Genomic DNA, 57671 nt, shown 5'->3' with positions numbered 1-57671 from the left:
TTCTTTGCTTCAATCAAATCAGTGTGCATAATCTTTAATTCAATATCATTGTAAACAAAGTCGCCTCCACGCGGACGAATAATCGTCATCACGGGGACTTCTTTTTCACCAGCGTAACTTAAAGCTTCTTCAATTACGCCAGTACTTGGTGTGGTTCCTCCCACAGCAAGATTGTCGCATAACTCAATCCGGTTCGCGCCGCGGGAAATCGCTAAAGGGATCGAGGTGTAATTTTCGGCACAAAATTCTTTAATCATAAACAGCACTCCTTTGCTCTTCTTCTTGGGCATTGTAACACATTTTTTCCGGTTGCTAAAGTTTTCGCCAACAGGTAAGATAAAAATGAAATGAGGGAAATATATGCTAAAAAAAATTGACCGTGGACGCCAGTTTTTACTGAAACATCAGCAATTGTTTTGTTGTCCTGTTTGTCAGGAATCAATTGTTGCAACAGAACAAGGTTTAATTTGTCAAAACAGCCATCGTTTTGATTTATCCAAAAAAGGAACACTTTATTTTTTATCACATGCAGTGAAAACGGACTATGACCAAGAAATGTTTGCTCCTAGACGCCGAATGATTCGTTCAGGAATGTACCAACCGGTAATCGAATTGCTTGCAAAAAACCTACCAGAAGGAGCGAGTGTTTTAGATGTTGGTTGCGGAGAAGGTAGTTTTTTAAATGAAATCAATGAATTGCAAAAAATAAATACAGCAGTTGGGTTTGATATTTCTAAAGAAGGCGTGTATGCTGCAACGGAACAAGAAATCCCTGCATTCTGGTGTGTGGCAGATTTGACGAACCTGCCGTTTGCATCACAACAGTTTTCAACGATTTTAAATATTTTTTCGCCGTCACACTATCAAGAATTTCAACGTGTGTTAACAGATGATGGCACGGTTTTAAAAATTGTACCTCAAGAGAACTATTTGAAAGAATTACGACAAGCTTTTTATCCGGATCAACCAGAAAAACAAAATTATTCAAATGAGCGAGTTGTCACAAAGTTTACTGAATCATTAGACTTGATTGAACGTCAGCGTGTCACGTATGAATTTGAAATCCCCGAAAAAAATCGACAAGATCTCTTGGCGATGTCACCTTTGGAATGGCAAGTTGCGCCAGAAATAAAAGAGAATTTGTACAAGCATCCGCTGGAAAAAATTACAATCGATGTTGAATTATTAAAAGGCACTAAGAAAAACCGTTTATATTGAGTTTTTATTAACAAGTGGTTGCAAAAATAATTTAATGGTGATATAGTAGCAACAAGTTGTTTTTTCATTGGTTTTTATCAGGTTCCTGTTCTGATAAAAGATAGTGAGAAGAGCTTCACTAACGTAACGACTCGCAGTGACTAACACCGAGTTGATACGTTTTTTTTTATGCCAAAATTCAATCGTATTTATTATAAAAAATGAACATTACCATGAGAGGATGAGCAACAGATGAATCATATCGTTTTATTTGAACCTTTGATTCCAGCGAACACTGGAAATATCGCACGAACATGTGCTGCAACGAACACACCTTTACATTTGATCGAGCCTTTAGGATTTTCGACAGATGATAAACATTTAAAACGTGCGGGGTTGGACTACTGGAATGACGTTAATATCAAGTATTATCCAAATCTTGAAGCATTTTTAGATTTTTTGGGGGATCGAAAATTACATTTAATCTCAAAATTTGCCAATAAAATCTATAGTGATGAAAACTTTGCAGATGGTGAAGAACATTTCTTTTTATTCGGCAAAGAAACGACAGGATTGCCTGAAGAATTTATGCGTAATAATGAAGAAAAATGTTTACGCATCCCAATGAATGATGAACATGTACGCTCACTAAATTTATCGAACACGGCAGCGATTATCGTATATGAAGCATTGCGCCAACAAGGATTTCCTGCGTTAGAATTAACACACCACTATGAACATGATAAACTAGACTAATCTTTGATAAAAAATAGTAAAAAGAATGCTAGATAAATGAGTGAGGTGTGAGGAAAAATGGATTTATATTTTACCCGACATGGTAAAACAGAGTGGAACCAAGAACGTCGTTTCCAAGGAAGTAATGGAGATTCACCTTTACTCCCACAAAGTTATGAAGAAATCAAAGCGCTAGGGGAAAAAGTGAAAAACGTTCCTTTTGAAGTCATTTACGCAAGCACGGCGAAGAGAGCACGTGATACAGCTGAAGGAATCAATCAAATGCTGGCACACCCAGTTGAAATTATTTTTACGGATAAACTTCGTGAGCTAGGACTAGGTTTGCTGGAAGGTCAAAAAATCGAAGAAATGTATGAAAGATTCCCGGAAAATCTACCTAATTTGCGTAATCATTTAGATAAATATGATCCAACACCGTTTAATGGTGAGCCAATTACGGCTGCGATTACGCGAATTGAAACGGTTGTAGCAGATGCAGTGGCGCAACATGATGGTCCCATTTTGTTCGTGGGACATGGTGCATCGTTGACGGCTGCAATTCAATGGATGACAGGAAAAGAACTAAGCCAATTACGTGAAATGGGTGGCTTATTTAATAGCAGTTTGACTATACTAGAGACAGAAGAGCCAAATAACTTATTACCTTACCAACTAAAAGTTTGGAATGAAGTCGATTTTTTAGGCTTGGAGAATAAACCAGAACCGTTACTATAGATGAAGGAGGCGGCTTCGATGCAGCCAGAAGAAATGCCATATTTCGTTGGGACAGTTGCCGCGATTTTTTTTCAAAATCCAAGTAATTTTTATAAAGTTCTCTTAGTCCATGTGAATGAAACGAGTGCAGATTATCGAGAAAAAGAAATTGTCGTTACGGGGAGTTTCGGGGAAATCCAAGAAAATGAGACGTATCGTTTCTATGGTGAACTAGTTGACCATCCTAAATACGGCCGTCAGTTAAAAGTTGAACGTTATGAGCAAGAAAAACCAACAACGGCTAATGGGATCGTTTCGTATCTCTCAAGTGAAAAATTTCCAGGGATTGGTAAAAAAACAGCTGAAAAAATTGTTGAGATGCTGGGGGAAGATGCCATTGAAAAAATCATTGAAGATCCTTCTCTTTTACGACAAATCTCTGGTTTAACGAAACCAAAGCGTGACATGATTGCTGAAACGATTCGCTTGAATCACGGAATGGATCAAGTCATTATGGGATTGAATCGCTATGGCTTCGGTAGTCAATTGGCTTTCAGCATCTATCAAGCATACAAAAATGAAGCGTTAGATATTATTCAAGAAAACCCGTATCAATTAGTCGAAGATATCGAAGGAATCGGGTTTAAACGAGCGGACAATTTGGCAGAACAAATTGGGATTGCTTCTGACTCGCCAAGACGAATCCGTGCGGCTATTTTACATCAAATTTTTCAACACAGTGTCCAAACAGGTGATACTTATGTTCCCGCTGACACACTATTGGAGCAAACGATCCGGATTTTAGAAACCAGTCGTCCAGTTGAGATTGAACCCGATCAAGTTGCCACAGTCATTATTCAGCTAGTCGAAGAAGGAAAAATCCAGCAAGAGGAAACTAACCTATATGAAAACAGCTTGTATTTTTCAGAGTGGGGGATCGGCAATTCAATTCAACGATTGTTAAGTCGTAAAAAAGAAATTCATTATCCTGAAAAAGAAGTCACTAAGAACATTCGACGCGTCGAAAAAATCTTTGGAATTCAATATGGTGATTCACAAGAAAAAGCGATTGCTGAAGCGATTCGCTCGCCTTTATTTATTTTAACTGGTGGGCCGGGAACGGGGAAAACAACAGTCATCAACGGAATCGTCAATTTGTTTGCTGAACTAAATGGAATTGAACTAGATCCCAATAAATATACGCAAGAACTATTTCCTATTTTATTGGCAGCACCAACAGGTCGGGCAGCTAAACGGATGAATGAAACAACGGGTTTACCGGCAAGTACGATTCATCGTCTACTTGGCTTGAATGGGCGTGAAAAAACACCTTCTGTCAGTACCAAGGAATTAGAAGGCGGTTTATTAATTGTGGATGAAATGTCGATGGTTGATACGTGGTTAGCAAATACTTTGTTTAAAGCAATTCCAACAAATATGCAGGTGATTTTAGTTGGAGATAAAGACCAGCTGCCATCTGTTGGTCCTGGGCAAGTTTTACATGATTTGCTAAACATCGAACAGATTCCAAAAATGGAGCTCAATGAGATTTATCGCCAAGGCGACGGATCCAGTATTATTCCGTTAGCACATGAAATCAAGGAAGGGCGCTTGCCTAGTGATTTTACGAAAAATCAAAAAGATCGCTCTTTTTTTAGAAGTGATGCGTACCAAATCGAACCTTTGATTTCGCAGATCGTAGAAAAAGCTAAAAATAAAGGATTTACTGCGCAAGATATTCAATTATTAGCTCCGATGTATCGAGGGGCAGCAGGAATTGATGCACTGAATAAAATGATGCAAGAAATTTTTAATCCAGGTGGACCAAATAAAAAAGAAGTTCGATGGAATGAAACAGTTTATCGAATTGGCGACAAAGTATTACAATTAGTCAATACGCCAGAATTGAATGTTTTCAACGGTGATATGGGTGTGATTACGGGAATTATTTTAGCAAAGGATTCTGACGATAAAGTGGATGAATTAGTCATTCAATTTGATGCAAATGAGGTAACGTATAAGCGAAACGAGTGGAATAAAATTACTTTGTCTTACTGTTGCTCGATCCATAAATCACAAGGTAGTGAATTTAAGATGGTTATCTTGCCAATGGTGCATCAGTATCAACGAATGTTGCAACGTAATTTATTGTATACGGCAGTTACCCGAAGTAAAGACCTGTTGATTTTGCTTGGAGAAGAACAAGCTTACCTGACTTGTGTGAAAAATGAAACTGCTAGTCGAATGACAACCTTGAAGCGAAGAATTGAAGAAAATGATAGCATGACGCTTGTGACACGGACGAAGTTGACTGCTTATGAAGATTCGTTAGCTGGAAATGATCCTTTTGAAGATGGTTCCTATACAAGTGAAGTATCAGAAAAAGTAGTAAAGACAGCCAAAAAAGAAGAGCGTACTGTTTCCAACAAAAAAGAAGTAAGAAATGAATTTATTGTCGAAGAAGTTCCTTTGTTTGAAACACAAACGATCGAAACGGAAAAAGAAGTGGCATCAAACGAACAACCTAAAACGTATATTTTAACAAGTGAAGCAATTGAAAATCAAACAATCGATCCAATGATTGGGATGGAAAAGATTCGTTTGCAATGAAAAAATACTAAAATTAGCGGGTAAAATCAACCATCGTTGATTTTACCCGCTAATTGCTTTTTAGCATGTATTAATTGTTTTAGAAACATGACCTTATTTTTTCGTCTGGCACCAGAATGACTGGTTTTTTGTTCCAAACTGTAAATCAAATGATTGAGGTGCAATGTCTTCACCGTCTGCTTGACCAAACTGGGGAGTCGTGGAAACGATGCGTAGTTTGCTTGTAGTAAAGTGATGGAAATTTTTTGATTTCAATTGTTTCTTTTGTAGTAATAAAATCACGATCCAAATAATTTTGAATAAATTAATTCTTTCAACCACAACGAAATCAATCGTTGGCTTAAATGCCTCAGCAGTTGGTGCAATAGCAACGCCGCCCCCAAAATAAGGATGGTTGGTTGTAGTACAAAGAAAAGCTTTTTCAAAATTTATTGTTTTCCCGCCAACATCTACCAAAATTGGGAATCCTTTTTGTGTAAAAAAGACACGTAAAATGGATAAAATATAGGAAAGTGAGCCTAAATTATATTTATTTAAGCGCTCTTTGGTAGCAGAATGGTTTGTTGCATGAACGATTGCTGCATCAAGACCAATTCCCAAATTGTTGACTAAAACCCCTTTAGTATCGGTCACTTGTTCTTGATAAGTCAGCAGATTGATTTCCTGTGGCTCGGTTGTGTTCAATAAATTAGTGACCGCTTGTTCTGTATTGCGAGATAAGCCAATTCCTCGAGCAAAATCATTTCCAGAACCAGCTGGAACATAAGCAACGGGGAATTCCAAATCTAATTGGTAAAAGGTATTTAAAACTTGGTGTAGCGTACCGTCACCACCGACGATAACTAGGAGTGGAAAGGTAGTCAATGTTTCTTGATTTTCAGTAGTCCATGGCACCAGTGTAGCTTTGGCAAGTTGTTCCGCTAGCTCTGCATCATGTCCGGGATATTCTGAATAGTAGACAGAATAGGTAGCTCGATACTGATCGAAGATAGGTAACATTTTATCGGCGACTTTCTGTCCATTGCCACTTCCAGCAGCTCGGTTGATTAAAAGATGATAATGAAAATTCATGTGTGCCTCCTGTGGCTAACGCAAAAAAAGATCTTTTTTTGCAGATTCCTAGTTATTATAGCAGAGGAAATCCGAAATAAAAAAGAACTTACACGAAAAAAACAAAAAAAGTCTAGCAAGTGCTTAATCCTTAACTGCGTAAGGAGAAGAATTCTAAGGTTCGAAATGTCCACTTAGTTCTTCCGCTGCTTGCTAGACCCTGGTAATAGTAAGAGGTAGCTCAAATTCCCACACCTTTCTGTTGTTTATTTAAGTTCATAACAATTCTCTGCGTGCAAAACCTACTTCGTTTGCGTGACGGGGAATTCCTATGTCCTCTTACACTTACTTTATACCATAAAACGTACGTTTTTGCAAGCGTTTGCACTGGTGCTGGCTACTAAAAAAGCAAAAGTATGGTTGAAAAGTAAAAGACATCTGCTATAATACCCTTTGCGGTTCGTCGACCATCCCGCGTTAACAAAACTAGGAGAAAAGAGGAAAAGGAAATGAAAACAAAGAGTAATCAGCGTTTAAGAGTAGTAATGATTAACGGAATTGTGATGGCTTTATATTTGGCGTTAACTTTTATTACACCACTTTCATCAGGTCCCGTTCAAATTCGGATTTCGGAAAGCTTGAACCATTTAGTCGTCTTCAACCGAAAATTATTATGGGGTGTCTTGGGTGGTGTAGTTGTATATAATGCATTTTTTGGCTTTGGTATTTTAGATGTCCTGTTCGGTGGTGGACAAACATTGCTTGCATTAGGTATTACAGCTCTATTGTATAATAAAGTAAAAAATGTCAAAGTTCGCTTAGCATTAAATACGCTATTTTTCACAGTGAGTATGATCTTGATTGCGTATATGCTAGTGCCAACAGGCGGGAAACCTTTTTGGATCACATATGGAACATTGGCGTTGAGTGAGTTCGTGACAATGGCAATCTCGGCACCAATTATGTATTACTTGAATCGAGCAATTGGATTCGATAAAAGAGTATAGATTTTTCTAACACGAGCAATAGCCGACTAAAAAATTATTTGGAGTTCGCTTGTGTCAGCTGGTTAATGAATAATCAATAAACAAAGCAGTTGCGCGAGTAACAGCTTAAACAGCACCGCCAAAATGGGTGGTAAGTGAGTCAATGAAGTTAAAAAGAACTAGCCAACTCTCTTGTTAGAGTGAGGGCTAGTTCTTTTTGTATTTTTGAGAGTTTGCCTAAAAGAGATGAAAATAGAATCTTATACGAAAAAAAGTTACGCCAATTTAGCGTAACTTTTTTTGTTACTTACATATCTCTTAAATTTTCGATTTCGACAACTTTGTAGTTTTTACGTTCCAAATGTTCAACAATTGTATCGCAAAGTTTTTGGTCTGTGTCAGCTGGTAAGGTAATCAATGTGCGACGAATAAATTCGTCTTTGCCAATATCCAATGTGATACAGCTGGCAATGCTGCTGTATTTAGAAATAATTTTAGAAATGGCTGCTAAGTCACCTTGCTTACCCGTAGAAGCAATAGTTAGAACGTAGCTTCCTTGCTCAACGCTCCAAGATTGTGACAACATGTTTAGCAATGTGCTATGCGTCAAGATGCCATAGAAATGATTTTCATCATCGAGAACAGCAATATAAGGTAACTCTTTAATTGTGAAGAACACTTTAAAGAATGAAGTATTCACGTAAATAAACTTTGTCGCATTTTTTAACAGGTGAGTGACTGGCAAAGTCATGTCTCCGCCGTTTGCTTTATGACGGTAGATGTGCATTTTGTAGATATTTCCGCGGAAGATTTTTCCGGATTCATCTAAGATTGGCACACAACGATAACCAGATGTTTCTAAGATTTCAAGTGCTTCTTCTAATGTATTTGTTTCTGTTACAGTTGTTAGATCTTTTTTCTTATATACAAGCGTTTTAAGTAGCATAATAATACCCCCATATCTCATTTTTACTTCATTTCTTACTAATCATATCATAAGTATTTATAAAACAATAGCTAGTACTCATCACAAATTGACAAGAACTTATTTCCATGCTACTGTTAGAGTGTATAAATTTGATTTTCAGTTAGGAGGTAGACACGGATGGCAAAGAAAAAAGCAGCATTAGCTTGTTCCGTTTGTGGCTCTCGAAACTACACCAAATCGGTTAGTGAAGGAAAAAGTGGCGCGCGTTTGGAAATCAATAAATTTTGTAAATATTGTAATCAGTACACATTACATAAAGAAACAAAATAAGAATGAAACGAGGACACAACGGTGAAATTTATTAAAAGTGTATTGGCTGAAATGAAACAAGTTACTTGGCCAACAAAAAGACAATTACGTCGTGACACTTTAGTTGTCATTGAAACATCAATTATTTTTGCTTTGATGTTTTTCATTATGGACACAGCAATCCAAAGCTTGTTTGCATTAGTTCTTAAATAAGACGCTAGTAAACGAGCGTGATTTGTGCTACAATTGGGTGGAAGAAAAACTTCGGGTGACTGAGGTTTTTTTATTTTACAACGAAATGAGGAGCCGTAAATGGAATCTTTTGAAAAAAATTGGTACGTGCTGCACACGTATTCTGGTTATGAAAATAAGGTAAAGGCAAACATTGAATCTCGTGCGCAAAGCATGAAAATGGCTGATTATATTTTCCGTGTCGTTGTCCCAGAAGAAACAGAGACTGAAGTGAAAAATGGCAAAGAAAAAGAAACGGTTCATAAAACATTTCCTGGTTATGTCCTAGTTGAAATGATTATGTCCGACGGTTCTTGGTATGTTGTTCGTAATACTCCAGGAGTAACTGGTTTTGTAGGATCTCACGGTGCTGGTAGTAAACCTGCTCCATTGTTACCTGAAGAAGCAAATCACATTTTACGTTCAATCGGTATGAGCGTACGCCAAAATGATTTAGAAGTTGGCGTTGGCGAAACAGTGAAAATTATTGAAGGTGCATTTGCTGGACTTGAAGGACACGTAACTGAAGTCGATGAAGAAAAAGAAAAACTAAAAGTAAATATCGATATGTTTGGTCGTGAAACAAGTACTGAGCTTGACTTCGATCAAGTAGATAAAATTGACTAATTAAACAGAAACCTGAAATGCTAATCCTAGTGATTGGCGCTTCAGGTTTTTTTAGTAGATAAGACGGATCGTGTGTGAAAAGGAGGAATCAGGTCATTGAAAAAATTTAACTCAAAGAAAATCAATCCTGCTTTGATCATCAGTTTACTTTTATTAGGGCTGGTCATCATGGCTGGTTGTCAAAGAACAAATGATAAATCTAGTTCCAATGCATCTACACAAACTGAACAAACGACGCAAACGAGCGATGCGTCAAAGAAGTCAACGACACCAACACTTTTTTTTCATGGCTACAGTGGAACAGTCAATTCTTTTAAGGGCATGTTGCAACGGTTAGAAGAAACGCAACTAGCAAAGCAATCGCTTCAGTTGACGGTCAGTCCAGATGGAACGGTTCAAGCAACAGGCAAGTTAAGTCAGCAGGCAGAAAATCCAATGATTCAAGTTTTGTTTACTGATAATGTCAACAATGAGTGGAATCAGACGGAGTGGATCAAAAACTGTTTAACCTATTTACAAACAACGTATGGTGTGGAAAAAGTGAATGTTGTTGGGCATTCGATGGGGGGCGTAAGTGCATTGCGCTACTTGGTAACTTATGGCCAAGAGCCTTCGTTACCTCAAGTCGAAAAATTTGTAGCGATTGGTGCGCCATTTAATGACTTTACAGATGATAGTGCACAAACTTTAACAGATGAACTAGCAAATGGTCCGGCAGTCACTTCCAGTCGCTATCAAGACTATCAGCAAATGATTGACAATGTTCCTACACAGACAAAGGTGTTGTTAATTGCGGGGCAGTTAAGTCAAACAGATTTAAGTGATGGAACGGTGCCACTCAATAGTGCGTTAGCTGTATTTGCTTTGCTAACCCAGCACGGAAACCAAGTGAAGGAAAAAGTCATCGAAGGAGATAACGCTTCCCATAGTATGCTTCATGAAAATCAAGAAGTAGATCAACTTGTGCAGAAATTTATTTGGGAAGAGAATGCAGCTAGTTAAAAAATTGATAAAGTAAGAACTTTTAGTTGAAATATATTGGGCGTTAGCTATTTTAAGCTAGCGCTCTTTTTGTCGAGTATAAATATTTGCTTACTTTTTGTAAGAGTAATATACTTAATTTCGTAAAGTTGAAAAGAAAGAAGGAGTCAAAATGACTTATCATACAAGTAATGAAGAACATCCAATCGAAATCGTAAACATTGCATCACTAGAAGACCGCGTGAAAGAACGTATGGAAGCGGGGGCTTTCGGTTATATTCGTGGCGGTTCTGAAGATGAATGGACGATGAAAGAAAATACTTCTGCATTCAATACTAAAAAAATTATGCCACGCGTCTTGCGCGGGATTGATCATGCTGATTTACACACGTCTGTTTTTGGTATTGATTTAGATACACCAATTATTCAAGCACCATCAGCTGCGCAAGGATTAGCTCATGAAAAAGGTGAGGCGGATACTGCAAAAGGTGTAGCAGCAGCTGGTTCAATTTTTTCAATCAGTACGTATGCGAATACAACAATTAAAGACGCCGCTGCAGCAGCACCAAATGCGCCACAATTTTTCCAACTATATATGAGTAAAGATGATGGTTTCAATGAATTTATTTTGACGCAAGCGATGGAAGCCGGAGCAAAAGCAATTATTCTTACTGCGGACTCAACATTAGGTGGTTATCGTGAAGAAGACGTCATCAATCAATTCCAATTCCCATTACCAATGCCTAACTTAGCTGCTTATAGCGAGCAGAGTGCTAGTGGAAGTGGTGAAGGAAAAGGAATTGCTGAAATTTATGCTGCTGCTAAACAAGGGCTAGTTCCAGATGATATCAAAAAAATCAAAGAATTTACTCATCTTCCTGTTTTTGTAAAAGGAATTCAATCACCAGAAGACGCCGAAGTTGCAATTGCTGCTGGAGCAGATGGTATCTGGGTTTCAAATCATGGTGGACGTCAATTAGATGGTGGTCCTGCCTCATTTGAAGTATTACCAATGATTGCTGCAACAGTTAATAAACGTGTACCAATTGTTTTTGATTCAGGCGTACGTCGTGGTGAACATGTTTTCAAAGCATTGGCAAGTGGTGCGGACTTAGTAGCAATAGGTCGTCCAGTGATTTATGGGTTGAATTTAGGCGGAGCAGAAGGCGTAACTTCTGTTTTTGAACATTTCAATAAAGAACTATCAATTACTATGCAATTGGCTGGAACAAAAACAATTGAAGAAGTAAAAAATACAACATTGTTGGATTAGGTGAGGGAGTTGTAGTCAAAAACTTTCTATCTACATTTAAATACACTAATAAAATGGAGAAAGAGCAGTGACGAAAATTTTGTCACTGCTCTTTCTCTGAATAAACGGTGTTCAAGAAGTAACTCCTTCGTAAATAAGTCGAAGTGTCACAAACATTTGAGAAGAGATTTTTAGAAAGTCCTTCTTATTTTTTTGAAGGTGCCCACCTTTGTTACAGCCACTTTATTATCAAGATTTTTGTAAGAACAATCAATTTAGTGAATTCGGCTAATTATTTTTTTCTTGATAAAAGATCTTGTACTTCGTAAGTGTGAAGTTGCTGCTTAATTTGGTCAATTTCATCTTGCTGTCTAGCGGATTTGATAGATAAAGATATTACGGCTCCTGAGAGTAATAAGATTGTGATGAAATCATAGTGATCAATAAAAAATTTAAAAAATTCCCTAAATATGTTCATTTCTATTCCTTTCGTAAGACAAATTAACGATTGTACATGTAATCATCAAAACCTAGTGCTGCTGGAAAGCCAAATGAGGCTGTAATTCTAGCCATTATCCAACCACCATTAGGTTTATATTCTTTTTTAGAAAGAATACCACGAGATACACATTGCTTAGCAGCGTATCTACCAACATTGTACATTCCTTGAATAATTGCAATAGCCGAGGCGATAATCCCTAAAATGACTTCAATACCAACTCTGGAATGAGACTTGGTACTTAAAAACTCAAGATAACCATTCAGTAATTCATCGTGATTTTCAGAAGTGACAGTTTTTCCATAAAAATATGCTTCAAAGTATTTTACGGAAAAGCTACTAGCATTTTCTTTTAAGTATGTCACAGCTTGGTTATAGTTTTGATTATTTTCATTAAGGACGTATGTTTCTTGTGTGCTTGTTTGTTCATTAGTCAGTTTAATCTGATTGTTTTCTTCAGCTAAGACAGTAACTGTTGGGGCAAGAGCTCCAGAAATTGTAATAACTGATAATAAACCTGTAACAACTTTTAAATTTTTTGCCAACATTCTCAACACTTCTTTCTAAAATTTTTCTTTACAAAAATAACTTACTACGTAATGATGTAATTAACTATCAAAGGTGTTTTACATAAGGCTTTACATTCGTAAAACTATATAGGAAAGGGGTTTGTTTGATGGCTATGTACCAAAAAATAAAAGCAGAAAGATTGAAAAAAGAACTAACACAAGAAGAATTAGCAGAAAAAATCTTAGTTTCTAGACAAACAATTTCTAATTGGGAAAATCAACGAGCGATTCCTACTACGGATAATATTATTCTATTGTCTCAATTGTTTGATTTGCCAGTTGATTATTTTTATTCTGAAAATGAAGTGATGGACTCAGAATATCTGAGTAAACGAGTGAGAAAAAATAGATTATTTGAAATGCAAGATTTGAAATTATGGAACCTTGCTTTGATTATTCTTTTAGTAATTGCGCTACTTATTCCTTACTCCGCGCCGATTGCTCTTTCCATGATTTTTACGTGGAAGAATAAAATTACTCCAAAACAATTTAAACGAGCGGCTGCACTGATAATTGTGATCGTTTCGCTTGATATTTCAGCGATGCTTATAGTGTTCCTTTATTTTGTAGGGTATAAATAGATAGAGCAGATAATAAATAAAAATAATTCATTCGTTTATAGTAAAAGGTCAATTATTAAGCTAAGAACTTTTTCTGAAGCAACAATGTATTTCAACATAGTAGTAGGCTGGCCGTGATAGGATGCATGAATTTATCGGTTAACAAATACATAGGTAAAGAAAATAAAAAACCTGAAGACAACAACCATGAAAGGATTGTTGTCTTCAGGTTGGTCGAGGCAGAATTATCTGCCCCGACCTTTTTAAGCTTGTTTAGTTAACAGCTCATTGGTTAAGCGCTGTGCAGTTGGCGTAGTAGCTAGACCACCCTCAGCCGTTTCTTTGAAAATCGATGGCATTTGACGACCAACTTGATACATAGCAGCAACTACTTCGTCTGGTGGGATGACGCTTTCGATTCCTGCAAGTGCCATGTCTGCTGAAATAAAAGCTTGTGAGGAACCTAAAGCATTTCGTTTCACACAGGGAACTTCTACTAGTCCTGCAACAGGATCACAAATCAGTCCCATCATATTTTTTAAAGTAATGGCAATTGCTTGAGCAGCTTGATGAGGTGTGCCATTTTTAGCACAAACTAAAGCCGCAGCTGCCATTGCGCTAGCGGAACCAACCTCCGCTTGACAACCGCCTTCGGCACCGCTGATTGAAGCATTGTTTGCAATGACTAATCCAAATGCTCCTGCTGTGAATAAAAAGTCTAGTTGTTGCTCGTGTGTCAAAGAAAGACGTTCACGAACGGCCATTAATACACCGGGGACAACGCCCGCACTTCCAGCAGTTGGTGTTGCACAGATGAGTCCCATTTTGGCGTTGACTTCATTCACTGCGATGGCATTTCTTACTGCTGTTAAAATCGTATCACCGCTCAAAAAATCACCTTGTTCTAAGTAAGTATCTAAACGTTTTGCATCTCCACCAGTAATTCCTGTGACAGAAGTAACGCCAGCTTTTCCTTCAGTGATTGATTGCTCCATGACTGCTAGATTTTTTTCCATGATTTGAATGATGTGTTCGCGCGAACGGCCGCTCATTTCCATCTCGGTTGCAATCATTAGCTCTGCGACAGATGAGTAGTCTTTTGCTTGTTCGACTAATTCTTCAATTGATAAAAACATAGGCTTTGCAGACTCCTTTAATCAAAGTAATTCACGCTATCAATATGTGGTAGCTGTTGTAGTTTTCGGACAGTTTCTTCGACTTGTGGATCATCCACTTCGATAATCATAATGGCATTTTCACCTTTTGACTCTCTTGTCACGGTCATCGTTCCGATATTTGTGTTTGTTTCGGAAAGAATATTGGTCACTTTGGCAATCATTCCAGGAACGTCTTGATGGACAACAATAAGTGTTGGTGTTCCCATACTTAAAGAAATCTTGAAACCGTTGAGTTCGGAAATCTGAATATTTCCGCCTCCAATCGAGATACCAGTGACTGACAATTTCCGTTTTCCTTTTGATAAAAGCATTTTGACTGAGTTTGGATGTTCTGCTTTTTCACTTTTTGGTACGAATAAAACTTCCATCCCAGCTTCATACGCTAATTTTAGTGAATCAGCTAAACGTTCATCATCAGGTTCCATTCCCAACAAACCACCAACCAAAGCAATGTCGGTACCGTGGCCACGATAAGTTTTCGCAAATGACTCATAAAGGTAAATATCAACAGAATCTGGTTGCTCACCAAAAATACTGCGAATCACTTTGCCAATTCTAGCTGCTCCAGCTGTATGAGAACTGCTTGGACCAATCATCACTGGCCCGATAATATCAAAGACGCTTCTATACTTTAACTCTTTCATTTTTTCACCTCGTCAAATTCTTAAGGAAAAAAGTTTCTACAAACTTCATTTTTCGTACATTTAATTATTCTGGCGTAAGTTTAGCACAAAAGGACGAAAGAAAGAAAAAAATCTTTCCTTTATAAGAAAATTTTTAGCACTTTTTGCTGATAACTATAAAAATAATCAAAAAAATTCTTGAAAATATGATTGGATTTGCTATAATGTATCAGTGTGCATTGAAATGCACATTTTTATCTAACTTTTTTAAATTGATAGATGAAAACGTGGGAGGAGAAATATGTATCTCCAATTAACCACATCACGGACTTAAGGAGGTATGTCTCGTGGCAAAGAAAGTAGAAAAAATCGTTAAATTGCAAATTCCTGCAGGTAAAGCAACTCCAGCACCACCAGTAGGTCCTGCACTAGGTCAAGCGGGTATCAACATTATGGGATTCACTAAAGAATTCAACGCTCGTACAGCTGATCAAGCAGGCTTGATTATCCCAGTTGTAATCTCAGTATATGAAGATCGTTCATTTACGTTTGTTACAAAAACACCACCAGCTGCAGTTTTATTGAAAAAATCAGCTAAAATCGAAAAAGGTTCAGGTGAACCAAACAAAAATAAAGTTGCTACAATTTCTAGCGATCAAGTAAGAGAAATCGCTGAATTGAAAATGGAAGACCTAAACGCTGCTAACGTTGAATCAGCAATGCGCATGGTTGAAGGAACTGCACGAAGCATGGGTATCGTTGTAGAATAATTTATTCTACCGTCCCCAAGAAAGTAGCTTCTCAGTTGGCTCTGTATTGAAAGATATAGAACACGTGGGAGGTACAACCGTTATAACCACAATCAAGGAGGAAACAAAATGGCTAAAAAGAGCAAAAAAATGCAAGATGCATTAAAAAAAGTTGATTCAAGTAAAGTTTATCCTGTTGCAGAAGCAGTAGCTTTGGCAAAAGAAACTAACATTGCAAAATTCGACGCAACTGTTGAAGTTGCTTACCGTTTGAATGTTGACCCTAAAAAAGCAGACCAACAAATTCGTGGTGCTGTTGTATTACCAAACGGAACTGGTAAAACACAATCTGTTTTAGTATTCGCTAAAGGCGAAAAAGCAAAAGAAGCTGAAGCAGCTGGTGCAGATTTCGTTGGTGACGACGACATGGTTCAAAAAATCCAAGGTGGATGGTTTGACTTTGACGTAGTTGTTGCAACACCTGATATGATGGCAACTGTTGGTAAATTAGGTCGTGTATTAGGACCTAAAGGCTTAATGCCTAACCCTAAAACTGGAACAGTTACAATGGACGTAACAAAAGCTGTTAACGAAGTAAAAGCTGGTAAAGTAACTTACCGCGTTGACAAAGCTGGTAACGTACATGTTCCAATCGGTAAAGTTTCATTCGATGACGCAAAACTTATCGAAAACTTCCAAACAATCCATGATGTATTAGTGAAAGCTAAACCATCAGCAGCTAAAGGTCAATACATGAAGAATGTTACTGTAACAACAACATTTGGACCTGGTATCCACGTTGACCAAGCTTCTTTCTAATTTTAATTAAGTTAGATAGTTGATTGATCCAACTGAAAAATAATTCTTGACTCAACTAGTTTAGCGTGCTAAGCTAGTTGAGGTTAATAATTAACTTGTACCGAAGACAGTAGGTGGCTTAGCCTTAATTTCCTACCGAGGACGTTTATTGAATAATTTCAATAGTCCCTCTATGTCTACGGTGGCATAGGGTTTTTTTATTGTGAATTACTAAGAAATTAGCTGATGAACAATACTCGCTAAGCGAAGTAAAAAGGATTTCTTTTGAACAGCATAATGAGGCAACTAAAAACTCTTCCATCAAAATTCAGGAGGTGAAACTCAAAATGAGTGAAGCAGCAATCGCAAAAAAAGCAGAAATCGTTGATAAAGTAAGTGAAAAATTTACAGCAGCAGCATCTGTAGTAGTCGTTGACTACCGTGGACTAACTGTTGATGAAGTAACTCGCTTACGTAAACAACTTCGTGATGCAAACGTAGAAATGAAAGTTATCAAAAACTCTATCCTTTCACGTGCTGCAAAACAAGCTGGATTAGAAGGCTTGGACGAAGTATTTACTGGCCCTACAGCCGTTGCATTTAGTAATGAAGATGTAGTTGCACCAGCAAAAATCATGGATGAATTTGCTAAAGAAGCAAAAGCATTAGAAATCAAAGGCGGTATCATCGAAGGTAAAGTATCTTCATTGGAAGAAATTACAGCCTTGGCAAAATTGCCAAACCGCGAAGGTCTTCTTTCTATGTTGCTATCTGTACTACAAGCGCCAGTCCGCAACGTGGCTTACGCTGTCAAAGCAGTCGCAGACAAAGAAGATGGAGATGCAGCTTAATAGCCGCATAGCATAAATAAAACAAACAACATTTAATGGAGGAAATTATCATGGCATTGAACATTGAAAACATCGTTGCTGAGTTAAAAGAAGCAACTATCCTAGAACTTAACGACCTAGTTAAAGCTATTGAAGAAGAATTTGGCGTATCTGCTGCTGCTCCTGTAGCTGCAGCTGGTGCTGTAGCAGGTGCTGCAGCTGAAGAACAAACTGAATTCACTGTAGAATTAACTGCAGCTGGAGACCAAAAAGTTAAAGTTATCAAAGCAGTTCGTGAAGCAACTGGCTTAGGCTTGAAAGAAGCTAAAGCTGTAGTTGACGGCGCTCCTGCACCAGTTAAAGAAGGCGTGTCTAAAGACGAAGCTGAAGAATTAAAAGCTAAACTTGAAGAAGTTGGCGCATCAGTAACAGTTAAATAATTTTTGCTGATTATAGAGCACCGAAATCCTTGATATGATGGGATTTTGGTGCTTTTTTTGTTCTTTGACCATACTTTTTAAGAATTGATATACTTTGCAAACTTGTTTACGGACTAATCTTTTTTTGTATGAGTATAGATGTTCATAGATAGTAGGATGAAATTCGTGAACACTTAGATCATTAAAAATATTTTCTTTACATATTCTGGGTAATATCATTTTTAGAGCTGTTTGAAGATAGGTATATCTTTAAGTCGGAATCATTTCAGACATTTTTGGAACTAGAATTGTTTTTTCCTTTCAGGAATATTGTTACTGTTTGTTGCAATAATAGCCAAGTAAAGAAAGGCATTATTTGATTGATAAAACATATGGGTATAACCACAAAATTGAATCAACTTTGCTGAATATAAAGCACCAGAATCTTTGATATGATCGGATTCAGGTGCTTTTTATGTTGGCTAGTAGTTAATAGCTGTATAAAAGATATAGGTGAACAGGTATTGGACGTGGTTTTGATTTTTTATTCCAAATGTTGTTTAGAAAGTATGATTAGATTAAGGAGGAAACAAAGAAAGAGAAACCTATGCTAAAATAAGATATAAATAGGGAGTATTTGAGAAAAGGAGTATCAATGAAAAAGAGAATAGTTCAAATCATTTTGATTCTATGTGGTATCGGATTGATTTCTTTTATTGGTTATCATGTCTATTTGCAATATGCAAAGGATATTGATATTTTGTTAAATCCAAAGGCAAGTCAGGCGTTATTACAAAAAACAGTACGTTCCCATGGGGTAATTACTGCGGCGTTATTGATTTTATTAACAACAGTGATGTGTGTTGTTCCAGGGATTCCGACATCAATTGTTGGCGTTTTGGTGGGGGTTAGTTATGGTCCAATTCTTGGAAGTCTCATCAATATTAGTGGGAATGCCTTGGGAAACTTATTCGCTATTTTTTTATTACATCACTTAACTTTTTTGGATCAGTCAACCAAAGAAAATCGCTGGGTGAAAGCAATTACTCGAATGAGGCATCCTAAAATAGGTGTGATGATTGGCTACATGGTACCAGTGATTCCTTCTTCCATTGTCAGTTTTACAGCCTATACACTGAATCTATCTTTAAAACAAGTAGCGTTATCGGTGATTTTAGGTGTATTACCGTCATCAATCTTATATGCTTGTGGGGGCGAAGCCTTGTTCCATGGCTATAACAAAACAGCAGTAGGAATTATTGCTAGTGTACTTCTACTGATTGGGTTAGTTGTTATTATTTATAAGGACCGTGAAAAACATCGTCTAGATAAGGTAAAGAAAAGTGAATAAAATGTTCTTAGATGATTTCATTTTTTTTATGAAAGAGCTACACTATTAGTTGGAAGTGAGGGGAAAGAATGGAACAAAAAAACCAAATTCAACTAACAGGAGCATTGACGACTTTACTAGCAACTACTTGTGGTGTAGTGGTTGCCAATATGTATTATATCCAACCGATTGGAACAAAAGTAGCAACAAGTTTTTCAGTTAGTACGAGTGCAATTGGTATTTTAACCATGTTGACGCAACTCGGCTATGCTTTAGGCTTATTATTCTTAGTGCCATTGGGCGATGTGGTAAATCGACCTAAATTGATTATTCGAATGGCTGCATTGTCTGCTATTTCGTTGTTGGCTGCTTTTTTTGCGCCATCGTTTACGTTATTTGCATGTGCATCTTTCTTAATTGGTTTACTGTCTATTGTGCCACAAATCATTATTCCGTATGGCGCTGTCTTAGCGGGCTCAGCCGCACGCGGAAAAGTAATGGGACAATTATTAAGTGGTTTATTGATTGGGATTTTATTATCGAGAACAGTATCAGGAATTATTGCCAGCGTGTTTTCTTGGCGAATGGTCTATTTATTTGCGTTGCTTGCTGTGGGGCTGTTAACAGCGTTGCTTTATGTGAAATTGCCGAGGACGCAAGAAAGTCGAAAAGCATCAGTTTCTTATATCGATTCTTTGAAGAGCTTACCGCATTTATTTGCATCTCAACGTTTATTACGTGAATCAGCATTCAACGGCTTTTTTATGTTTGGAACGTTTTCTATTTTTTGGTCAACTTTGATTTTTTATATTAGCAGTCCTGTTTATCATTGGGGCACATTTGAAGCAGGGATCTTAGCGATTTTTGGTTTGTCGGGAGCTGTTGCAGCACCGATTGTTGGGCGTTTAGCAGATTCCTATTCCGAAAGAAAGATTATTTCGATGGGATTGTGGATGCAAACACTTAGTTTTGTCTTACTTTTGATTGGCGGAGATCATCTAACGCTTCTATTATTTGCAATTATTTTATTAGATGTTGGTAATCAATTTGGTCAAGTTTCTAACCAAGCACGTGTTCAAGGTCTTGGTGAAGAAGCAAGTAACCGGAATAATACGATTTTCATGTTTATGTATTTTATCGGGGGAGCAACAGGTTCGTTAGTAGGAACAACGATGTGGGAACATTTTGGCTGGATGGGTGTCACACTTGCAGGACTCGCTTTTCAAGCATGTGCCTATTTCTGTCAATTGGTTTTATTCCGCAAGAAATAAAGAGTTAGTAATAATCAAAAACAAAAAAAGGTGAAACAAAACGTATTTTCGTTTTGCTTCACCTTTTTTGTTTTGACACCTGTCATTTGCTCAGTGCTTGCTGCTGTACGTTGCTTCATTCGTTTCGATCTCAATCACTCGATCAACCAGTTCTTGATAAAATTCTTGTTCATGGGAAACAACTAAGACAGTTCCTGTAAATTGTTGTATTTCTTTTTGCAAGCTTGCTTTTGTTTCGTGATCAATATGGTTAGTGGGCTCATCTAAAATCAGGAGATTGCCACTGTTCATAGTCATCTGTGCAAGTTTTACTTTTGTTTGCTCACCACCACTTAGCGTAGCTAGAGGTTCGCTTGCCAGCTGGTTAACTAAGCCAGCTTTGGCTAATTGACGACGTAATTCTTTGATCGTTGCTTTTGGAAAGTGCCCACTTAAATATTGCAAAGGTGTTTCTAATGGGTTTTCCCAAGTTAGGTCTTGCGAAAAATAATTGATTTTGGTGTTTTCTGGAAAATGAAAATCACCATCTAACTGTTTGATTTCACCAATTAAGGTTTTAAGCAGTGTTGATTTTCCGATTCCGTTAAAGCCACGAATCGCAACCGTTTCCCCAAAGCGAATAGTCAAGTTGATAGGTGCTAGTAGAGGTCGTTCATACCCAATGACTAAATCGGTTGTCTCTAGTGCTAATGTTGTCACGATTGGTGTGAAAGGAAAATCAAATACTGCAGTTGCTGTGTTGGTTGGTGGCTTCAATCGATCAACTTTATCTAATTGTTTTTGGCGACTCTTTGCCATTGTCGAGCGAGAACCGGCTTTGTATTTACGAATATAGGCTTCTGTTTTCTCAATTTGTTTTTGTTGCGCATAATATTGACGTAAATAACTTTCTCGGTTTTGTTCTTTTTGTTTCAAAGCCTGTTTTAGATGGCCAGTGTATTTCGTTAATTGACCGAATTCAATATCAGCAATGTGTGTAGTGATTTGGTCTAAAAATTCTTGATCGTGGGAAATCACGATATACGCACCTTGAAAGCTTTGCAGAAATTGTGTCAGCCATTGAATGTGTTGATCGTCTAAATGGTTCGTGGGTTCGTCCAAGATTAAAACATCAGGATTTTCTAAAAGTAATTTAGCTAAAATCACTTTTGAACGTTGTCCACCGCTTAGTTCTTTTAACAATGTGTTGGCTCCCAACACATCTAAGCCAAGTCCGCTACTCATTTCAGCGACAAGTGTATCAATTTGATAAAAGATTCCTTGATCGAGTTCGGTTTGTAATTTTCCTGCCTTTTCAAGTAGTGAATCATCAAAAGTTTCACCGTATTGGGTATAAAGCTCGCCAATTTTTTGTTCTTTTTCAAATTCATCGGCATAAGCAGTTTTCAGAAACTCTTGGATTGTCAATTGTTCGTCAACTTCGACATACTGGTCTAAATAGCCACGATGAATATTCTTTTGCCATTGGATATGACCGTTATCTGGCAAAATTTCCCCTGTGATAATTTTAATCAGGGTACTTTTACCCGCACCATTTTGACCAATCAGTCCTAAATGTTCACCAGCATTTAATTGCAGTTGGACATCTTCATAAAGAATTTTATCACCGAATTGTTGGGTGATATTTGTTAGTGTTAATATACTCATAATTTCTCCTTCTTAATAGTAAAAAAACTGCAGACAATTGTGTCCGCAGTCATCAAGTATCCTGGTTAAAGTGCAGCAAAAATCAATTTAATTATCTCGTCTTATGCAAACTAACACAGATGAATGAAAAATGTCAAGAAAACGAAAAAAAACGAATTTGGTCTATACTAATTATTGTAATTCCAAAAAAAGGGTGCTATAATTGGGCTATACCAAAACACAAAGGAGTAATCACTATGGAAATCATTCGTGTGAAAAACGCTGAAGAAGGCGGCAAAAAAGCTTTTGAAATAATCAAAGACGGCATGGAAAATGGGGCAAAGGTTTTAGGCTTGGCAACAGGTAGTACACCAATTACTTTATATAAAGAAATGACTTCAAGCGACATTGATTTTAGTGACATGACTTCTGTTAACTTAGATGAGTATGTTGGACTAGGCGGATCAGATGAACAAAGCTACCGTCATTTTATGAATGTTCAATTATTTGATAAAAAACCATTCAAAGCAACTTATGTACCAAATGGTAAAGCGGAGGATTTAGGTGCTGCATGTAAAGAATATGACAAAACAATTGATGAAAATCCAATTGATATTCAAATCTTAGGAATTGGTCAAAATGGACACATTGGTTTCAATGAACCTGGTGCGCCACTTGATGGAACAACTTCTGTCGTTGACTTAACTGAATCAACAATCAATGCAAATAAACGTTTCTTTGATAAAGTGGAAGATGTACCAACTAAAGCTGTTTCAATGGGAATTGGTTCAATTCTTAAAGGTAAGAAAATCGTCTTGATGGCTTATGGCGAAAACAAAGCAGATGCAATCAAAGGAATGGTGGATGGACCTGTGACGACAGAAATGCCAGCAAGTGCATTGCAAAACCATGATGACGTTGTTGTAATCATCGACGAAGAAGCTGCAAGTAAACTGTAAAGAAAAGGTTGTGGTTCCAAGCGACTAGCTCCGAAAAAATAGCAAACAGGCGCACAAAATAGCTCTTCATATTTTGGTGAGACTGTGAGCTATTTCGAGGAGTTGCTTGGGGAACACCGTGAATGAGGTTGTGGCGCAAAGCGTTTAGCTTCGAAAAAATAATGAGCAACTGACAAAAATAGCATTCCATATTTTTAGGCAGTTACGAATTATTTCGAGGAGTTGCTTGGGGAACACCGTGAATGAGGTTGTGGTTCCAAGCGTTAAACTTCAAGCAATAAGGAATTTTTTATAGAAATAGTTTCTCATGTTTTTATGAAAAAAAGACTTATTGCCGAAGGAGTTGCTTTGGGAACACCATTTGCTCGAAAACAGGAGGCATGACAAAACTTTTGTCATGCCTCCTGTTTTGTTGTATGAACTTAGATGAAACGAACGATTCGTGGTAGCCAGTTTTATTTTTAAAAGGGTAAAATTATTTGATAAATTTTTTTTCATTTGTTTTAGGTTAAGTAAAAAAGAAAAGCTGGCTGAATCCTTGAGGTTGAAAATGCTTAGTGCTAAGTTAATAGGTTAAGTTAGTAGCTAAAAAATTTTTTTCTCATCTAACATTCATTTTGAAAGAAATGTTGGGTTGAAAAAGCAGTGATGCCTTGTTATTCTTGACTGAAAGAGGTAAGGGGGGAGCTTGGATGTATCAGCAAGAGAGCCATCATTTTTTTACGCGCGAAGATTTTCAACATGCATTGGAAGAGATGATTCAGCCTTTACGAAATGAGATGATTCATTCGGAATTGGCCGGATTACACTTGGGGAGTAGCGGAGCAGTATACGATCAAAAACGCGCGGATATGGAAGCGCTTATCCGCGTGCTTTGGGGATTAGGACCATACTGGACGATGAATCAAGAGGATGAATTAAGAGATGTTTATATCCAAAAAGTTTCAAACGGAACCGACCCAGATAGTCCATACTACTGGGGGACAGTCGAAGACTACGATCAATATATTGTTGAAATGGCGGCACTTTCGCTAAATTTATTATTAAACAAAGATTCTTTTTGGGTAGAAATGTCTACAACGAGTCAACGCAATCTTGTTGCTTGGCTAGCACAAGCTTTGGATAAAAAAATTCCGAAAAATAATTGGACTTTTTTCAAAGTATTGATTCGTTTGGCATTAGCTCATTGTGGAGAAAAGTTGAATCGTGAAAAGTTAATTGAAGAGCTGACTTTAATTGATACAATGGCGATTGAAAATGGTTGGTATGTAGATGGTAAACCAACGCAAAAAGATTATTATGTACCTTTTGCTTTTCATTATTATGGGTTGATTTTTGCGAAATTTATGAAGGAAGAACTGCCAGAATGGGCAGATAAATTTATTGATCGAGCAAGACGGTTTACACAAGAATTTATTTATTTTTTTGACTCAGCTGGCGAAGCATTACCTTACGGACGAAGTCTGACTTATCGATTTGCGCAAGGTGCATTTTTTTCGGCACTGATTTTTGCAGAAGTGGAAGCAATTCCTTGGGGACAAATAAAAACACTTTTATCGAATCATCTACAGACCTGGTTGGCACATGATATCTTTACTTTTGATGGCCGATTGTCAATTGGTTATCACTATGAGAATCTTGTGATGGCGGAAGGATATAATGCACCAGGATCGCCTTATTGGGCATTTAAATTTTTCTTGTTATTAGCCACGGAACCAGCACATCCATTTTGGCAAGCAGAGCCAGAATCAATTGTAAAAAAAGAAAATCAGATAGTTACTGCGGGGAATATGTTCGTCGTTCAGGCAAAAAATGGGCAACATGTCCTGGGCTATCCATTTGGAAATCTAGTGCATAACCAAGCTCATGCTGAAGCAAAGTACAGTAAATTTGTTTATTCGACCAAGTTTGGGTTCAGTGTTCCAAAAGCTAGTTCTGAGTATGAAGCAGGTGCGTTTGATAATGTTCTGGCAGTTTCTAGAGATGGTCAGTATTACCGAGTGAAAGGAGAAGTCATTGATTATCACGCAGATAACAATTGTGTAAGTTATCTCTGGCGACCGTTTAGAGAAGTAGAAATTCAGACAGAAATTTATCCATTTGGTGAATGGCATGTGCGAGTGCATGAAATCAAAACGACAATCCCAATCGAAATCAGAGAAGGTGGATTTAGTTTGCCGTTAAAAGGGAAAAACATTGGGGGGATAATTGAACCATTATCCGCGAAAATCATTTCAGAAGAACTATGTTCGCAAATTATAGCGATTGAAGGATATGAGAAAGCAAAGATAACGCAACTGGAAGCAAATACTTCTTTGTTTTTTCCACGAACTAGTTTACCGTATTTAAAAAATCAGTTGCAACCAGGAACGCATCGCTTGATTTGTTTAGTTGGTGGCATAACAGTAGAGGGAGAGAAACATGCTGAAAATTAGTTTGAAGGATCAATACAATCAACCAATTATTGGAAAAATCGATCATGACAAAGAGACAGGTCCATTTGAAGCAAGAGGAGAAGAAATGGCTGTCTTGGCAATCAAAGATTACCGTTATCAGTTGGGAGATAAAGTCGTAGTGACTACAGAGGCAAATGAAAGTTATTTTGTCGTTCAGTTAGATGAAACATTAGCACCAAATTTAATCTATTTGCCCGAAGAAAAATGGGAATATCATTTTCCATTGGAGGCGTCCTTGACGAAATCAAGTGTAGAAACTGGATTTCAATCAGCTCGCCATCAGTTGATGATTCGCAAAGCTTATGAGTTTGAAATCACTAACTATCAAAACTTGTCCATCAACACACACGACCAAAAAAATGATTCAGGTGCTTACCCACATGCTTTTGCAAATGTAGAAACACGAAATGATTCTGTCTTTTTTGCTAAAAATGCAATTGATGGTAAATATGGAAACCTTTCTCATGGCTCCTATCCATTTGCTTCATGGGGGATCAATCAACAAGCAGATGCAGAGTTAGTTATCGATTTTGGACGAGTGATTGAGACAGACCGGGTACAAGTACTCTTTCGTGGCGATTATCCACATGATAGTTTTTGGACAGAGATCACTTTACTTTTTTCAGATGGCGAAACGTTGGTTGTACCAACAACAAATACTTTGTCATTTCAAGAAATTACTTTCCCCATGAAAAAGACAAGCAAACTAACAATCAAAAACTTGAAAAAAGCAAATGATGATTCACCATTTCCTGCATTGACACAAATCGAAGTCTTTGGACGAAATAGTCATGAATAACAAAAGAATAAATCACAGAAGGCTGAAGTAACTGATTCAGCCTTCTGTGATTTATTCTAGTAATGTATGCTATTCATCGAAATGGATGTTTTAAGCCATAAATTAAAAAAGGGATTGCCAAAGTCTCTCCACGTTGGCAATCCCTCTTTTTCATAGAAATAGGAGAAGTTATTTTTAAAAAGATGTTCTTATTGCTCGAAAGCTGCTTGGAGCCGCAACCTCATTCACGGTGTTCCCCAAGCAACTCCTTCGGCAATAAGTCTTTTTTTCATAAAAACATGAGAAACTATTTCTATGAAAAATTCCTTATTGCTTGAAGTTTAACGCTTGGAGCCACAACCTCATTCACGGTGTTCCCAAGCAACTCCTTCAAAACAAGCATAAATTACTCAAAAATTTGAGAAGCAATTTTCGTTAATTTATGCTTATTTATTGGAGCTGGGCACTTCTTTCACAACCTCTACAGGTTTGGCCGATCAATAACCTTTTCTTTCGGCATATCAACGAAGCAAAGCTCCTCGATTTCAATACCTTCCGTCTCAAAAATCACAAGTTCATTTTCTCCTTGCTTCAAGAAACTTTTTGGACAATATAGAGTTAGAAGTGGTCCTTGATTCCAGTAACGTCCTAGATTGATTCCGTTAACGACCACAACGCCTTTACCATAACGAGAACAATCAATAAAGGTATCAGCTGTTTCTGCTAAATCAAACTTAAATTGATAAAATGAAGGTTGCTCTGGCACTTTTCCAGCTTGATAATCAATTTTTTCGAGTTGTTCTTTTTCCAACGTCAATGGATAGTGAACATATCCTTGATGAAAATGGATATCTTGCATGATTCCTCCACGAATACCTTTTGATTGCTCGGGGCCGTTTAATTTTGCTCCGTAATTTACTCGACCTAAATTTTCTACTAATACATCAATTTGGATTACTTCGTTTTCTTTTTGACCAGCAATCATAATTTCTTCGCCAAGTGTTTCTTGATATTGTGTAGCCTGATGTTCGCCATCACTATAGATATGTGCGCGATCACTAGTTTCGACAAGTCGTAATTTATTTTTGTGCTGATAATTTTTCCACTGAGCAGAATACAGCACATAACCGTAACCTGTACTGATGTTTTCCATGGTTAGTGGGTAAGGCGAAGCAATTCCTGCCATCATTTGATCTTTTGTTTTGAAAAAAGAAACACTTTCTGTCACTGGATAGTTCCCAAGAGCACTTATTTTTTTCGTTCTTGGTTCTGCTTGCCAAACATCAGGACAGACCTCTTTGATTGCTTGTTGCACAAGATAGTACTTTTCAGTTGGTTCACCAGCTTCAGTTAACAACGCATCATAATCATAGCTTGTGACTTGTGGTAAGTCCAACATTCCTCGAGCTGAACAACCATTATAGAAACCGAAATTTGTACCGCCATGAAACATATACAGATTAAGCGAGCCAACCTCCAGCATCTCTTTGACTTCATTTGCTAAATCTTGGGCATCTCGTTTGATAATAGGTTCGTTCCAACGATTGAACCAGCCATCCCAGTATTCCATACACATGATGGGCCAATTTTTTCCATGTTGTTGCATAAATGTTTTTAAAACGTTTGCATTTTCTTTTGAATGGCTACCAAAGTTTCCAGTGACAAATACATCATCTTCAATCAATGTACCCGCATCTAAAACTTCAGGCCAAGAACCATCGGAGGTAAATAACGGAATAGTGATTGCAAAAGATTCAATCAATTGCTTTGTTTGTCGAAGATATTCTTTTTCCATGCCATAAGAACCATACTCATTTTCGATTTGCATCATGATAACAGGACCACCTTGAGAAACTTGAAGGGGTGCTAGTTTTGGTAACAAAACAGTGTAATAATTTTTGACTTTTTCCATAAATCGAGGGTCAGTCGAACGTAATCTTATACCAGATTCTTTCAAAAGCCAAGCTGGTAAACCACCAAATTCCCACTCAGCACAGATGTAAACAGAAGGACGTAAAATGACCATCAAACCTAATTCTTGTGCTAAGTTAACAAAAGCGACAACATCTTTCATTCCTTCAAAATCAAAAGTTCCCTCTTTAGGTTCATGGATGTTCCATGGAATGTAAGTTTCTACCGTGTTGGCGCCTAAAGCTTTTAAGTTATACAGGCTGTCTTCCCACTGAGCAGGTGCTAGTCGAAAGTAGTGAATTGCTCCGCTGATTAATTTGATGGGTTCTCCATCAAGTAAAAAATCTTCTTTGATTTCAAATGTCTGCATCTTTTTTTCTCCTCACCAATATTTTTTCCACTCGGGATTTGCTAAACGCATGAGTGCTTCGAAATAAAAATAGTCGCCCCAAAGATTTGGTTCATCAATGCCTTTTCCTTCGGCGTGTGCGTAGACACCGTGTAGTAGAAGACCTTCGTTTACAGTTTCATGTTTGGCTGAATACTTTTCTCCTAATTGATAAATCATTCCTTGAGCTAATTCCTTCGCGGCTGGATAGGCGTTACTTTTTTCTGCTTCCAGCAGGCCACATGCAGTAATTGCTAGGGCAGAACTGTCTTTGTCTGAAGGGACTTGGTCATTAAAATCAAAGTCCCAGTAAGGAACGAGATCTTGAGGCAAGTTAGTTAGAAAGACATCAACGATTTCGTTATAGTTTTGTGGAAAGCCAGCATTTGTTAACGACGTATCTTTCTGTGCCCCATTTTCTTGCTTATTTTGTGAATAGCTTTCGTTTAATGGGATACCCAAAATTGCCCAGCTTTGTCCACGTGCCCAAATCGAATCATCACTGTTTCCTTGATGAGTGGCACCGTGGCTGGGTTTGCCGGTTAGCGGATCAAAATAATAAGTATGGAAAGTTGTCGCATTTTCTCGAATAACCGTTTTTAGTAAAGTCTGATAGTGCTTTTGGGCAACTTCTTGATAGCGCATATCTCCAGAAATCTCTGTTGCACGAAAGAGCAATGGCAAATTAATTAGTGAGTCAATGATTAGTCGATACTCTTTGGGGTCACCCAATTTTCCCCAAGCTTGAATAAACTGTCCTTTTTTTTGAAAACGTGCCATTAAAACATCTGCAGCTTGTAAAATTTGTTGCTGACATAACAAACTGTCGGTAACAGTATAGCCCGCGCCGGCAGATAAACTATATAAAAAGCCGATATCGTGGTGATCTAAAACAAAATGATTTTCTAATCGCTCTTGAAAGCTATGGATATTTTCCATCGCACGAACTAAAAATGTCTCTCTCCCAGTCCATTCGTAAGCGAGCCAAAGCATCCCAGTCCAAAAACCATTTGTCCAATCATCATTTGGTTTGATTCGATAGTTTCCGTTTGTTGCACAGGCAGAAGGGAAATCTAACCCATAACGTTGCATGTTGGCTTCGATTGTTTGACAGCACCAATCTAATTGTTGTGTCAACCAGTCTTGTTGTACGTTGCTACCGAGTTGAATCAGTTCCTGTTTCTTATCTTGAAGTTTCATGAGAGCCTCCTTTTAACTTGTTAACATATTAACTTAGATTAGTATACCGTACTTAACTACAAAAAGCGAATATTCCATTTCTTTTTATTTATTTAAAAAAAGGATAGAAACGCAAAAAAAGTGGTCGCTTACTCAGCTTCCACTTCGATTTTTGTTTTGAAATATTTCCAATGTTTATAACTGACGATATATTCTGCAACACTTTGATCAGCTAAGTAAGAATGTTTGACTTGTTTGACGACAGGTTCTCTAAAACTTAACTGTAATAAATTCAATAATTCTGAGTTATCAGAAAAAATAATTTCGTCTGTTTCAACAGAAGACAAAGAGAATAAATCAATATCAAAGTCTTTACGTACTCGCTCATAAATGCTTGCGTAGGTTGAGAGATCTTTTGTCAGTGGTTCTTTTACTAACTTCTTAGGTAGATGAGTGATATGTAAAAGAAAAGGGACGTCTTCAAAAAAACGAACACGTTTGATTTTATAGTAGGAAGCATTGGCAGGTAAGCCCAGTTCCTTTAAAATAGTAGGGTGATTTTCTTCTTCAATAGCTAAAACTTTGACTTTCTCTTTATCTAAAGAATGAAGTTCAATATCAGAGAATTTCACACTTTGGGAGACTTTTGATTTAGAAACAAAAGTTCCTTTTCCTTGAATACGGTAAAGATAGCCAGCTGTCGTCAACTCATTTAATGCTTTGACAGCTGTGATTGAGCTGACAGAATATTTTTGTTTGATGTCAGCTTCTGAATAGAATTTATCGCCAGGAATAAATTTATGTTTTTTTATTTCCGCTAATAAATCTTGCTTAATTTGTTCATATTTGGGAATCATTCGATTATACCCTCCATTCTCTGCGGTAAATACTAACTAGTAGCATAACATGTTAACTTTAGTTTAGCAATTGATTATCGCTAGGCCAATTCACAAAATGTGATTTTTATCGAAAAAAATATAATATGTTAAGATGTTAGGTTTACGTGGAGAAAGTGGTGTGATATAGTATGGGTAAGCAAAACATAATATGTTAAGTTGAATATTCAATTTTGGGGGAGGAAGACAGATGAGAAATATCCTATTGATTAGCCATGGGAATATGGCGGAAGGAGTCAAAGCAAGTTTGGAGATGATTGTCGGTAAGCAGGCACATGTTCACACAGCTTCTTTGAAACCAGACGGGGATAATCTACAATTTGAAAATGAATTAGAAGAAAAAATGAAAGCCCTTAACGGCGAGACTTTGATCATTGCCGATTTATTGGGTGGAACACCGTGCAATGTTGCATTGACTAACTATCTTGAAAATGACGAGGTAGAAATCATTGCGGGAATGTCTTTACCATTAGTCATTGAAGCTACATTGAATAGCCATGCTAGTGTTAGTGAGTTGATTCAGCTATCGATAAGTGGGATTACAAATGTTAAAAAGAAAATGCTGGAAGCCGAAGTAGAAAAAGATCCGGTTGTTTCCAATGAAGATTTAGAAAAATACAAAGAATATGAAGGCAAAGCCAACATCGTGAATGTCCGCATCGACGAACGATTGATTCATGGACAGGTTGCAGGTATCTGGTCACCTAGCTTGAATACACAGCGAATCATTGTGATTAACGATGAAGCAGCTACAGATTCTTTACAAAAATCTTCACTAAGAATGGCAGCGCCTACATCTATGCGACTTTCAGTTTTAGATGTTGCTACTGCAGCTAAAAATATCCAATCAGGTAAGTACGGTAAGCAAAGAATATTCTTGGTCTTTAAAAATCCAACTGATGTATTGAGATACTTAGAAGCTGGTGGTCAATTGGAAACGGTCAATGTTGGAAACATGAGTTATAAGGAAGGCGCAAGAGATGTAACGAAGAGTATCAAAGTATTGAAAGAAGAAGAAATAGTTTTTGAAGCGATTGCCGCAAAAAAAGTGAAAGTAACTGCGCAATTGGTACCAAATGATCCAGTTATCGACTTTATGGAAAAATTAAGAAGCTAATATTAGGAGGAAGACAGCTATGCATTTAGAAATATATCAAATTATTCTTATTACTGTTTATGCTTTTATTGCCATTAATGATTCACTTATTTCAAATACACTAACGCAACCGGCAATTGCCGGAATGATTTCCGGAATGATTATGGGCGATTTAAAAACCGGATTAATGGTCGGTGGAACGCTTCAATTGATGCGTTTAGGTATCGCAGCATTTGGTGGCGCTTCAGTTCCTGATTACTTTACGGGAGCCGTGCTAGGAACTGCTTTTGCGGTGATTTCAGGTAAAGGGGCAGAGTATGGAATTGGGTTAGCTGTTCCAGTTTCTTTACTGATGCTGCAGCTTGATGTAGTAGCCCGCTTTTGTAATGTTTTCTTGCTACACCGCATTGATCGTGCAATTGATGATATGAAGATTAGTCGAATCCCTCGGCTTGTGTTATCAGGTTCTTTCCTATGGGGATTATCACGTGCGATTCCAATCTTGTTGATGTTACTTGTCGGTGATGCTGCTGTTTCAACAATTACTGAAAATACGCCTGCTTGGTTGATGGATGGACTAAAAACAGCTGGTGGTGTATTGCCAGTAGTTGGTATCGGAATCTTGCTACATTATCTTCCTACAAAACAATATATTCCATATTTGCTTTTAGGTTTCTTTTTAGCTGCTTATTTGCAAGTCCCAATGTTAGGTATTTCAATTGTGGGTGTGATTGCAGCAATGATTGTCTTTAAACGTGATAGCGAAAAAGCAGCAAGTGTTCAAACAGTAGCAAATACTGGAACTTTCGAGGGAGGATTTGATGGTGATGAATAATCAAAAACTAACAAAAAAAGAATTAAACGCAATTAGTTGGCGTTACATTTTAGGAAGTCAATTGAACTGGAACTATGAACGGATGATGAGTTCCGGGTATTTATACGGAATGTTGCCTGTCTTGAAAAAGTTTTATGGTGAAGATCCATTGGAATTGCAAGATATGTTACGAACACATAATCAGTTTTTTAACACAAACGCGATTTTTGGGAATTTGATTATGGGGATTGATGTCGCAATTGAAGAAGAAGATGGCTATCGAGCAAAAGATACGATCGTTGCGTTAAAAACAGCGTTGATGGGTTCACTTGCAGGTGTTGGGGACTCGTTATTCCACGTGATTTGGGGAACAATTTTTGGCTCAATTGCGGGTACCTTAGCTCAGAGTGGTTCAATTGTGGGATGTGTCATCTGGATTATTGCCAATATTGCTTTGTTATTTGGTCGAGCGGCTTTATTGCCATTGGGATATAAACAAGGGGTGAAGTTAGTTACGACCTTAAAAGATAAGTTATCTGCTTTTACGAATGCAGCGACTGTCTTAGGAGTTACGGTTATCGGGGCATTGATTCCTTCCGTTGTGAAAGCAACTGTACCGTTTGTCTATAAAAAAGATGGCGTAGAACTAGTGATTCAAGATACATTGGATGCTATTTTACCTGCACTAGTACCAGTGTTATTAGTTTTATTAACTTACTGGATGTTAGGTCATAAGAAATTGAATTCCACACGCGTTATCTGGATTATCTTGATTTTATCGATTGCGTTAAGTGCACTAGGAATTTTGGGCTAATCGTAAAGAAGACATGATTGAAAAGAAGACGACCAAATCAATGAGTATTTGGCTGTCTTCTTTTTTCTTACCCATAAAAAATGTGCTATATTGAATGGGAGGAGATGTTGAAATGGCAGATATGGTATTAACGATTCCAGAGATTACCTTGCGTTTAGGCTTGGCGATGTTATTTGGGGGCGCGATTGGTTTTGAAAGACAATATAAAAATCGTCCAGCGGGAATGCGCACACATATTTTAGTTTGCATGGGTGCATGTATTATTGCTTTGATCCAAGTGGAAATAGCTGGTGGGGCAGTGCAAGACGCAATGCAACATCCAGATCTTTCAGGTGTGATTCGTTCAGATGAAGCGAGATTGATTGCTCAAGTTGTTAGTGGGATTGGTTTTTTAGGTGCTGGGACAATTATTGTAACAAAGCGCTCGGTGACTGGATTGACAACGGCGGCCTCTCTTTGGGCAGGAGCCGGCCTAGGGATTGCAATCGGGATGGGTTTTTATTCGATTGCGATTATTAGTTTCATTGGTGTGATGATTGCTTTGACAATGGTTAAGCGAATTATTCACGTTCCAACGACAAAAAAATTAGAGATCCAATTTATTCACCGACAGGAGACCAAAGATTTTTTGTCTGATTATTTTGAAGCGAGAAAAATTAAAATTGAAGATGTGAATTTTGATGTTAAATTTGTCGAAGATTATCGCATTTACACGAATATTTACACAATTGATTTACCAAAAGGAATGACTTACACGGACGTGATTGAGGAACTTTCCACGTATAAAAATATTACTAAGTTGCGACTAGTTAGTCTTTCTTGATGAGCAGGAAAGAGGTTGTGGCGCAAAGCGTTCAGCTCTGACAAAATAATGAGCAACTGACAAAAAATAGCTGTCCATATTTTTGGGACAATTGGGCGTTATTGTGAGGAGTTGCTTTGGGAACACCGTGGAAAGAGGTTGTGGCGCAAAGCGTTTAGCTTCAAGCAATAAGGAAATTTTTCTGAAAATAGTTTCGCATATTTTTATGAAAAAAGACTTATTGCCGAAGAAGTTGCTTTGGGAACACCGTTTACTTACAAAAAGAGACGGGGACAAAACGAAAGACCCAGTCATTTTTAACACATGATTAAATAGAAAAACCACCTAAAATCACCGTTTTTTAAAACGAATTTTAGGCGGTTTTTTCTATTTGGGAAACCTTTGTTTGCTGAGAGAAAGTCTTGATAATTTTCTCTCAAAGATTATCAAGTTTTCTTATTCTAATCCAATCAAATAGTCATCATCTTTCATTGCTTCCACGTGACCTAGTAAATAGCCGTTCCCTACTTGAGAGAAGAAGTCATGGTTGCTTGTACCAGTTGAGATTCCATTCATGACGATTGGATTGACATCATTTGCGGTATCTGGGAAAAGTGGATCCATCCCCAAATTCATCAATGCTTTATTTGCATTGTAACGCAAGAAAGTTTTTACTTCCTCTGTCCAACCCATTTCATCATATAACTCTTCTGTATAACGTTCTTCATTTTCATACAATTCATAAAGTAAATTGTACATCCAATCTTTCAATTGTTCTTGTTCTGCTTCAGGTAACTCGTTGTAGCCGAGTTGGAATTTGTAACCAATATACGTTCCATGAACAGATTCATCGCGGATAATCAATTTGATGATTTCAGCAACGTTTGCTAGTTTATTATTTCCTAAATAATAAAGAGGTGTATAAAAACCAGAATAGAAGAGGAATGTTTCTAAGAAAACACTCGCTACTTTTTTCTCTAAAGGTGTACCATTTTTATAAATCTCATTGATGCGTTCCGCTTTGCGTTGTAAATAGATGTTTGTATTGGTCCACTCAAAAATTTCTTCGATTTCTTTTTTGGTATTTAATGTACTGAAAATAGAAGAATAGCTTTTCGCATGAACAGATTCCATAAACTGAATATTGTTTAAAACAGCTTCTTCATGTGGTGTACGGACATCATTTCGTAGCTGATCCATTCCGCTTTCTGATTGGACCGTATCAAGCAATGTCAAACCACCGAATACATGACCAACGGTTTCTTTTTCTAGTTCAGAAAGTGTCCGCCAGTCATCTAAGTCATTTGAAAGTGGGATACGAGTATCTAACCAAAACTGTTCCGTTAACTTTTCCCAGGTAGACTTGTCAATAATATCTTCGATTTCATTCCAGTTAATTGCTTCATAATAAGTTTCTGACATGAGTTTGCTCCTTTATTGATTGTCGTTTCTAAATTCGTTTGCTTGTTAAATGACACAACTTTCACATTGGTTGCTACCGATTTCTTCTGCATCATCGGTAAAGGTACGTACATAATAAATTGATTTCACGCCTTTATGGAAAGCATAGTGACGTAAAATGTTTAAATCACGTGTCGATTGTTTGCTACTTGTTTTCCATTCATATAAGCCTTCTGGAATTTCTGAACGCATAAATAAAGTTAAACTCATTCCTTGATCGACATGCTTTTGTGCAGTTGCATAAATGTCGATGACTTTGCGCATATCCATATCGTAAGCAGAAGTGTAATAAGGAATCGTTTCATTTGAAAGATAAGGTGCAGGATAGTAGATTTTACCGATTTTCTTTTCTTGACGTTCTTCAATCATTCGCGTAATCGGATGAATACTTGCACTTGTATCATTAATGTAAGAAATTGAACCGTTTGGCGCTACAGCCAGACGATTTTGATGATATAGACCATCTTTCATAATCGCTTGTTTTAACTCTTCCCAATCTTGTGCAGTTGGGACGAAGATACCTTCAAATAATGCTTTTACTTTTTCAGATTTTGGTTGGAACTCGCCAGTGATATATTTGTCAAAGTAAGAGCCATTCGCATAGTCTGATTTTTCAAAGTTATGGAAAACTTCCTTACGTTCACGAGCAATTTGATTACTTTCAACTAATGTCCAATAGTTCAGTAACATGAAATAGATATTGGTAAAGTCCAAAGAATCTTCAGAGCCATATTCCATTTGTTCTTTTGCAAAGTAAGTGTGTAAGCCCATCGCACCTAATCCAATGGTATGATTTAGTTGATTTCCATTTTGAATTGGTGGCACAACATCAATATCAGAAGCATCAGTGATGTAGGTTAAGGCACGAGTCATTGTTCGAATGGATTTTCCAAAGTCGGGACTGTCCATCAAGTTAACAATATTTGTTGAACCTAAGTTACATGAAATGTCTGTTCCTAACACTTCGTATTCTTGTTTGCCATTGATGACAGAAGGCGTTTGAACTTGTAAGATTTCAGAACATAGGTTACTCATAATGATTTTACCGTCGATTGGGTTTTCGCGGTTCGCTGTATCAATGTTGATGATATAAGGATAACCAGATTCTTGTTGCAATTTTGAGATTTCATTTTCTAAATCGCGTGCTTTGATTTTTTGTTTCCGAATATTAGGGTTGGCTACTAAGTTGTCATATTCTTTCGTGATGTCAACATAAGAGAATGGAACACCATATTCTTTTTCTACACTATAAGGACTAAATAAATACATTTCTTCGTTTTTACGAGTCAATTCATAGAACTTATCAGGAACAATAATCCCAAGAGAAAGTGTTTTTACCCGGATTTTTTCATCAGCATTTTCTTTTTTTGCAGATAAAAAGGCAACGATATCTGGATGGAAAACGTTCAGATAAACAACACCAGCACCTTGACGCTGACCTAATTGATTTGAATAACTAAAGCTATCTTCGAATAATTTCATGACAGGAACGACACCGCTGGCTGCGCCCTCGTAGCCTTTGATAGGAGCCCCTGCTTCACGCAAGTTGGAAAGAGTGATTCCGACACCGCCACCAATGCGAGATAGTTGTAGAGCAGAGTTGATTGAGCGCCCAATCGAGTTCATATCGTCAGTAACTTGTGTTAAGAAACAAGAAACTAATTCGCCACGGCGTTTACGTCCAGCATTCAAGAATGAAGGAGTTGCAGGTTGGTAACGTTGATGGATCATTTCATCAGCTAAAGCCAACGCAAGTGCTTCGTCACCATTTGCAAAATATAAGGCATTAAAAGCTACGCGGTCTTCGTAAGATTCAAGGTAAGCAGAGCCATCATTTGTTTTTAACGCATATTGAGAATAAAATTTATAAGCTGCCATAAATGACTTAAAGGTAAAGTGTTGGTCTGCCAAAAATTGATACAACTTTTCAATAAATTCATCAGAATATAATTGGATAAATTCTGCTTCGATATATTGATTTTCAATCAGATAATCGATTTTTTCTTTGATTGTTGGAAATGTCATCGTATTTGGTTGTACATTTTCCTCAAAAAAAGCTGCAAGAGCTTCTTTATCCTTATTCAAAGGAATTTGACCGTTAACTGGTCGGTTAATCTCGTTGTTTAACTTAAAGTAACTGACATCTTTTAAATTTTTAAGACTCATAAGTACGCCCAACCTTCTTTTCTTTTTGTTTAGTTTTGGAGAATCGTGCTTTAAAAAAGGATTTGGGGCTTTTGGTCGAGCCGTCAAATCCAAGTGTACTACCTATTTTTAGTTGATAAACAAATTAGCTAGCTAATCTGCGTAATTGATCTGGACGGAAACCAATAACCGTTTCAATCTCAGAAGTTGTCACAGGGACGCTTTGGAATCCTTGTTCTTTCAACCAATCAATTGCTTCTGGTTTTTCGTCAATATTTACTTCTTCAAAATCAATTTCGTTATCAGCTAAAAAACGTTTGACCATTTTACATTGCATACAGTTGTTTTTAGAAAAAATTTTTACGTTCATCGTTTGTGCCTCCTCGTAACACATTTCATCGTTATCTATAATCAATAGTATAAAACTCTTAGTAAAAAAGTCAAACAGGAAACACTATATATTGTGTTGTGGAAACTGTGGAATACTAAGTTTTGTGTTTTTTGAAAAACAATTGAAAGCAAGTATCAGTAAGGGAAATCCCATAATTAAGTAAAAATAAGCTGTGGATAACCACTTAAAAAGATTTTTTTTCTCATCAAATTAAAAGAATCTATAACAAAAGTGTAATCTTTCACAATGCTAATTGACTTTCTCAATTGATGGAGTTATTCTTGTTGAGAATGATTATCAATCGTTGTTCTGTTCAACAAAAATAAATAGAAACAAAAAGGAATGAAATCATTTCCCCACATGATTTTTTTCACAAGAAAGGATTTCGGATGGAAACTTTAGCACAAGCAAAACAGAATTTAGTTTACCAAATTGTCAAAATCCAGACAAAAGAGTCTGTCAAAAATCATTTGCAAAATTTAGGAATCATCCCAGGAACCAAAATTGTGGTTGTGAATTTGTCAGGGGAAAACGCAATTCTTCTATTAAAGAACAATCGAATTGCTGTAAATCGAGAATTACTAGCACAGATTTTTGTGAAGAAGCCAGATTCTATAGCAGAAAGCTGGACATCTCTTGATCAGCTGACTGTTGGCGAAAGCGCGACAGTGGTAGCTCTTCATGGACAAGGTGCGGTGAAACGACGCTTAATGGATATGGGCGTGACGAAAAATGTTCGAGTAGCGATTCGAAAGTTAGCACCGTTAGGCGATCCAATCGAGATTACTTTACGTGGATATGAATTAACATTGCGAAAAAAAGAAGCTGAATTGATTCTTGTTCAAAAGGAGCGAAGTGAATGAGTATTGAAGTTGCGTTAGTTGGTAATCCCAACAGTGGGAAGACGAGTTTATTCAATGCGTTGACGGGAGCCAATCAATATGTTGGAAATTGGCCAGGGGTTACAGTCGAAAAAAAATCAGGTAACCTAAAAAAACATCCAGCAATCCACATTCAAGATTTACCCGGCATTTATTCTCTCTCTCCATATACACCTGAAGAAATGGTTGCTAGAGAATATTTGATTCATGAACGCCCAGATGTTGTGTTGAATATCGTAGATGCGACTAATTTGGAAAGAAACCTTTATCTCACTACGCAGTTACTTGATTTAGGTATTCCGGTTGTTGTCTGCTTAAACATGATGGATGTGGTCAAAAAAGAAGGAAAGACAATCAACCTTGATAAATTGTCTTATGGGTTAGGCGTGCCAGTTATTCCAATGAGCGTTGTCAAAAACCAAGGACTTGAACGTGTCTCAAAGTTGTTAACCAATCAAGAAACCTTTACCGTACCAGAACCATGCGAATACGATCCACGATTGGAAGCAGCATTAAATGAAATTGAAGATGTCTTGCATTTTGATTTCACAATAAAAAATCAGCGTTGGTATGCTCTAAAGTACTTTGAACGAGAAACATTAGCTAGTTCTGAATTAGAGCTAACAACGCAACAAACAAAAGAAATTGAAGAGTTGATTCAGTTAACAGAAAAAATTTTTGCAGAAGAAAGTGAAACTATTCTAGTCAATGAAAGATATGAATTTATCACACAACTAACAGCTTTGAGTGTGGTAACTGTTGATTCTTTCCAATATTCGTTAAGTGACAAAATTGATCGCATCGTAACGAATCGCTGGTTGGCGTTACCAATCTTTGCGTTAGTGATGTGGTTTATCTATTATTTAGCCATTCAAACAATTGGAACGATGGGAACGGACTGGATCAATGATACGTTCTTTGGCTCATGGGTACCGGAAACGGTTGGAAGCTGGTTACAGGCCGCTCAAGTCGCGGACTGGATGCAGCAACTTATCTTAAATGGAATCATTGCTGGTGTTGGTGCAGTGTTAGGCTTTTTACCGCAACTGATGGTTCTGTTTCTCTGTTTAAGTTTTTTGGAAGATTGTGGGTACATGGCACGGATTGCTTTTGTGATGGACCGTTTATTCCGCAAATTTGGCTTGTCAGGAAAATCGTTCATTCCGATGCTGATTGCAACGGGTTGTGGTGTGCCGGGCGTGATGGCGAGCCGAACAATTGAAAATGAACAAGATCGTCGTTTAACGATTATGGTCACGACATTCATGCCTTGTTCCGCAAAATTACCAATTATTGCATTGATCGCAGGTGCTTTTTTCCCACGTTCTTCATGGGTGGCACCGTCTGCCTACTTTTTAGGAATGAGTGCCATTATTTTATCTGGGATTGCGTTGAAAAAAACGCGCTTATTTGCTGGTGAAACAGCTCCGTTTATTATGGAGTTGCCAATGTATCATTTTCCACAACTTCAGACGATTTTACGACAAACGTATGATCGTTGTAAATCATTTGTGAAAAAAGCAGGAACAATTATTTTTGTTTCAAGTATTGCTGTTTGGTTTTTATCTTCTTACAATTTCCGTGGTCAATCAGTAGCAGAAACCCACAGTATTTTAGCTTGGCTTGGAAGAATCATTGCACCTGTTTTTCAGCCACTTGGCTGGGGAAACTGGCAAGGTGCCGTTGCAACGATTACTGGATTAGTGGCAAAAGAAAATGTGATTGGAACATTTGGAATTCTGTTTGGAAATGCAGAAGTTTCCGAAAATGGACAAGAAATCTGGCAAGTGCTCCGTGGAACGTATACACCAGTTGCTGCCTATTCATTGCTTGCATTTAATTTGTTGTGTGCGCCATGTTTTGCTGCAATTGGTGCAATTCATCGCGAAATGGGTTCGAAAAAATGGACTTGGATTGCGATTGGCTATCAGTGTGGTTTAGCTTACTTAGTCAGCTTTATCATTTATCAAATTGGGCATGTGATCTTTGAAGGTGGCAACTTGTCAATCATGACTTATTTAGCTGGCTTAGTATTGATTGCTTTAGTGTATGGCATCATAAAAAAACCGATGGTACGAAAAGAATCAGTTGTGTCACTTTCATTGGAAGGAGAAAGGTAAGATGGCAACATTTTTATTAAGTGTGTTGATTTTTGGAAGTGCAGGATATATTGTTTATTCTCGCGTGAAGAAAGGCAAGAATTGTGATGATTGTCATACTACTTGTCCAGTGAAAAAAGCATCAAACACTGAAAAATAAGAAAATTGAGTAAGAACGAATAAAAAGCTGAGGTAAGAGCAACACTTTACTTCAGCTTTTTTTGCTTATTTTAACGGAGCATAGTAAGATGATTTTGACAAGATTTGAAAGGGAAGAGGAATAAGCTATGGCGGAAAAGAAAAAAGTTGTTCGTCCACGTTACCAGCAAATTGCAGTGGACTTAGCGGAGCGAATTGTGGAAAATCGTTACAAAGTTGGCGAAAAAATCCATGCCCGTTCAACCTTAGCAAGCACATATAATGCTTCACCAGAAACGACACGTAAAGCAATCAATGTTTTAGTCGATTTGGGAATTATGGAAGTTCGTCATGGTAGTGGTGCATTTGTCGCTTCCAAAGAAAAAGCGAAAGAATTTTTATTACAATATCAAGATGTACAATCCATTCAGGAAACGAAAGCAGATATTATGGCTAGTGTTGAGAAACAAAAAGAAGAGTTGGATCACTTTTCGCAACTTCTGGATCAATTAGTTAACCAAACAAAACGCATCCACAAAATGAATCCATTGTTACCGTTTGAACTGCAATTAAGCAAAAATGCGGAACATTTGGATCAATCAATTAGTGAATTAAACATTTGGCAAGTCACTGGTGCGACAGTCATTGCTATCTCGCATGAAGAAGAGCTACTTGTTTCCCCGGGGCCGTATGCAAAATTTAGCGAAGGTGATACGGTTCACTTTATTGGAAACGAATATACCTTGCAACGAATGATGAATTTTTTCTATCCAGAAGAATAAAAATTGAGTAAAACGCAGAGCGGACAAGCGATTGTTCGCTCTTTTTTTCTTTTTTGACAAAGTGACTACATGATGTTACTATTGTGTGGTCACTTTTTTTATGAAAAAAATTTGAAACTTGCGAAAAAAAGGAGAATTGGTTTGACAAAAGTTGAAGTAAAAAAATTAACAAAGATTTTTGGTAAAAAGACACAAACCGCATTAGAAATGATGCAACAGCATCAACCAAAAACAGAAATTTTAAAGAAAACTGGTGCAACAGTTGGCGTATATGATGTTAATTTCGATGTGAAAGAAGGCGAAATTTTCGTCATCATGGGACTTTCAGGAAGTGGAAAGTCCACATTGATTCGATTATTGAATCGTCTGATTGAGCCAACAGCTGGAAATATTTATATTGATGGGGAAGATGTATCCCAATTAAATAAAGAAGAATTACGTGAAGTTCGTCGTCATAAAATCAACATGGTTTTTCAAAACTTTGGGTTGTTTCCACAACGAACAATTTTAGAAAACACGGAGTATGGATTAGAAGTACGTGGCGTACCTAAAGAAGAGCGTCAGAAGAAAGCGGAACAAGCGTTAGAAAATTCTGGCTTACTTTCATTTAAAGATCAATACCCCAACCAATTATCTGGCGGGATGCAGCAACGCGTCGGTCTAGCACGAGCGCTAGCAAATGATCCGGAAATTTTGTTGATGGACGAGGCTTTTTCTGCGTTGGATCCATTGATTCGTCGTGAGATGCAAGATGAGCTACTTGAATTACAAGCTTCTGTTCAAAAAACAATTATTTTTATCACTCATGATTTAAATGAAGCTTTACGCATTGGGGATCGAATTGCACTAATGAAAGACGGAGAAATTATGCAGATCGGAACAGGAGAAGAAATTTTGACAAACCCTGCGAATGAATATGTCCGTGAATTCGTGGAAGAAGTCGATCGTTCGAAAGTCTTAACCGCCCAAAACATCATGGTGCCAGCTTTAACAACAAATATTGAAGTGGATGGACCAAATGTCGCATTGACACGCATGCGTAGCGAAGAAGTAAGTATGCTGATGGCCGTGGATAAAAAGCGTCACTTGAAAGGAATCATTACAGCTGAAAATGCTTTGGAAGCTCGTCGTCAAAAACGACCGTTGACTGATTTCTTAGATGAAAATGTGACAACAATTGATAAAGATATGCTAGTCAATGATATTTTTAATATCATTTATGATTCACCAACACCACTAGCAGTTGTTGATAATGGCAAGCTACGAGGAGTCGTCATTCGTGGAAGTGTGATTGAAGCGTTGGCAGAAACAAGTGAGGTGAGTGAACATGAATAATTTATTAAACTATCAAATTCCCGTTGCTGATTGGGTCGAAACAATGACGGAATGGTTCACAACGACATTCTCTGGCTTGTTTTCTTTCCTACAGACAATCGGGCAAGCAATCATGACTGGTATAACAAACATTTTGTTGGTTATACCAGCACCAATTTTCATTTTACTATTAACAATAGTAGCTTTCTTTATTTCTAAAAAACGTCTAGGTTTGACTTTATTTACACTGATTGGTTTATGGTTTATCTATAATCAAGGTTTATGGACTGATTTGATGAACACAGTTACTCTTGTTTTATTATCGAGTGTGATTTCAATTATCATTGGTGTGCCTTTAGGAATCTTGATGGCAAAAAGTGATAAAGCACAGAGTGTAATCAAACCGATTCTTGACTTTATGCAAACAATGCCTGGTTTTGTTTATTTAATTCCAGCAGTTGCCTTTTTCGGAATTGGAATGGTACCTGGTGTGTTCGCTTCTGTTATTTTTGCTTTACCGCCAACTGTTCGTTTTACGAATTTAGGCATTCGCCAAGTACCGAAAGAGTTAGTAGAAGCATCGGATTCATTTGGGAGCACAGGTTGGCAAAAATTATTTAAACTAGAATTACCTTTAGCAAAAAATACTATTATGGCTGGGATCAACCAAACAACGATGCTTTCATTATCTATGGTTGTTATTGCTTCAATGATTGGTGCACCTGGGCTGGGTCGTGGAGTACTGTCTGCTTTACAACGAGCGCAAGTTGGGAATGGATTCGTTAATGGTGTTGCTTTAGTTATTTTGGCGATTATCATTGACCGTTTCACACAACACTTGAATCAACCACGTACCAAAAAAGTAAGTGATGTAGCAGGAGCTAAAAGTAAAAAACGTCGTGGAGCCATCATTATTGCAACAGCAGTTATCTTGCTGGGTGCATTAGGTATCGGTAGCGTCTTTTCAAGTAAAGAAACGAAAAAAATCAACTTATCTTATGTCGAATGGGATACAGAAGTAGCATCAACGAATGTAGTTGGCGAAGTGCTACGTCAAATGGGGTATGATGTGACGATGACGCCCCTCGATAATTCAATCATGTGGGAATCAATTGCAAAAGGTGAATCAGATGGAATGGTTTCTGCTTGGTTGCCAAAAACACATGGTTCTCAATACGCTCAATATAAAGATCAAATCGTTGATCTAGGAGCAAATTTAAAAGGCGCAAAAGTTGGTTTAGTTGTTCCAGACTATATGGATGTTGATTCAATTGCTGATTTAACGAATCAAGCAAATAAAAAAATCATTGGGATCGAACCCGGTGCTGGTGTAGTCAACGCCGCAGAAAATACAATCAATACGTATGATAATCTAGCGGACTGGACAGTCGAAACATCTTCGTCAGGGGCAATGACCGTTGCACTAGGGCAAGCAATTAAAAAGCAAGAACCTATTGTAATCACTGGGTGGTCACCTCACTGGATGTTCGCAAAATATGAGTTGAAATATTTAGAAGATCCTAAAAATGGAATGGGTAGTGAAGAACAGATCCATACAATGGTTCGTAAAGGATTGAAAGAGGATCAAGCTGAAGCATATAAAGTATTGGACCAATTTAATTGGACCAAAGAAGATATGGAAGAAGTTATGCTAGAAATCAACAATGGAAAAGATCCACAAGAAGCTGCTAAAACTTGGATTGAAAATAACCAAGACAAGGTAGCTAGCTGGAAAGCTTAACAGAAGTTGGTTTGTGAGTTTATCAAAAAAGGAGTACAGCCAGTCTGGCTGTACTCCTTTTTGTTATTTTTGCCGTACAAAGAGAAAGTTACCTAGTTGAATGGATGGACTAGTCCTCCTCTAATGGAAGATTGACCATCCAGTTAATTCCGTAGCGGTCGGTGAATGTTCCATAAAGTTTTGCCCAAAAGGTAGGCTCTAAAGGCATAGTGACTTCTCCGGCCTCACTTAATTGTTGGAAAAGCTGCTTGGTTTCTGCTGGGGTTGTTGTCTGAATGACTAAAGCTACATTATTACCGTTAACAACAGGAGCGGACATTCCTTCTGGTGTGTCAGAAAACATAACTCGTGTTCCATAAATCATCAGACTAGCATTTAAAACAAGCTGTTTCTGTTCTTCCGGGATAGAAAAATCAGGTGAACTAGGCATATCTCCAAAAGTTGTCAGGTCGGTACAAGTCACTGAGAAGATTTCTTCGTAAAAATGGATTACTTCTTTTGCTTGATTAGTAAAGGTTAAATAGATGTCCATGTTGGTTCCTCCTAAAGGTTTTTCTGCAGAGTAAAATCTAGTTTGAGTTACTTAAAGTGGATGCCTACGTGACAACGAACAGCTGACAAAGCGACAGTCTGTATTTCATACTTCAAAGCTTAAATGAGTTATTAATGGAAAGCAAACGTTACGCTGTCTGCTGAAAAAGAAAAGGAACAACTAGTTTAAAACAGTAGTGATTCAAATGAAGGTAAGTCTTTTGGGGAACGAAAAGAATTAACCAATTGAGCGCTAAATCAATGCCGCATCTTCTTATCCTATACTCAGTTTAAATTAGTAGAAAACCGCTGGAAGACAATTGCTTTAGTAACGGCCTGTGAAAAATATCAATACTTATTGAGATCGATGATTAAGAGTCATTTCATTAGCTAGAAATATAACGCTGAACAGGGTGTTTCTACTATAAATATGTATTTATTTGGAAAATGAGAATAGCAGTTAAAGCGAAAATGAGGAAGGATAAGCAGAAAATTAGGAATAGAAGTTTTAATGAATTAGATTCTTTGCGTAGTATTAAGTTGAAAAAAGTAAGTAGCTTATCTGATTTTTATGCTCGAAAACAAAAAAAGAGAATGCGTAGTCTGTCTTCCAAACGTCCGAAGACGCCGACAAACTACCATTCTCGTGGGTTTGGCACCCAATGGGCCGTGAGGGGCTCGAACCCGCGACCCGCTGATTAAGAGTCAGCTGCTCTACCAACTGAGCTAACGGCCCGTACCAAAAGTACTTAATAATATTAGCACTAAGCGTTTTAAAATGCAAGAAGACATAGAAAAAAATCAAAGAAAAGTTTACAAGGTTAGAGAATTTTTTTCATAGTTTATTCATAATTTCTGGCTATTATATAAGCATACCAACAAAAGAAAGTTCTTAATAAAAGAACGAACCCTAACACTTTTTCATTTTTACTCCTTTCCCGCCGATTTTTCGGCGGGCCTCTTATTTCTTAACGAGAATAAAAACAAGCATGCTTTGGCTGGCGTGCTTGTTTTTTTGTGGAAAATAAGCAAGAGTCTGGACTATTACTGCCAATTTGCTAGTTTTTTTTAAACTTATTTTAGCAAAATTAACAGTATAGCTGAGGCATGCTAATCTTCAGTAGATCCTAAACTTAGATCATTTTGTCTGCAGCATCAGCAGTTACGCTAAAAAAGGCAGTTATTCATTTTGTGACACGAGCTATCCTCTCTCAAAAGAATGTTTGGAAGGATAGCTCGTAAAATTCATAATAAATTTTCGATTTCAAAAGATACAAAGAAATCTTTTAGGGTTAAGCAAATCGGGTAAACAAAGTTGTTTATTATTCTTCATTCACCAGTTTCGTCTTGTTATTTTCCATCACTTTGAAAAATGGGTAATAGATGACAGCACTGATAAGAATTAGTACGAGACAAAAGACAATATTTCGCCAATCCATACTTGAAAGATACGCCTGTGCAAAAAACGGTGTGAAGGACGGATCTACTATAAATCCTAGACCAATCAATCCCAGTTTTTGAGCAAAATAGGTTAGTAATAAAGAGACGATTGGCGTAACTAAAAATGGAATTGCCAAAATTGGATTGAAAACAATGGGTAAACCGAAAATAATTGGTTCATTTATGGAACAAATTCCAGGAATAATCGATAGTTTTCCAATCGTACGATATTCTGAAACTTTGCTACGCATCATTAAAATGACTAAACCAAGTGTTCCGCCAGCACCACCTAAAACAGAGATGCGGAACATTTGTAGATTCATAAGATGGGTCATCGTTTCGCCATTAGACATTTGCTCGGCATTCAGTCCAGTTTGTGCCATCCCCAAAGTAAAGACGATTGGAAAAATAATTGATGAACCGTTAATTCCAAATAACCATAAGATATTTCCTAAAGTAACTATTAACAGGAACCCGCCAAGACTCCCAGCAATGTCAGTTGCAGGTGTTAGCACGCTCATAATTGTTTCTGGGAAAATCTTTTTAGTTGTACTCAAGAAGAGTAAGTTAATTCCATAAAAAAGAATGATATTCGTCAATAGCGGGACCAAGGTGTTGATAAAGGTTGCTACCATGGGTGGTACGGTATCTGGTAATTTTAATTTAATATCTTTTACTTCAAATAATCGATTGATTTCAACAACCAGAAGTCCAATGATAATAGCCACAAATAATCCATTTGTTCCTAAATAATTTAAATTTATCGTTCCGTCTGTCACAGGTGTGCATACCATTAGAAAAATAACTGTTGCGACCATACCGTTCATAGATGGATTGATTTTGTATTCACTAGCAAGAGAAAAAGCAATCCCAAAAACACTAATTAGTCCGATAAGTCCCATAGTTAAATTGTACGGTGCAGTAATCAAATCATAATTTGCAACTGCGAAATCCTTCCAGCCTGCCATAAATTTCAGAAAAAAATTGGCTGTTTCGGGAGTATATTGATCTAAGTTGATAGGTGGGTTAGCAAAAATCAGAAAAAAAGAACCAATTACAATAAACGGTAAACCAAACATCATACCACTAGAAATTGCTTTAAGATGTCGCTGATTCCCAATTTTTGCAGCGATAGGGCTAAGCATGTCGTTGAGTTTTGTAATGATCGTAGAATTTTCCATAACATTTCCCCCTTATACTTGCCAAGGATTAAAAACAAAGGTACTTGGAACCACGTGCGTTGGATCATATTTCTCTATGATTGCTTCATATTGTTCTTTGTAGTTGTTAGTTACTTTTGCTTGTGGAACCACTTTACTGGCTTCATGTAAGAAATGTTCTGAACCTCGTCCCATTTCTTGGCCACGAGTCGTATGCTTGTCGAGTGCGATGTCTGGAATTTCAGGTACATAACCCATGGCAAAACTCTTTATCACAATATTTTTGAGTAAATCAGATGAACGATCTTTTTCTGACTCGCACAAGTAACGAATGGCATGAAAGAAAAACATTGCACGATCTGATTCATTATATTGAAACTCTTTACGCATCATGTTCAAGTTATTAATCATGATTGCAGCCATTGAATTTCCCATTCCAACATCTTCCACACTGATAGCTAATAATCGACGCCATAATTTTTCTTCAAATTGCGGTGAAGTGATGTACATCTCATAGGCAAATTCGCAGGCTTCTTTTTCTTTTCCTCTACGAATAGATTTTTGTAACGCGGAAATAACTTCGTCCCCTCGCAAACCATTTCTAGTAACCATTTTCGCCCAAGGGTCTTGAATAAACTGTTTTTCTGTCATAATATAATACTCCTAACTAAAGAATTGAATTTGAGGTGAACCTGTTGAATACGGAAACGCTAATTGAAAAATATCAGTTGAATGATTCAGAAGCTGCTGTTTTGCGATTTATGGATAAAAACCGTGAAACATTAAAAAATTTAGGTATTCGTGACGTAGCAAAAGAAACGTATGTCTCAACTGCAACGATTGTTAATATGGCAAAAAAGATTGGTTATTCTGGTTATAGTGAACTAGTTTTTGCTTATGGAAACAAGCAGTCTTCAAACAATTTCTCAAGTACTTTCTCAAGTGCCGACAGAGATACGTTCGTCCACTTGCTATCCGCCTATCGCGAAAAAAGAATCATGATTTTAGGATCAGGTTTTTCTCAAAATATCGCCAATCATTTTTCTGAAACATTTAATCTTTATGGATTTCGTGCAACAGCTAACAGTCACTTAGAATTTCTTCGCGAAAATGTTGAAAAAGATGTTCTGATTATTATTATTTCGAATTCTGGCGATACTTTTCGTTTAACAGAACTTGCAGAAATGGCAAAAAATCATCGAATCGATGTAATTGCCTTTGTTGGCGAAAAAAATTCTCGAATTGGACAGTTAGCAACGTTAACAATTAGTACAGAGACATATACAGCACAGGTTTTGTCAGAATATCAACCTAATCTTTTCTTTGGAACAGCATTAAATCAATTCGAACAATTACTTAGTGAAGCGTTAAAATCGATCTTTGAGTAGAAGAACGAGGTGGCCACTGTTTCTTCATTTCTTAGTATAAATATTGGGCTTGAAATTGTAAGGGGTTTCCTTGAGTTGTGAACATGTTTGTTAATTTATAAACGTGTTTAGAGGAAGCGGGTAGATCACAAAAAGTCCATTTGCTTAATATAGATGAAAATCGGATACATTTACTGTGCTTAATGTACAACTGTTAAAAATATATTTTGTAAAAAAATGTTCTTTCTTCGCGCATTTTGGTGAAAGTATCAATGAAGTCCGGCTAGAAGTTTTCTATATTAATAAAAATGATTGACCTAAAATTCTGAAAAGGATTTTGGGTCAATCATTTTTGCTGTTCGAGACGATGGTTCACGTTGTTCAAATTTTTTGTGTAATGAAAATTAAGAAAGTATCTAGTTTTAAAAACTAGATTGAATGTTTTTGATAACTTTGATATGATGTGGATGAAATTAGAAAAGGAGACGAACTAATGGAAAAAATGCGTGAACAATTAGTTGCGTGGGGAACAGATATTGAAACCTTTCGTTTGCCGCGTTGGGAAGAATTACCCGATTTAGAATTATACATGGATCAGGTAATCACTCTGATTGATCGTTATCTATCACCGATTATCCAAGGCGAAAAGCATCCATTATTGACGTCCTCAATGGTCAATAATTACGTCAAGCAAGGCTTGATTCCAGCGCCAATCAAAAAACGTTACAATAAGCGACATGTTGCTTTTTTAATCGCGATTACAACTTTGAAACAAGTTTTGACGATTCCAGAAATCAAAGATGGAATTTTGTTTCAAGGAAAAGTGATTGGTATTCGTGAAGCCTATAATTTATTTTGTGAAGAACAAGAAGCAGCGATTCATTTAATCAGTCAACAAGCACAAGGAAAAGAGCAAGCACCACTCATTTTAAATCAAACAATGGCAGTCGAAATGATTGCTGTCAAAACGGCGACATTATCTTTTGCCTTAAAATTACTTGCAGAAAAAACAATTATGTTAGAAACAGATTATCTAAAAGGGGAGAAATCAAATGAATAAAGAAAAAATTGCAATTTTAGTCGATTCAGGTACAGATGTTCCGGCAGAATTGATGGAACAATATCAGATGTATATGATTCCTTTGAAAATTATTTATTCAGATCGTGAATATATTGATAAGGTAGACATTACCCCAGAAGAGATTTATGAAAAGTTACCAACAGAAATTCCAGGAACTTCACTACCTGATGGTGAAACGATTACTGCTATTTTTGATCAAATCAAAGCAGATGGGTACGAAAAAGTGCTAGCAATTACAATTTCTAGTGGCTTATCTGGCACCTATAATGTTGTGCGATTGATTGCTGAACAACAAACGGCGTTAGAAACGTATATCCTTGATACAAAAAATATTGGAATTGGTGCGGGTTTCTCAGCTATTCAGGCAGCAAAATGGCTTGAAGAGGGAGTGAACTGGCAAACATTGATTAACAAATTGGAAACTCTAGTGAAGCAAACGAAAGTGTTTTTCAATGTAGCGACACTTGAATACTTACAAAAAGGTGGTCGAATTGGTTTAGTTGCATCCATTTTAGGAACAGCTTTGAAATTGAATCCAATCATTTCATGTAACGAGGAAGGAATCTATTACACGGTTGCTAAAGCCAGAGGTCGCAAAAAAAGTCTGGATAAAACTGTAGCGTTAATTAAAGAGCGAGTAGGAGATGCAAAAGTTTTCAATTTGGCTGTCGCACATGGAGCTGCGGAAGAGGAAGCACATGCAATGGAAGCAAGGTTGCGCCAAGAGTTTCCACAAGTGCAACAAATGTATTTTGGCCAAATTTCACCGGCTCTCGTAGTTCATACTGGACCTGGTTTATTAGGTGTAGGTGTTCAAATTTTGGGAGCCTGATTGAAAAATATGTCTCAGAAATGTAAATCCTTGGAAATTTTCAAGAAAATGATATAATTGCAAGGAGAGGGGATGTATTTTTTTATGAAAAAAGGTATCGCAGAATTTATTGGCACTTATATTCTAGTCTTTGTTGGGACTGGCGCAGCTGTACTAGGCGGAGGAGCAGAAGGGATTGTTGGGATTGCTGGCATCGCGTTAGCATTTGGTTTAACAATTGTTGCAGCAGCTTACAGTATTGGTACTGTGTCTGGCGCTCATTTGAATCCAGCTGTTTCGATTGCAATGTGGATGAATAAAAGAATTTCAGTTACTGAATTAGTTTATTATATCGTAGGTCAAGTTGTTGGGGCATTTGCAGCTTCATTAACATTATCTGGTTTGCTTGACTCAGCAGGTAAAAGTGTTGAAAACTTAGGACAAAATGTTTTTGAAATGGGTACAGTAGGTGCATTATCAGTTGAAATTATTTTAACTTTTATCTTTGTATTAGTTATCATGACTGTTACCAGCCAAACAAAAGGAAACAGCAGCTTAGCTGGTCTAGTGATTGGTTTGTCATTAACATTGATTCACTTCGTTGGGATTCCATTAACAGGAATGTCAGCTAACCCAGCACGTAGTTTAGCACCAGCTGTTTTAGTTGGTGGTCAAGCGTTAGAACAAGTTTGGGTATTTATCGTTGCGCCAATCGTAGGTGGGATTCTTGCAGCACTTGTTGCAAAATATCTATTAAATACTGAAAACGATAGCGTAGAAGCTTAAGCCTTCTTAAAAGAAAAGTCAGGACAGAAATGTTCTGGCTTTTTTTAGTAGCTTGAATTGTCAAATTAAGTGCAGCGTTACTCCAAAAAATATTTCGTAGGGTGTTTTCCAGTGTAAATATTTTCTTGACCGTAAATTTAATTTAAGAATATATTGATCAATTGCTTCATCAGTAACACTATCCATCTCTTTATTTTTTGGTAAATACTCTCTGAGTAAACCATTGGTGTTCTCATTTGTCCCTCGTTGCCAAGGCGCATGCGGATCAGGAAAATAGAAAGGAACACCATTAAGAGCTTTCGTGATTTCTGAATGTTTTGAAAACTCTTTTCCACGATCAGGAGTGATTGATTTCACTCGACTAGGATGGATAGAGGAAAATAATTCAATGAACGTGTCCTTAACAAATAGGGATAGTTTCTTCTCAATTTTTCCTCTTCTCTCAACATGATGTTTGGCATGTCTTGTTTTTCCGCGGCGTCTAAGTGAACGAATCAATCCTCGATTTCCATGGCTTAGAGGCTCTGTTTCAAAAAGTCCATTATAAATACCACGATAAATTGTCGTGTAGCTTATAGCAATACCAGTTCGTTCACTTTTTAAACGATGAGAAATTTCTTCAGGAGACCATTGTTCTTCTACAAATAATCTTCGAACGATAGTCCAGACCCTGTTGTTAGACAAGAGTAATTTTCGCCCACAGTTCTGTTTTCTATAAGAATATATAGTTTGAGCAAGCACAGGAGAATACGTAGTATTTTTTGTATTACGTTTAAGTTCTCTCGATATTGTAGAAGGGCTACGCTTCATAAGAGAAGCAATGGAACGTATAGACTTTCCTTGATTGAAGAATAAAAATATGTTTTCTCGCTCGAGTATTGTAAGGTGGTTATAGTGGCTCATAGCTATCTTCCTTTCAAATAGTGTTCTAGACAAACCTATTTTAACTGGATTTTAGCTATGAGTCTTTTTTTGTAATCAACTGTTGCACTTAAAGTGTATATTCAAGAGATAAAAAATTGGGGAAATGATTCATTTTTTGAAAGAGTAATTTATATTTAATTCTTTTTATATGATATCAAAATCAATTTATTTAAAATAAGGAACAGTTACCACAAAAATAGGAAACTATTTTGTGTTTTTGTTCTTTGTTTTTTTGTGGGCTTGAACGCTTTGTGCCACACCCTTTATTCACGGTGTTCCCAAAGTAGCTTCTTCGGTAATAAGCCCTCTTTTCTTAAAAATATGAAAAGCTATTTTTGTCAGTTGCTCATTATTTTTTCGAAGCTAAACGCTTTGCGCCACAACCTTTTTAAGTTTCCATTTCATTTCAAAAGCAAGGATGAAACAAATCTCGAAATACGGTATAATGAAAAGGTATGACAATAATAAAAAAGAGGTGGCTCTTTATGAAAAAAATTTTAGTTGTCGATGACGAAAAGCCGATTTCGGATATCGTTAAGTTTAATTTAACAAAAGAAGGTTACGATGTTTACACTGCGTACGATGGCGAAGAAGCCTTAGAAAAAGTCGAAGAGGTAGTACCTGATTTGATTTTATTAGATTTGATGTTGCCAAAAATGGATGGGCTAGAAGTAGCACGAGAAGTTCGTAAAACTTATGACATGCCGATCATCATGGTAACTGCAAAAGATTCTGAAATTGATAAAGTTTTAGGATTAGAACTTGGTGCGGATGACTACGTGACAAAACCGTTTTCGAATCGAGAATTGGTAGCTCGTGTCAAAGCCAATTTACGTCGTGGCGCAGCAGCTGCAAAAGAAGTGGAAGAGGTAACACCATCAGAACTAACAATTGGTGATCTAACAATCCATCCAGATGCTTACATGGTAACGAAACGTGGCGAAACAATTGAGTTGACACATCGTGAGTTTGAGTTGCTTTTCTATCTAGCAAAACATATTGGACAAGTAATGACACGTGAGCATTTACTACAGACTGTTTGGGGTTACGACTATTTTGGTGATGTCCGAACAGTTGATGTTACTGTACGTCGTTTGCGCGAAAAAATCGAAGATAATCCAAGTCACCCGAACTATTTAGTTACGCGTCGTGGCGTCGGTTACTACTTGCGTAACCCAGAACAGGAGTAATCAATGAAGAAAAAGGTCCGCTTTTTTCGATCAGTCAATTTTAAAATCGCCATTACATTTATTTTGATTTTATTGATTTCGATTGAAATTATTGGTGCGTATTTTATACGTGGTTTGGAGCGCTCCACGATCAACACTTTTATCAAAGATATGAATCAGACAGTTGTCTCATTAGCTTCAACAATTAGCCCTGAGCTTAGTCGAAAAGATACGGCAGATCCAGATGAGGTCAATGCGAATATCAAACGTTTTATCGAAAATAGTGCTTCAAGTGATATTATCGAAATTCGTGTGGTTGACGAAAAAGGGATCATTCGGGGGACAACGGATGTAAGTGAACAAAGTTCTATCGGTAAGAAAAATGATTATGTAGCCGTTGATGATTTTACTACTAAACGTTATGTCGCACTTGATTCAGATGACAAGCGGGTAAATATTAATGTTCAGCCTATTCTGTCCCCGACCGGCGATGCCGTCATCGGGGCTCTTTACGTCAAAAGTGATATTGAACAAAAGTACTCAGAAATTAGTAACACAGCGATTATCTTTTTCACGGCTTCTCTGATTGCGGCATTCATTTCCATGATTGTGTCGGTCTTAGTTGCACGTTCGATTACACAACCAATTGGCGAAATGCGCGAACAAGCTATCCGCATTGCGCGGGGTGACTATAGTCGAAAAGTAAAAGTCCATGGACAAGATGAATTGGGGCAATTGGCAGATACTTTTAACCAGTTGGCTGAACGAATCGAAGAAGCACAAGATACGATGGAAGCTGAACGAAATCGGTTGGATAGTGTCCTTTCGCATATGACGGATGGGGTCATTGCAACCGATCGTCGAGGAAAAGTCATTACGATTAACGATATGGCTTTATCGTTGTTAGATATTAAAAATGAAGAGGCAATTGGTCAGTCTATTTTGACCTTGCTTGACATCGAAGAAGAATATACGTTGCGTAAATTATTAGAGAATCCAGATGAAATGGTTCTCGATCGTTCAACAGGCTCCACTGAAAGTGACCAAATGATTTTACGCGTTGATTTCTCCATGATTCGTCGTGAATCAGGCTTTATTAGTGGTCTGGTAGCTGTCTTACATGATGTAACTGAGCAAGAAAAAACAGAACGTGAACGTCGTGAGTTTGTTTCCAATGTTTCCCATGAACTACGCACACCGTTAACAAGTATGCGTAGCTATATTGAAGCGTTGAGCGAAGGCGCGTGGCAAGACGAAGAAATTGCACCGAACTTTTTGAAGGTCACTTTAGATGAAACAGACCGAATGATTCGGATGATCAATGACTTATTGAATCTTTCTCGAATGGACACGGGAAACACACAGCTGCAATTAGAATACGTCAATTTTAATGAGCTAATCAATTTTGTACTTGATCGTTTCGATATGATGGTTGGTAATCAAGAAAAAAAATATGCGATTCGCCGTGAATTTACCCAACGAGATCTCTGGGTTGAAATAGATACTGACAAAATCATACAAGTAATCGACAATATCATGAATAACGCTATTAAATATTCTCCTGATGGAGGAACGATTACTTGCCGTTTGTTAGAAACACATAATAACGTTATTCTAAGCATAACTGACCAGGGGCTAGGTATCCCTAAAAAAGATTTGACTCGAGTATTCGAGCGTTTTTATCGTGTAGACAAAGCTCGGGCACGTGCTCAAGGCGGAACAGGTCTTGGCTTAGCGATTTCGCGTGAAGTAGTTAAGGCACACCGAGGCGCCATTTGGGCAGAAAGTAAAGAAGGTCAAGGTTCGACTTTCTATATTTCATTACCATATGAACCATATGAGGAGGACTGGTGGGAATGAAAATTTCAGGGAAAATCATCCGGATTGGACTAGTTTTGATGGTTGCACTGAGTTTATATTTCTCCTATGTCATCTGGCTAAGTCCTGCTGGAAAAGAAACAGTGAATGTTGACGAAACGAGTTCACAAGTGATGACTGAATCACAATCAAATCGAAAATCTTCAGAAATTTTTTTACCACTACACGTGACGTGGGTCCAAGGAGAAAATATCCAAGAAACAAATAGTGAAAACTTAGTTTCGCGCCTGCAAACAGTAATCGGTAAAGCTCGTTTTGGTAAGCTTTCAGAAGTGGTTACAGGAGATAAAACTGAATTTGATCAGAAAAAGGAACTTTCGGAAGGCTTTGAGTTAACTTATCTAGCACCATTTTTGTTACAAGAATATATCCAAGCATTTGGGTTGAACTTAGATGTAAGTAATCTATCTGATGATACAGAGATGATTTCTTTTACTTGTATTCAGTTTGATGAAAAAAATAAAAAAATTCGTTTCTTGGATTTTGTTCATCAAACGATTTATGAAGCTAACCTTTCTTTAAATTGGGAAGACATCAAAAAAGAGTTATCTTTTGATGAAAATAAATGGACTAAAATGTCTAAAAAAACATCTGTGATTGCTCATCAATATGATACAGAATCACCAATCAAGTTAAAAAAATACAGTTATATTTTATCGCAACAACCGTACACACTTTTTCGAAATGCTTTCTTTCAATCCCCAGATGAAGTGAAAAATAATGATGAAAGCAGCGAACTGATTTTTTATGGTGGCAATGAAACGATGACAATTCATTCTGCCAGTCAAGTTGTAGATTTTCGTGGAGAGTTATCTGATACAAATAATAACGGAAATATTTACTCGAAAAGTTTTCCATACATTAGTAAAATTGGCAGCAACTTAGGAAATCTTCATTATTTTGATCGTACGGATAATCAAATTGACTATCGGATTTTTGTTGAAGGATTCCCAGTGTTTGGCACGGATAGTAAAGGCAAAGTTGGTATAACGATTAATGGTGAAGCTACTGAAAAAACGCAAGTTAACATTCAGACCAGCTTAAATGCAATCCAAGTACCTATTCCTTCAGACGAGTCAGTGGAATTGGCTAGTACGGCAGACGTTATTCAACAATTAGTTACCCATGGTGCGGAAAAGGAAGAACTTGAATCAGTCATTATTGGTTACACGTGGCAAAATATCAAAGAAACGAACCGGGTCGTAGACTTGTTACCAGAATGGTATGTGAAATATCAAGGGAATTGGTACTCCGCCAGTGAGTTGTCTAACAAACTAGCTGAAATGGGGGCGAACTAAGTGGACTTTAAAAAAATTGAATGGATTTTTTTCCTAGCTTTCTTAGGCCTCAATGTTTTTTTATTCAGCAGTTATCACGAGGCAATGAATCAAGAAAACAATGTGATAC

General features: G+C 37.2%; 55 protein-coding genes, 1 tRNA gene and 1 other annotated feature (2 of these 57 running past the window's edge). Of the genes, 38 read left to right on the top strand and 18 right to left on the bottom strand.

Annotated features, from left to right (window positions below; genetic code table 11):
• Positions 1-257, bottom strand: the 5' portion of a protein-coding gene (locus IGJ93_RS11295) for a copper homeostasis protein CutC (protein WP_075491286.1). It extends 382 nt beyond the left edge of the window; only the first 257 of its 639 coding nucleotides appear in the window; the start codon lies at positions 255-257; its stop codon lies off the left edge, out of view.
• A gap of 103 nt (positions 258-360) precedes the next feature.
• Here IGJ93_RS11295 and IGJ93_RS11290 point away from each other — a divergent pair, with 103 nt between their 5' ends.
• The 4 genes from IGJ93_RS11290 (at position 361) to recD2 (ending at position 5256) form a co-directional block, all read left to right on the top strand.
• A complete protein-coding gene (locus IGJ93_RS11290) occupies positions 361-1218 on the top strand; it encodes a methyltransferase domain-containing protein (RefSeq protein WP_270492982.1) in 858 nt (285 codons plus the stop codon).
• Between the two features lie 231 nt (positions 1219-1449).
• The gene (gene trmL / locus IGJ93_RS11285; protein ID WP_270608578.1) at positions 1450-1953 is read left to right on the top strand and encodes a tRNA (uridine(34)/cytosine(34)/5-carboxymethylaminomethyluridine(34)-2'-O)-methyltransferase TrmL; all 504 of its coding nucleotides are present in this window, start codon (positions 1450-1452) and stop codon (positions 1951-1953) included.
• Positions 1954-2010: 57 nt separating this feature from the next.
• On the top strand, positions 2011-2667 hold the full coding sequence (locus tag IGJ93_RS11280; RefSeq protein WP_075491284.1) for a histidine phosphatase family protein: 657 nt from the start codon (positions 2011-2013) through the stop codon (positions 2665-2667).
• Between the two features lie 18 nt (positions 2668-2685).
• Complete coding sequence (recD2, locus tag IGJ93_RS11275; protein WP_071868932.1) at positions 2686-5256, top strand: SF1B family DNA helicase RecD2; 2571 nt, start codon at positions 2686-2688, stop codon at positions 5254-5256.
• Between the two features lie 93 nt (positions 5257-5349).
• Here the strand turns inward: recD2 and IGJ93_RS11270 are convergent, their stop codons facing one another.
• Positions 5350-6327, bottom strand: coding sequence for a diacylglycerol/lipid kinase family protein (locus IGJ93_RS11270; RefSeq protein WP_071868933.1), 978 nt, complete (start codon positions 6325-6327; stop codon positions 5350-5352).
• A gap of 488 nt (positions 6328-6815) precedes the next feature.
• On the opposite strand from IGJ93_RS11270, the gene IGJ93_RS11265 reads away from it, so the two are divergent.
• Positions 6816-7313, top strand: a complete 498-nt coding sequence (locus IGJ93_RS11265) for a QueT transporter family protein (RefSeq protein WP_067482987.1) — start codon at positions 6816-6818, stop codon at positions 7311-7313.
• Positions 7314-7599: 286 nt separating this feature from the next.
• On the opposite strand, the gene cbpA is transcribed toward IGJ93_RS11265, so the two are convergent.
• The gene (gene cbpA, locus IGJ93_RS11260) at positions 7600-8238 is read right to left on the bottom strand and encodes a cyclic di-AMP binding protein CbpA (protein WP_067482986.1); all 639 of its coding nucleotides are present in this window, start codon (positions 8236-8238) and stop codon (positions 7600-7602) included.
• 159 nt (positions 8239-8397) lie between these two features.
• Here cbpA and rpmG point away from each other — a divergent pair, with 159 nt between their 5' ends.
• From rpmG to IGJ93_RS11235, 5 genes are all read left to right on the top strand, one after another.
• Positions 8398-8550, top strand: a complete 153-nt coding sequence (gene rpmG, locus IGJ93_RS11255; RefSeq protein WP_067482984.1) for a 50S ribosomal protein L33 — start codon at positions 8398-8400, stop codon at positions 8548-8550.
• A gap of 21 nt (positions 8551-8571) precedes the next feature.
• Positions 8572-8742: a preprotein translocase subunit SecE gene (gene secE, locus IGJ93_RS11250; RefSeq protein ID WP_067482982.1), complete on the top strand. Its 171-nt coding sequence runs from the start codon at positions 8572-8574 to the stop codon at positions 8740-8742.
• A gap of 99 nt (positions 8743-8841) precedes the next feature.
• On the top strand, positions 8842-9387 hold the full coding sequence (gene nusG, locus IGJ93_RS11245; protein ID WP_067482980.1) for a transcription termination/antitermination protein NusG: 546 nt from the start codon (positions 8842-8844) through the stop codon (positions 9385-9387).
• Positions 9388-9483: 96 nt separating this feature from the next.
• Positions 9484-10389: an alpha/beta fold hydrolase gene (locus IGJ93_RS11240; RefSeq protein WP_430596946.1), complete on the top strand. Its 906-nt coding sequence runs from the start codon at positions 9484-9486 to the stop codon at positions 10387-10389.
• A gap of 151 nt (positions 10390-10540) precedes the next feature.
• Positions 10541-11641, top strand: a complete 1101-nt coding sequence (locus tag IGJ93_RS11235; protein WP_067482971.1) for a lactate oxidase — start codon at positions 10541-10543, stop codon at positions 11639-11641.
• 480 nt (positions 11642-12121) lie between these two features.
• Here the strand turns inward: IGJ93_RS11235 and IGJ93_RS11230 are convergent, their stop codons facing one another.
• The gene (locus IGJ93_RS11230; protein ID WP_067482967.1) at positions 12122-12667 is read right to left on the bottom strand and encodes a hypothetical protein; all 546 of its coding nucleotides are present in this window, start codon (positions 12665-12667) and stop codon (positions 12122-12124) included.
• Between the two features lie 128 nt (positions 12668-12795).
• Between IGJ93_RS11230 and IGJ93_RS11225 the strand changes: the two genes are divergently transcribed.
• On the top strand, positions 12796-13269 hold the full coding sequence (locus tag IGJ93_RS11225; protein WP_067482965.1) for a helix-turn-helix transcriptional regulator: 474 nt from the start codon (positions 12796-12798) through the stop codon (positions 13267-13269).
• A gap of 242 nt (positions 13270-13511) precedes the next feature.
• On the opposite strand, the gene sdaAA is transcribed toward IGJ93_RS11225, so the two are convergent.
• Positions 13512-14384, bottom strand: a complete 873-nt coding sequence (gene sdaAA, locus IGJ93_RS11220) for an L-serine ammonia-lyase, iron-sulfur-dependent, subunit alpha (protein ID WP_067482964.1) — start codon at positions 14382-14384, stop codon at positions 13512-13514.
• 17 nt (positions 14385-14401) lie between these two features.
• Positions 14402-15070: an L-serine ammonia-lyase, iron-sulfur-dependent subunit beta gene (gene sdaAB / locus IGJ93_RS11215; RefSeq protein ID WP_067482958.1), complete on the bottom strand. Its 669-nt coding sequence runs from the start codon at positions 15068-15070 to the stop codon at positions 14402-14404.
• A 326-nt stretch (positions 15071-15396) separates the two neighbouring features.
• On the opposite strand from sdaAB, the gene rplK reads away from it, so the two are divergent.
• The 6 genes from rplK to IGJ93_RS11185 all read left to right on the top strand — a co-directional run bounded on the left by rplK (position 15397) and on the right by IGJ93_RS11185 (position 20446).
• Positions 15397-15819 (top strand): 50S ribosomal protein L11, encoded by a 423-nt coding sequence (gene rplK, locus IGJ93_RS11210; RefSeq protein ID WP_067482956.1) that lies wholly within the window; start codon positions 15397-15399, stop codon positions 15817-15819.
• A gap of 108 nt (positions 15820-15927) precedes the next feature.
• Positions 15928-16617, top strand: a complete 690-nt coding sequence (rplA, locus tag IGJ93_RS11205) for a 50S ribosomal protein L1 (RefSeq protein ID WP_067482954.1) — start codon at positions 15928-15930, stop codon at positions 16615-16617.
• 82 nt (positions 16618-16699) lie between these two features.
• Positions 16700-16825, top strand: a sequence feature (ribosomal protein L10 leader region).
• A 118-nt stretch (positions 16826-16943) separates the two neighbouring features.
• Entirely contained in the window at positions 16944-17447 is a 504-nt protein-coding gene (gene rplJ / locus IGJ93_RS11200; RefSeq protein ID WP_067482952.1) for a 50S ribosomal protein L10, read from the top strand.
• A 50-nt stretch (positions 17448-17497) separates the two neighbouring features.
• Entirely contained in the window at positions 17498-17866 is a 369-nt protein-coding gene (gene rplL / locus IGJ93_RS11195) for a 50S ribosomal protein L7/L12 (RefSeq protein WP_067482950.1), read from the top strand.
• A 634-nt stretch (positions 17867-18500) separates the two neighbouring features.
• Positions 18501-19196: a TVP38/TMEM64 family protein gene (locus IGJ93_RS11190; protein WP_067482948.1), complete on the top strand. Its 696-nt coding sequence runs from the start codon at positions 18501-18503 to the stop codon at positions 19194-19196.
• Positions 19197-19264: 68 nt separating this feature from the next.
• The gene (locus tag IGJ93_RS11185; RefSeq protein ID WP_067482946.1) at positions 19265-20446 is read left to right on the top strand and encodes an MFS transporter; all 1182 of its coding nucleotides are present in this window, start codon (positions 19265-19267) and stop codon (positions 20444-20446) included.
• Between the two features lie 90 nt (positions 20447-20536).
• Here IGJ93_RS11185 and IGJ93_RS11180 read toward each other — a convergent pair whose 3' ends face one another.
• Positions 20537-22093, bottom strand: coding sequence for an ABC-F family ATP-binding cassette domain-containing protein (locus IGJ93_RS11180; RefSeq protein ID WP_430596945.1), 1557 nt, complete (start codon positions 22091-22093; stop codon positions 20537-20539).
• 236 nt (positions 22094-22329) lie between these two features.
• On the opposite strand from IGJ93_RS11180, the gene nagB reads away from it, so the two are divergent.
• From nagB to IGJ93_RS11165, 3 genes are all read left to right on the top strand, one after another.
• Entirely contained in the window at positions 22330-23031 is a 702-nt protein-coding gene (gene nagB / locus IGJ93_RS11175; RefSeq protein ID WP_071868941.1) for a glucosamine-6-phosphate deaminase, read from the top strand.
• Between the two features lie 692 nt (positions 23032-23723).
• Positions 23724-25466 carry a DUF2264 domain-containing protein gene (locus IGJ93_RS11170; protein ID WP_075491277.1) on the top strand — a complete coding sequence of 581 codons (1743 nt, stop codon included), beginning with the start codon at positions 23724-23726 and terminating at the stop codon, positions 25464-25466.
• Complete coding sequence (locus IGJ93_RS11165; protein ID WP_095803827.1) at positions 25453-26286, top strand: hypothetical protein; 834 nt, start codon at positions 25453-25455, stop codon at positions 26284-26286. Before IGJ93_RS11170 ends, IGJ93_RS11165 begins: the two co-directional genes overlap by 14 nt.
• Positions 26287-26746: 460 nt before the next feature.
• On the opposite strand, the gene IGJ93_RS11160 is transcribed toward IGJ93_RS11165, so the two are convergent.
• The 3 genes from IGJ93_RS11160 to IGJ93_RS11150 all read right to left on the bottom strand — a co-directional run bounded on the left by IGJ93_RS11160 (position 26747) and on the right by IGJ93_RS11150 (position 30600).
• Positions 26747-28546, bottom strand: a complete 1800-nt coding sequence (locus IGJ93_RS11160) for a glycoside hydrolase family 35 protein (RefSeq protein ID WP_067482935.1) — start codon at positions 28544-28546, stop codon at positions 26747-26749.
• A 12-nt stretch (positions 28547-28558) separates the two neighbouring features.
• On the bottom strand, positions 28559-29764 hold the full coding sequence (locus IGJ93_RS11155) for a glycoside hydrolase family 88 protein (protein ID WP_071868944.1): 1206 nt from the start codon (positions 29762-29764) through the stop codon (positions 28559-28561).
• 128 nt (positions 29765-29892) lie between these two features.
• Positions 29893-30600 (bottom strand): GntR family transcriptional regulator, encoded by a 708-nt coding sequence (locus IGJ93_RS11150; protein ID WP_067482933.1) that lies wholly within the window; start codon positions 30598-30600, stop codon positions 29893-29895.
• 229 nt (positions 30601-30829) lie between these two features.
• Here IGJ93_RS11150 and IGJ93_RS11145 point away from each other — a divergent pair, with 229 nt between their 5' ends.
• The 4 genes from IGJ93_RS11145 (at position 30830) to IGJ93_RS11130 (ending at position 34186) form a co-directional block, all read left to right on the top strand.
• Positions 30830-31756, top strand: coding sequence for a PTS mannose/fructose/sorbose transporter subunit IIAB (locus IGJ93_RS11145; protein ID WP_075491273.1), 927 nt, complete (start codon positions 30830-30832; stop codon positions 31754-31756).
• Between the two features lie 19 nt (positions 31757-31775).
• Complete coding sequence (locus tag IGJ93_RS11140; RefSeq protein ID WP_067482931.1) at positions 31776-32570, top strand: PTS mannose/fructose/sorbose/N-acetylgalactosamine transporter subunit IIC; 795 nt, start codon at positions 31776-31778, stop codon at positions 32568-32570.
• Positions 32557-33363, top strand: a complete 807-nt coding sequence (locus tag IGJ93_RS11135; RefSeq protein WP_067482929.1) for a PTS system mannose/fructose/sorbose family transporter subunit IID — start codon at positions 32557-32559, stop codon at positions 33361-33363. The genes IGJ93_RS11140 and IGJ93_RS11135 overlap by 14 nt, the downstream gene beginning before the upstream one ends.
• Before the next feature lie 112 nt (positions 33364-33475).
• Positions 33476-34186 (top strand): MgtC/SapB family protein, encoded by a 711-nt coding sequence (locus IGJ93_RS11130; protein ID WP_067482927.1) that lies wholly within the window; start codon positions 33476-33478, stop codon positions 34184-34186.
• Between the two features lie 435 nt (positions 34187-34621).
• On the opposite strand, the gene nrdF is transcribed toward IGJ93_RS11130, so the two are convergent.
• From nrdF to nrdH, 3 genes are all read right to left on the bottom strand, one after another.
• Complete coding sequence (nrdF, locus tag IGJ93_RS11125; RefSeq protein ID WP_067482926.1) at positions 34622-35587, bottom strand: class 1b ribonucleoside-diphosphate reductase subunit beta; 966 nt, start codon at positions 35585-35587, stop codon at positions 34622-34624.
• Positions 35588-35632: 45 nt separating this feature from the next.
• Entirely contained in the window at positions 35633-37792 is a 2160-nt protein-coding gene (gene nrdE / locus IGJ93_RS11120) for a class 1b ribonucleoside-diphosphate reductase subunit alpha (protein ID WP_075491270.1), read from the bottom strand.
• 124 nt (positions 37793-37916) lie between these two features.
• Complete coding sequence (nrdH, locus tag IGJ93_RS11115; RefSeq protein WP_067482923.1) at positions 37917-38141, bottom strand: glutaredoxin-like protein NrdH; 225 nt, start codon at positions 38139-38141, stop codon at positions 37917-37919.
• A gap of 410 nt (positions 38142-38551) precedes the next feature.
• Here nrdH and IGJ93_RS11110 point away from each other — a divergent pair, with 410 nt between their 5' ends.
• The 6 genes from IGJ93_RS11110 (at position 38552) to IGJ93_RS11085 (ending at position 45117) form a co-directional block, all read left to right on the top strand.
• Complete coding sequence (locus IGJ93_RS11110; RefSeq protein WP_067482922.1) at positions 38552-39025, top strand: FeoA family protein; 474 nt, start codon at positions 38552-38554, stop codon at positions 39023-39025.
• Entirely contained in the window at positions 39022-41163 is a 2142-nt protein-coding gene (feoB, locus tag IGJ93_RS11105; protein WP_270660174.1) for a ferrous iron transport protein B, read from the top strand. Before IGJ93_RS11110 ends, feoB begins: the two co-directional genes overlap by 4 nt.
• A 1-nt stretch (position 41164) precedes the next feature.
• On the top strand, positions 41165-41302 hold the full coding sequence (locus IGJ93_RS11100) for a FeoB-associated Cys-rich membrane protein (RefSeq protein WP_095803826.1): 138 nt from the start codon (positions 41165-41167) through the stop codon (positions 41300-41302).
• 127 nt (positions 41303-41429) lie between these two features.
• Complete coding sequence (locus tag IGJ93_RS11095; RefSeq protein WP_067482918.1) at positions 41430-42062, top strand: GntR family transcriptional regulator; 633 nt, start codon at positions 41430-41432, stop codon at positions 42060-42062.
• A 141-nt stretch (positions 42063-42203) separates the two neighbouring features.
• A complete protein-coding gene (locus IGJ93_RS11090; protein WP_071868952.1) occupies positions 42204-43397 on the top strand; it encodes a quaternary amine ABC transporter ATP-binding protein in 1194 nt (397 codons plus the stop codon).
• Positions 43390-45117: an ABC transporter permease/substrate binding protein gene (locus tag IGJ93_RS11085; protein ID WP_071868947.1), complete on the top strand. Its 1728-nt coding sequence runs from the start codon at positions 43390-43392 to the stop codon at positions 45115-45117. The genes IGJ93_RS11090 and IGJ93_RS11085 overlap by 8 nt, the downstream gene beginning before the upstream one ends.
• Before the next feature lie 109 nt (positions 45118-45226).
• Here IGJ93_RS11085 and IGJ93_RS11080 read toward each other — a convergent pair whose 3' ends face one another.
• The 4 genes from IGJ93_RS11080 to IGJ93_RS11065 all read right to left on the bottom strand — a co-directional run bounded on the left by IGJ93_RS11080 (position 45227) and on the right by IGJ93_RS11065 (position 48899).
• The gene (locus tag IGJ93_RS11080; protein ID WP_067482913.1) at positions 45227-45649 is read right to left on the bottom strand and encodes a VOC family protein; all 423 of its coding nucleotides are present in this window, start codon (positions 45647-45649) and stop codon (positions 45227-45229) included.
• Positions 45650-46311: 662 nt separating this feature from the next.
• Positions 46312-46384, bottom strand: a tRNA-Lys gene (locus tag IGJ93_RS11075).
• Positions 46385-46970: 586 nt separating this feature from the next.
• Entirely contained in the window at positions 46971-48269 is a 1299-nt protein-coding gene (locus IGJ93_RS11070; RefSeq protein WP_067482912.1) for a PTS sugar transporter subunit IIC, read from the bottom strand.
• Between the two features lie 12 nt (positions 48270-48281).
• On the bottom strand, positions 48282-48899 hold the full coding sequence (locus IGJ93_RS11065) for a hypothetical protein (protein ID WP_067482911.1): 618 nt from the start codon (positions 48897-48899) through the stop codon (positions 48282-48284).
• A gap of 44 nt (positions 48900-48943) precedes the next feature.
• On the opposite strand from IGJ93_RS11065, the gene IGJ93_RS11060 reads away from it, so the two are divergent.
• From IGJ93_RS11060 to IGJ93_RS11045, 4 genes are all read left to right on the top strand, one after another.
• On the top strand, positions 48944-49636 hold the full coding sequence (locus IGJ93_RS11060) for a MurR/RpiR family transcriptional regulator (protein ID WP_067482909.1): 693 nt from the start codon (positions 48944-48946) through the stop codon (positions 49634-49636).
• A gap of 472 nt (positions 49637-50108) precedes the next feature.
• Positions 50109-50675 (top strand): DUF1836 domain-containing protein, encoded by a 567-nt coding sequence (locus IGJ93_RS11055; protein WP_071868948.1) that lies wholly within the window; start codon positions 50109-50111, stop codon positions 50673-50675.
• A complete protein-coding gene (locus IGJ93_RS11050; RefSeq protein ID WP_071868949.1) occupies positions 50668-51528 on the top strand; it encodes a DegV family protein in 861 nt (286 codons plus the stop codon). The genes IGJ93_RS11055 and IGJ93_RS11050 overlap by 8 nt, the downstream gene beginning before the upstream one ends.
• An 84-nt stretch (positions 51529-51612) precedes the next feature.
• Positions 51613-52293 (top strand): MIP/aquaporin family protein, encoded by a 681-nt coding sequence (locus IGJ93_RS11045; RefSeq protein WP_067482903.1) that lies wholly within the window; start codon positions 51613-51615, stop codon positions 52291-52293.
• 60 nt (positions 52294-52353) lie between these two features.
• Here the strand turns inward: IGJ93_RS11045 and IGJ93_RS11040 are convergent, their stop codons facing one another.
• Positions 52354-53196, bottom strand: a complete 843-nt coding sequence (locus tag IGJ93_RS11040; RefSeq protein ID WP_376015843.1) for an IS30 family transposase — start codon at positions 53194-53196, stop codon at positions 52354-52356.
• A 506-nt stretch (positions 53197-53702) separates the two neighbouring features.
• Here IGJ93_RS11040 and yycF point away from each other — a divergent pair.
• The 4 genes in view from yycF to IGJ93_RS11020 are tightly spaced (at most 3 nt apart) and all read left to right on the top strand, a layout consistent with a single transcriptional unit that may run on beyond the window.
• Positions 53703-54407 (top strand): response regulator YycF, encoded by a 705-nt coding sequence (yycF, locus tag IGJ93_RS11035; protein WP_067482900.1) that lies wholly within the window; start codon positions 53703-53705, stop codon positions 54405-54407.
• 3 nt (positions 54408-54410) lie between these two features.
• Positions 54411-56246 carry a cell wall metabolism sensor histidine kinase WalK gene (walK, locus tag IGJ93_RS11030; RefSeq protein ID WP_067482899.1) on the top strand — a complete coding sequence of 612 codons (1836 nt, stop codon included), beginning with the start codon at positions 54411-54413 and terminating at the stop codon, positions 56244-56246.
• Positions 56243-57562 (top strand): YycH family regulatory protein, encoded by a 1320-nt coding sequence (locus IGJ93_RS11025; RefSeq protein WP_075491266.1) that lies wholly within the window; start codon positions 56243-56245, stop codon positions 57560-57562. The genes walK and IGJ93_RS11025 overlap by 4 nt, the downstream gene beginning before the upstream one ends.
• Positions 57563-57671, top strand: partial view of a two-component system regulatory protein YycI gene (locus tag IGJ93_RS11020; protein WP_071869118.1) — the beginning only. Its footprint extends 764 nt past the window's final position; 109 of the gene's 873 nt are visible here — the first part of the coding sequence; its start codon is at positions 57563-57565; its stop codon lies off the right edge, out of view. It begins immediately after the preceding gene.

This window comes from Enterococcus sp. DIV0174 (genome assembly GCF_050529065.1).
Classification (GTDB): Bacteria; Bacillota; Bacilli; order Lactobacillales; family Enterococcaceae; genus Enterococcus_B; species Enterococcus_B thailandicus.
Note: the sequence above shows the minus strand (reverse complement) of the source record. Positions and strands in the feature narration are given on the sequence as shown.

Coding starts and splice junctions, on each gene's coding strand:
- IGJ93_RS11290 (WP_270492982.1), top strand. CDS start 361: ATGCTAAAAAAAATTGACCGTGGACGCCAGTTTTTACTGAAACATCAG.
- trmL (WP_270608578.1), top strand. CDS start 1,450: ATGAATCATATCGTTTTATTTGAACCTTTGATTCCAGCGAACACTGGA.
- IGJ93_RS11280 (WP_075491284.1), top strand. CDS start 2,011: ATGGATTTATATTTTACCCGACATGGTAAAACAGAGTGGAACCAAGAA.
- recD2 (WP_071868932.1), top strand. CDS start 2,686: ATGCAGCCAGAAGAAATGCCATATTTCGTTGGGACAGTTGCCGCGATT.
- IGJ93_RS11270 (WP_071868933.1), bottom strand. CDS start 6,327: ATGAATTTTCATTATCATCTTTTAATCAACCGAGCTGCTGGAAGTGGC.
- IGJ93_RS11265 (WP_067482987.1), top strand. CDS start 6,816: ATGAAAACAAAGAGTAATCAGCGTTTAAGAGTAGTAATGATTAACGGA.
- cbpA (WP_067482986.1), bottom strand. CDS start 8,238: ATGCTACTTAAAACGCTTGTATATAAGAAAAAAGATCTAACAACTGTA.
- rpmG (WP_067482984.1), top strand. CDS start 8,398: ATGGCAAAGAAAAAAGCAGCATTAGCTTGTTCCGTTTGTGGCTCTCGA.
- nusG (WP_067482980.1), top strand. CDS start 8,842: ATGGAATCTTTTGAAAAAAATTGGTACGTGCTGCACACGTATTCTGGT.
- IGJ93_RS11235 (WP_067482971.1), top strand. CDS start 10,541: ATGACTTATCATACAAGTAATGAAGAACATCCAATCGAAATCGTAAAC.
- IGJ93_RS11230 (WP_067482967.1), bottom strand. CDS start 12,667: ATGTTGGCAAAAAATTTAAAAGTTGTTACAGGTTTATTATCAGTTATT.
- IGJ93_RS11225 (WP_067482965.1), top strand. CDS start 12,796: ATGGCTATGTACCAAAAAATAAAAGCAGAAAGATTGAAAAAAGAACTA.
- sdaAA (WP_067482964.1), bottom strand. CDS start 14,384: ATGTTTTTATCAATTGAAGAATTAGTCGAACAAGCAAAAGACTACTCA.
- sdaAB (WP_067482958.1), bottom strand. CDS start 15,070: ATGAAAGAGTTAAAGTATAGAAGCGTCTTTGATATTATCGGGCCAGTG.
- rplA (WP_067482954.1), top strand. CDS start 15,928: ATGGCTAAAAAGAGCAAAAAAATGCAAGATGCATTAAAAAAAGTTGAT.
- rplJ (WP_067482952.1), top strand. CDS start 16,944: ATGAGTGAAGCAGCAATCGCAAAAAAAGCAGAAATCGTTGATAAAGTA.
- rplL (WP_067482950.1), top strand. CDS start 17,498: ATGGCATTGAACATTGAAAACATCGTTGCTGAGTTAAAAGAAGCAACT.
- IGJ93_RS11190 (WP_067482948.1), top strand. CDS start 18,501: ATGAAAAAGAGAATAGTTCAAATCATTTTGATTCTATGTGGTATCGGA.
- IGJ93_RS11185 (WP_067482946.1), top strand. CDS start 19,265: ATGGAACAAAAAAACCAAATTCAACTAACAGGAGCATTGACGACTTTA.
- IGJ93_RS11180 (WP_430596945.1), bottom strand. CDS start 22,093: ATGAGTATATTAACACTAACAAATATCACCCAACAATTCGGTGATAAA.
- nagB (WP_071868941.1), top strand. CDS start 22,330: ATGGAAATCATTCGTGTGAAAAACGCTGAAGAAGGCGGCAAAAAAGCT.
- IGJ93_RS11170 (WP_075491277.1), top strand. CDS start 23,724: ATGTATCAGCAAGAGAGCCATCATTTTTTTACGCGCGAAGATTTTCAA.
- IGJ93_RS11165 (WP_095803827.1), top strand. CDS start 25,453: ATGCTGAAAATTAGTTTGAAGGATCAATACAATCAACCAATTATTGGA.
- IGJ93_RS11160 (WP_067482935.1), bottom strand. CDS start 28,546: ATGCAGACATTTGAAATCAAAGAAGATTTTTTACTTGATGGAGAACCC.
- IGJ93_RS11155 (WP_071868944.1), bottom strand. CDS start 29,764: ATGAAACTTCAAGATAAGAAACAGGAACTGATTCAACTCGGTAGCAAC.
- IGJ93_RS11150 (WP_067482933.1), bottom strand. CDS start 30,600: ATGATTCCCAAATATGAACAAATTAAGCAAGATTTATTAGCGGAAATA.
- IGJ93_RS11145 (WP_075491273.1), top strand. CDS start 30,830: ATGAGAAATATCCTATTGATTAGCCATGGGAATATGGCGGAAGGAGTC.
- IGJ93_RS11140 (WP_067482931.1), top strand. CDS start 31,776: ATGCATTTAGAAATATATCAAATTATTCTTATTACTGTTTATGCTTTT.
- IGJ93_RS11135 (WP_067482929.1), top strand. CDS start 32,557: ATGGTGATGAATAATCAAAAACTAACAAAAAAAGAATTAAACGCAATT.
- IGJ93_RS11130 (WP_067482927.1), top strand. CDS start 33,476: ATGGCAGATATGGTATTAACGATTCCAGAGATTACCTTGCGTTTAGGC.
- nrdF (WP_067482926.1), bottom strand. CDS start 35,587: ATGTCAGAAACTTATTATGAAGCAATTAACTGGAATGAAATCGAAGAT.
- nrdE (WP_075491270.1), bottom strand. CDS start 37,792: ATGAGTCTTAAAAATTTAAAAGATGTCAGTTACTTTAAGTTAAACAAC.
- nrdH (WP_067482923.1), bottom strand. CDS start 38,141: ATGAACGTAAAAATTTTTTCTAAAAACAACTGTATGCAATGTAAAATG.
- IGJ93_RS11110 (WP_067482922.1), top strand. CDS start 38,552: ATGGAAACTTTAGCACAAGCAAAACAGAATTTAGTTTACCAAATTGTC.
- feoB (WP_270660174.1), top strand. CDS start 39,022: ATGAGTATTGAAGTTGCGTTAGTTGGTAATCCCAACAGTGGGAAGACG.
- IGJ93_RS11100 (WP_095803826.1), top strand. CDS start 41,165: ATGGCAACATTTTTATTAAGTGTGTTGATTTTTGGAAGTGCAGGATAT.
- IGJ93_RS11095 (WP_067482918.1), top strand. CDS start 41,430: ATGGCGGAAAAGAAAAAAGTTGTTCGTCCACGTTACCAGCAAATTGCA.
- IGJ93_RS11085 (WP_071868947.1), top strand. CDS start 43,390: ATGAATAATTTATTAAACTATCAAATTCCCGTTGCTGATTGGGTCGAA.
- IGJ93_RS11080 (WP_067482913.1), bottom strand. CDS start 45,649: ATGGACATCTATTTAACCTTTACTAATCAAGCAAAAGAAGTAATCCAT.
- IGJ93_RS11070 (WP_067482912.1), bottom strand. CDS start 48,269: ATGGAAAATTCTACGATCATTACAAAACTCAACGACATGCTTAGCCCT.
- IGJ93_RS11065 (WP_067482911.1), bottom strand. CDS start 48,899: ATGACAGAAAAACAGTTTATTCAAGACCCTTGGGCGAAAATGGTTACT.
- IGJ93_RS11055 (WP_071868948.1), top strand. CDS start 50,109: ATGGAAAAAATGCGTGAACAATTAGTTGCGTGGGGAACAGATATTGAA.
- IGJ93_RS11050 (WP_071868949.1), top strand. CDS start 50,668: ATGAATAAAGAAAAAATTGCAATTTTAGTCGATTCAGGTACAGATGTT.
- IGJ93_RS11045 (WP_067482903.1), top strand. CDS start 51,613: ATGAAAAAAGGTATCGCAGAATTTATTGGCACTTATATTCTAGTCTTT.
- IGJ93_RS11040 (WP_376015843.1), bottom strand. CDS start 53,196: ATGAGCCACTATAACCACCTTACAATACTCGAGCGAGAAAACATATTT.
- yycF (WP_067482900.1), top strand. CDS start 53,703: ATGAAAAAAATTTTAGTTGTCGATGACGAAAAGCCGATTTCGGATATC.
- walK (WP_067482899.1), top strand. CDS start 54,411: ATGAAGAAAAAGGTCCGCTTTTTTCGATCAGTCAATTTTAAAATCGCC.
- IGJ93_RS11025 (WP_075491266.1), top strand. CDS start 56,243: ATGAAAATTTCAGGGAAAATCATCCGGATTGGACTAGTTTTGATGGTT.